We start from the raw sequence: 57,671 nt of genomic DNA on the forward strand, positions 1-57,671 counted from the left end.
TCAGGTAGTAACCTATGATAACGCTAAGAAAAAAGCACAGAAGAGTTTTGACAATGCACAGTTGGCGGTTTCGGAGTATAAAACGGAAGATGCTATTATTTATTTGCAGGAAGCGATACGGGCTGAACCTGGATTTGCAGACGCCTATGGACAAATGACGATTTCCTATGTAGAGTTGAAAAAATATGAAGAGGCGGTTACGAGTTTTGAAACCCTCAGACGGCTGGATAGCAATTCTATCCGACCGGCATTGATGGCTTACTCCAAGGCCCTGGCAGGTGTTGGCCGATTTAGTGATGCCCTTGCCAATATCAATCTTTACATTGCAACAGGCAAGATCAATAATCCAAAAGCACAAGCCCTTCAGAAAACTTATACTTACGCCGCCAGAGAAGCAGCTCACCCGGTACCTTTTACCCCCATTAACCTGGGCGATAATATCAATACCAAAGATGCCGAATACTTCCCCTCCCTGACCATCGATAACCAGATGCTTGTTTTTACACGCAGAGTGAATGGCAAGAACGAAGATTTCTATGTGTCAGAAAGAGACGACAGCATGCATTGGAAGAAAGCGTATAATATGGGTGCACCTATTAACTCTACCGCTTTCAATGAAGGTGCGCAGAACATTTCGCAGGATGGTAATATGCTGGTGTTTACAGGTTGTAATTTTCCAAATGGACGTGGCAGCTGCGATATCTACTATGCTATCAGAACAGAAGAAGGTCTTTGGGTAGAACCTATGAACCTGGGTAATCCGATTAATACGCGGGACTGGGAGTCACAACCTTGTCTCTCTCCTGATAAACAAACGTTATATTTTTCCAGGGCCACAACAGATGCAGGTTCCGACATCTTCATGAGCCAGTTGCAATCCAATGGCAGATGGGGTACTCCTGAAAGACTGGGACCTAATATCAATACAACTGGCGATGAAGCAACCCCTTTTATTCATGCGGATAACCAGACATTGTACTTTGCCTCCAACGGGCATGAGGGTTTTGGCGGAATGGACCTGTTCTATTCCCGCAGACAAGCGGATGGTAACTGGGGACCAGCCGTGAATATGGGGTATCCGATTAATACCACGGATGAGGAATCGAGCCTGGTAGTAGCTGCAGATGGTAAAACGGCGTATTATGCTTCTGATCGTATGGATAGCCGTGGAGCGCTGGATATTTATAGTTTTGAATTGTATCCTGCTGCAAGACCGTTGAAGACGTTGTATGTAAGAGGATATGTGTTTGATAAGAAAAGTCAGAAACGCCTGGTGGCAAATATTGAGCTGCAGGACCTGGAAACAGGGCAGACAATGGCGAATATCAAGAGTGACCTGTTAGGTAATTACCTGGTGGCATTGCCGGTTGGCAGGGATTATGGACTGAATGTAAACAGGAAAGGATACCTGTTCTATTCTGAGAATTTCTCACTGAAAGGTGCTGATAAGGATACTGGTTATTTCAGAGAAGTACCTTTGGTACCATTGGATACAAGTGCAGTTATGGTATTGAACAATGTGTTCTTTGCCAGCAGGGAGTATACATTGAAACCGGAGTCTTTTGTTGAGTTGAACAGGTTAGTTGGATTGATGAGAGAGAACCCGACGATGATCGTGGAAATAAGCGGACATACGGATAATGTGGGTAATGATCAGATCAATTTGACACTGTCTGATAAACGTGCACAGGCAGTGGTGCAATATTTAGTGCAGAAAGGAATAGCGTCTGAGCGGTTAATAGCGAAAGGATATGGAGAAAATAAGCCGGTGGCGGATAATGAAACCCCGGAAGGAAGGGCGCAGAACAGGCGAACAGAGTTTAAGATTATTAAGCTATAAGAACTGCATAAATAAAAAAGAGCGTGTATCAAAAGATACACGCTCTTTTTTATTTATGCAGTTCTAAGGAGGTTCATTTATTTTTGATACATCCTGTTTTTTATTTTGAGCGGGCCTCCGGCGGCACTGCCGTGGGCCTGACTAATAATTTCTTAATTGCGTTTGCAATATTGAATCGATATTTTGTTTGTAATTATACTGGAACAATGCCGGTAACCAATCGCCATACATAGGGTTTGGTAACACAATAAACCGGCTCCCAAATTCAGCAGCAGATTGCTTTGTAGCCGCTTCTCTTTTATCAGCTGGTTGCTTTTCAAAGATGGCGGAGAAGTCTCCCAGATTATCCCCCATCAGCAAAATGATCTCGTGTGTTTGTGCTACATGCAAACGTCTTTCTTCTTTACTTGAAGTTGTTGTTTTTAAGATCAGGTGTTCATTATCAGCATCAGGAAAATTCCAGCGTTGTAAATTTTGTAATGTTACACCGCGTTCTGCTTCTGAACGGTTTGTGATGTAGTAAACATGCACCCCTTTTTCAGCCGCGTATTTTAAGAAGGACAATGCCCCGGGTACAGTATCAGCAGCGGCTTTGCTGGTCCATTCCTGCCAGGTTTTGTCGCTGTAATTTTCACCTTTCAATGCAACATGTACATTGTAAGGACTATTGTCTAAAATTGTTTCATCAATGTCCGTAACAATCGCCATTGGTTTTGGAAAACTGCTTTCCAGATCTTCGTTGAGACGAAGACGGGCGATGTTGTATGCCTGAAAACAGAGTGCTTTATATTCAGCAGAACGTTGTTGCCATAACGCCGCAAATGCAGGTCCATAAGGCACTAAGGCCGTATGCTGTGCAACTGGTTTTGGAGCCTTACATGCGAATAAGAGGGGGAATGTAAGGAGAAAAGTGAGGCGGATTGATAAAAACATGAAAATAAAATTGTAACTTAAGATAGTTGACCACAAAAGTAGGGAAATGCAGGAAGAAACACGTTATCAGATTGCACTTACGAAAATACCACAGATAGGAAATAAGATCGCACAACAGTTAACGACTTACTTTGAAAATGCAGGTAACATTTTTAAAGCGAGCCGGAGAGAGCTGGAAAGCCTGCCTATGCTGGGGAAAGTAAGAGCGAATGCCATCAGGCAGTTTAATGATTTTCGCTGGGTAGACAGGGAAATGAATTTCCTGGAAAAGTACCAGATTGCAGCCATCAGTTTTCAATCTCCACTATATCCACAAAGGTTGCTGCATTGTTATGATCATCCTTTTCTGTTATATTATAAAGGAAATGCAAATCTGAATACCACGCGCATCATTAATGTGATTGGTACACGAACGCCTACGGCACATGGCAGGGAAGTGTGTGCAAATCTGATAGCGGGGCTGGAAGCCAGTAATATTATGGTAGTGAGCGGGCTTGCCTATGGCATAGATGTGCTTGCCCATGCTACGGCACTGAAGCATGGTATGCCCACCATTGGTATACTGGCGCATGGACTGGACAGGATCTATCCTGATGTACATGCAAATACCGCCAGGCAGATGGTGGAGCAGGGTGGATTGCTTACGGAGTATGGCAGAGAGACAACCCCGGATAAGCCTAATTTCCCTAAAAGGAACCGGATAGTGGCAGGGATGTCGGATGCTACCGTATTGATAGAGAGTGGTATAAAAGGAGGATCAATGATCACCGCAGATATTGCCAATAGTTATAACAGGGATGTATTTGCCATACCGGGGCGTGTAGGAGATCCGAAGTCAGCGGGGTGTCATCATCTGATAAAAAATAATCAGGCAATGCTGATTACGGATGCAGAAGATATATTGAAGGCCATGAACTGGGATGATGCGGTCAGGAAGCCCGTAATGCCTCAGCAGCAGGAGATACAGGTGGAACTGAAAGAGGAGGAGCGGCAGATATTAGCGCTTTTTAATAGGAGTGAGCATTTTCATATAGATCATATATATAGCAGAAGTCCATTGCCGGAGAGCAAAGTAGCCTCCGTGATCTTTCAGCTGGAGATGAATAAATTGTTAAGAAGTGCACCTGGGCAGCGCTACCAGCTGGTTTGAGGGAATTTAAAATTAGGAATGGGGATGACCAGCGTCACAACAATTTTTCTATTTACTTAAATAGCTGTAGATTTGCGTGCAATTATTTAATAACTGACAAATAGTTGCAACATGCCTGCCGGAAAATCAAAACCGAAATTTGTAGAGGACGGACTTACCTTTGACGATGTACTTCTGGTTCCAGCCTACTCTGAAGTCTTGCCCAGAGACGTTAATATCAGCACGCAACTTACTAAAACTTTACGCCTGAACATTCCAATGGTCTCTGCTGCCATGGATACCGTTACAGAAGCTAATCTGGCCATCTCTTTGGCACGCCAGGGTGGTATCGGTATTCTGCACAAGAATATGTCCATTGAAAAACAGGCCGAGCAAGTACGTAAGGTAAAGCGTAGTGAAAACGGGCTGATCCTCGATCCGGTGACTCTGCATGCAAATGCATCTATCGGAGAAGCGCTCCGCCTGATGAAAGAAAACAGCATCGGTGGTATTCCTATCATAGACGAAAGCAAAAAGCTCGTTGGTATCCTTACCAACCGTGACCTTCGTTTTGAAAGGAACATGAAACGCGTTGTAAGCGAAGTAATGACTTCTCAGAACCTTGTAACTGCACCAGAAGGTACCGATCTGAAGAAAGCAGAGAAGATCCTTCAACAGAATAAAATCGAGAAATTACCAGTAGTTGGTAAGAATGGTAAACTTGTAGGATTAATCACTTACCGTGATATTCTGCAGCTGACCAGCTATCCAAATGCTATCAAAGATGAATATGGTCGTCTCCTTGTAGGCGCCGCATTAGGTATCACTCCTGATGTACTGGAAAGAGCACAGGCACTCATCAACGTTGGTGTAGATGTAGTATGTCTCGATAGCTCACACGGTCACTCAATAGGTGTACTGAATGGTCTGAGAAAACTGAAGAAAACCTTCCCTAAATTACAGGTGATTGCAGGTAACGTAGCTACCGGCGATGGTGCACTGGCACTGGCTGAAGCAGGTGCTGATGCAGTGAAAGTAGGTGTTGGACCGGGTTCTATCTGTACTACCCGTGTAGTAACAGGTGCTGGTTTCCCTCAGCTCTCTGCTGTGATGAATGCAGCTACTGCACTGAAAAAACTGGGTGTACCGGTTATTGCAGATGGTGGTATCCGTTATACCGGTGATATGGTGAAGGCTCTCGCTGCAGGTGCATCCTGCGTAATGGCGGGCTCTATCTTCGCTGGTACTGAAGAAAGCCCTGGAGAAACTATCATCTACGAAGGACGTAAGTTCAAATCATATCGTGGTATGGGTTCTCTGGAAGCGATGGTAGAAGGTTCCAAAGATCGTTACTTCCAGGATGAAGATGATATCAGGAAACTGGTACCAGAAGGTATCGTAGGTCGTGTACCTTACAAAGGTAACCTGGGTGAAGTGATTCAACAGTATGTAGGCGGTCTCCGTGCTGGTATGGGTCTGACTGGTTCTAAAGATATCAAAGCACTGCAGGCAGCACAGTTTATCAGGATCTCTTCGGCTACTGTAAAGGAAAATCACCCACATGATGTGGTGATCACCAAGGAAGCACCGAACTATAGCAGATAATTAATGATAAAATAATGGAAGGGAGTGTATCAAAAGCATGATACGCTCCCTTTTTCATTGAAAATGGTTTTCATTACCCGTTGGTGAATTCCCTCTTTCATGAATGTTTTATTTGGATACCCACTGGAGTCAGGGAGTTATTTAAGCGATCCGCAGCGTCTAATTTTACTTTTATGTTTCCCCCTTTTTTATTTTGATGCCGCTTAGTCATAATCCTTATTTTTGACCCGCTATGGCAAAACGTTATTTACCCGCTATTTTGAGCCTTACAGGCAGCCTGCTACTCTGGGCAGCATGGCCGACCTCACCCCTTACCTTTTTGATTTTCATTGCATTTATCCCCCTGCTTCGGCTGGCGGATATTGTTGAGAACAGATCGCGCTTTTTCGGATGCGCCTTCCTGTTACTCTTCTGCTGGAATGTAGCCACTACCTGGTGGGTGGGCAATACCACCGTGCCTGCCAGCGGTGTAGCCGCCAATCTGCTCAATACCCTGTTCATGCTTGTACCCGTGATGGGATACCGCAGAACCCGTAAATGGGTGAGCCCAACCCTTGCTTATTTTACGTTCATTGTCTACTGGATGACGTTTGAATACATCCACCTGCAATGGGAACTTAGCTGGCCATGGCTCAGCCTTGGCAACGCTTTTGCCATGCATCCTACATGGGTACAATGGTATGAATATACAGGCGTAAGTGGTGGTACATTGTGGATACTGGCTACGAACCTTGCGATTTACCATGTTTGGTTTCAGTATAAATTTTACAAACGGCCTGTTGTAAAACAGATCTGGAAACCAGTATTGATACTGGTGGTGCCTTTGCTGATAAGTGGCGTCATTGACACTGGGCTGCATGCTCCCCAAAATACTACCGAAGTCGTTGTGGTACAACCCAATATTGACCCTTACGATAAATTTGCAGATGAAAATGAATCGCTGGAAGTTAATAAAATGCTTCAGCTCACTGAAGAGAAAATTGACTCCAATACCGCATTTATCGTATGGCCTGAAACAGCCCTTTTTGTTCATGGTGCGTGGGAAGACAAAATCGCTTACGAAAATTTTACGCAAAGGATCCGGTTATTATTACACAAATATCCAAAAGCCAGCCTTGTAACTGGTGCCGTTACACTAAAGCGGTACGAGAAAAATGATGAAGCCTCTACATCTGCCCGCCATAATGCTGATGGCGATATGGTATATGATGTATTCAATGCCGGTGTGCTTATTGATACATCGAACGTAGTGCAGGTCTATCATAAATCTAAACTGGTACCGGGGGTTGAGTTGATCCCTTATGTTCACTACCTGAAATTTATGGATTACCTGGCCCTGGATCTTGGTGGTATTAGCGGTAGCTATGGCCGTACACCGGGTGTAGAAGTCATGGAAAACAAGGCTGAAAACATAAAGGTATTCCCTACTATCTGTTATGAATCTGTATATGGGGAATTTGTGGCTGAGCATGTAAGAAAGGGTGCGAACATTCTTTTTATCATGACCAATGATGGCTGGTGGGGAAATACCGAAGGCCACCGTCAGCACCTGCAATATGCCCGACTGCGTGCTATTGAAACACGCCGTTGGGTGGCCAGAAGCGCCAATACCGGCATCTCGGCATTCATAGATCCGGAAGGAAATATTACAGCATCTCTCCCTTACTGGCAGGAAGGTGTTTTAAAAGCACGTGTAACACCAGGCAATTATATGACGTTCTATGTAAAATATGGAGATTTATTGTCAAAGGCGGCTGTTCTATTTTGTATATTGCTGATCCTTTACAGTTTCTTTTTGCGGCTGACACGTAAACGTTTGTAAACATCAATAAAATCTATTTTACGTTACCGCTTGCTCCTCAATATATATTTCCGCGCCAACATAATATCGTATTCAAATAAATTATTTTTCTGATGCCGAATAAACTTTCTACCCAAAATATTCATCTAAGAGAAGAGAGATCCATCTTGGTATTGCTGCATGGATTTGCTGAAAATTCGGGGATCTGGAATGTGCAGAAAGAATATTTAAGTGAATACTTTGAAGTAATTGCGCTGGATTTACCGGGAGTTGGCAATAATCCGCTCACCACTGCGTTGACTATTGATAGCATGGCTGATAATGTCTATACCTCATTACAGTCTGCCGGTATAGAAAAAGCGGTGATCATCGGCCACTCCATGGGTGGATATGTAGCCCTCGCTATTGCAGAAAAGTACCCATCAATACTACAGGGAATGGGCCTGTTCCATTCTACAGCCCTCGCTGATACCGAAGAGAAGATAGAAGCGCGCCGTAAATCCATCAAACTGATGGAACAATATGGCAGTGAAGCATTTATCAGGCAAGCATTTCCAAATATGTTCAGCCCGGGTTTTAAGGCGAAACATCCGGAAAGTGTTGAAGCATATGTGAACATGGGCATTGCTTGTCCCCTTGCTTCTATGGAAGCATATTATGAAGCCATGATAACAAGACCTGACCGCACCGCCGTGTTGTCATCTATACAAGTACCAGTGCTGTTTGTAATCGGAAAAGATGATACAGCCGTTCCTCTTCAAAGTGTATTGCCACAGGTGTCCCTTCCACGGACAAGCAGCATTTACATTTTTGAAGAAACAGGCCACATGGGCATGTGGGAAGTTCCCACTGCCAGCAATCAGCTCTTGCATCAGTTTACTCTTTTTTGCCAAGATCAAAAATTGTGAAAAGAACCCTTCTATTGCTCCTGATACTCTCCTATGGATTGATTTCCAAAGCTTCCCATATCATTGGGGGAGAGATGTCGCATAAGTACGTATCAAGTACCACTACTACCGTTACCTACCAGGTGACACTGAAGCTATACCGGGTGTGTGATGAAGCTGATAACCTGGCCGAATTGCCTAACTCTGTATACTTTGCAGTGTTCAGTAATGCTGATAACAGTCAGCTTTCCGGCTCTCCTTTCCTGATATCACAAACCAACAAGCAGACCATAGAATCCGGAACGGCAGACCCTTGTATTGTTAATCCTCCTAAGATCTGTTTTCAGATTGGTACATATGTAGGAACGGTGACAGTGCCTATAAGTACGGCAGGATACACAGTGTCATTCCAGACCTGTTGTCGCGACTACACCATGGCGAACATCGTGGATACGCACAAGGCGAATGATGCAACCAACTATCCGGGTAATGGTGCCACTTACTTTACAGAATTGCCCGGTACTACCAATAATTTTATCACGAACTCAAGTCCTGTATTCAATAAGGATGAAGCTGTCCTGGTTTGTGCCAATAAGAAATTTACTTACGATTTCTCTGCGACTGATCCTGATGGTGATAGTATTGTGTATGTATTCTGTGCAGCTTATGCTGGTGGTAAAGTCACCAATGGTGGAGATAAATATGCGACACCACCTGCTGCCGTAGCACCACCTTATTCTTCCGTTCCTTACAAAAGTCCATATACAGGTACGACTCCCCTGGGAGATGATGCCTATATCGTATCCAATTCCGGTTTGATCACTGGTATTGCACCTGATCCGGGAAAATATGTGGTCACTGTATGTGCCTATGAATATCGCGATGGTCAATTACTTGGTATTCACAGAAAGGATTTTCACATGATCGTCACTACCTGCGTACGCGAAGTGGAAGCAGCTATGCCGGATAAATACGATGATTGTTCAGGGTACACCATTACCTTCCTGAACTACAGTACGGAGGGTAAAACCTATGACTGGGATTTTGGGGATGGCACCACTTATACCACTACCAGCACAGATCCTTTTACACATACCTATGCTGCAGAAGGTGTATACAATGTAAAACTCTGGGTAGATAGTACCAGCAATTGCGGCGACAGCGCAACTGCCGTGGTATATGTATATCCTAAGCTCACGCCAGATATGCGTATCGTAGGATTGTGTAGTAATACAACAACGACATTCACCAATACTTCGACCACCACCAGTGCTACAGATGCCATCGCTACTTACAGGTGGGACTTTGGCGATACCAGTACAGCAGCAGATACTTCATGGTCTTCTGTAGCTTCGTATAAATATCCAGGTGCAGGCACTTATACTGTCATTCTGGATGTCACTACAACAAATGGTTGTGTCAGGTCCGATACCAGTACGATCGTTGTTTACGACAATCCACCTATTACCACCACACCAGATACCCTTCTTTGTATCCGCAACTCATTGCAGCTCTCTGCAGAAAGTGTAGTGGATGGACAGGTAGTAACCGGCTCCTACACCTGGACACCTGATTATAATATTACCAACGCCAATACTGCGACACCGACCGTCAGTCCAAAAATGGATACGGCTTATACCGTAACGTTTACAGATGGAACAGGTTGTACGAATACCGCGATAGTGAATATTGATGTACGTGATACGCTCATTGTAAGAACAATTGCTGATAGTACAGTTTGTACGGGTGATACCCTGCATATCAGGTCTTTCGCGGATGGGGATTACCCCCTTACATGGTATGATGTATCCACCAATACACAGGTGGGCGACAGCAGCATTCTTATAATTGTACCTCCCTCTCCAGATGTAACATATGCGGTAGTGGCCAGTCTGGGTGATTGCAGCGGATATGATACGGTGAGCTTAAAAGTGGTAGATCCCCCTGTTGCTTATGCCGGGGAAGACACTACTATCTGCTATGGAGACCAGGTCACCCTGACTGCATCTGGTGGCTCCTATTATCAATGGACGCCGACCTTTTATTTAACGGCTCCTAACCAGTCAACAACTGTGGCTAAGCCAACAGATACGACACAATATATTGTTACTGTCACTGACACCAAGGGTTGTCCCAGACCGGTGACTGATACAGTTCAGATCAACGTGGTACCCCAGGTACATGCATTTGCGGGTAATGATACCATTGCCATCCTGAACCAGCCATTCACACTACATGCTACCGGCGGCGTAACTTATGTGTGGACCCCGGCAGATGGATTGGACAATCCAACTATCGACACCCCCACAACGACTATCAATCATGATATTACATATACCGTAACTGCCTATACGGCTGAGGGCTGCTCCGGTACAGATGCGATTAACCTCCGTTTCATAGTAGGTCCGGACATCTATGTACCTACTGGTTTCTCGCCTAACGGTGACGGGCAAAATGATATCTTCAGACCATTGCCGGTAGGCATTACCCAATTGGAATTCTTCAGGGTATTTGACCGTTGGGGAAAACTTATGTACAGTACGACTGAATACCTGCAGGGCTGGGATGGTAATTATGATGGCAAACCCGCTGCTATCGGCACTTACGTATGGGTAGTGCAGGGTAAGAACGTAAACAGCGAGACAGTGATCCGCAAAGGCACTGTTACCTTGATCAGATAATATTTCGGAATCCGCTCATGCGGATTCCAATTGTTTTCAAACCCCTTCATATGGCGATTTAATTCATTCGCCCATCTCCTTTTTTTTATTTATATTCCTATAGTTAAGTCTTCGTAGAGCTCATGCACAACCCCAACTAATGCATAGATCTATTATTCTGTTTATTTGCTGTAGTTTGATCCACGTTGCTGCTGCTGGTTACCATATTATTGGTGGCGAGATATATTATGCTTTTATAGCCATGAATCCTGATGGTACCTACAAGTATCAGATTACACTTAAACTATACAGGAATGCTGATTTCACCTGTGGTGAAATTCAGGGCTGCCTGGATCACTTTGAAGATCCGGTGCCTGTGAATATTTATACTTCCGGTGGTTCCCGGGTTGTAAATGCCAGGTTACTATTTATCAAAGAACGTTATCCGCTGCGCGATACATTGCGGAATCCTTGTTTGGCGCCACGCGCCCAAAACCTGGAAGTAGCTATTTACAGGGATACCTTATCACTCAGACCTATCCCGGGAGGTTACTATGTCGTCTACCAGCGATGCTGCCGGGGAGAAAAGCTCGCCAACATCAACAATTCAGAACATGAAGGCTCCACTTTCTACTGCATGATACCCGGTACAGAAAGCCGTCCGACGAACAAGAGCGCTTTCTTTGCCAAAGATGCAGCCATTGTGATCTGCGCCAATATGCCGCTGTATTACGATTACTCTGCCTCCGACCCCGATGGTGATAGTCTGACCTATAGTTTGTGCAGTGCCCTCACCGGGGGCGCCAGCCGTAATGAAGCCGCCAGCGCCAATCCGCCCCCATATAATAATGTTGTGAGCTATAAGTCACCTTATTCGGGATCAAATCCAATGGGTGGCACACCACAGGTGTCTATTGACAACAATGGATTTTTAACAGGTGTACCGCCCAAAGAAGGTCAATACGTCGTATCCGTATGTGTGACAGAGTTCGATCGCCGCACAGGCAAAATGATAGGTACTCATCACAAAGACATCCTGCTCACCGTTTTTAACTGTAACACCAAAATCACCGCCGGCTTCCCTCCTACCCTTCAGAACTGTGTACCCGATCCAGACCTCAGTGTACTTATGCCCAATACCAGCAATGCGGGATATACTTCCACCTATTACTGGGACTTTGGCGATGGTACTGATACCCTGGTAACGGATAAGGCCGTGTTCAGACACCTCTACCCTGATACCGGGCAATATGTTGTGAAATTAGTAGTGAACAGAGGACTGGCCTGTACAGATAGCACCACCGGCATAGTGAGTAACTACCCGGGGTTGAAAGGCGATTTTGATGTAACCGGCTATTGCAAAGGCGACCGCATTCTATTTGACGACAAGTCTATTTACACTTACGGACATATTACAGACAGAAGATGGGACCTGGGGCTAACAGGAGATAGTGTAATCAGCAGGGCCTACGGAGCGCATGTAAGCCATAACTATGAGCATGGAGGTGTCTACACCGTTTCCCTGATATTATACACAGATCATTCCTGTGTAGCCACCGTTACGAAAGATATCACCATCTATGAGGTCTTCCCCTTTGCCGGCAATGATACTATTCTGGCAAAAGGCCAACCCTTCACACTACATGCTTCAGGAGGGGAGTTCTTTGCCTGGACGCCACCAGATGGATTGAGCAATGTGAATATTGCAGATCCCGAACTGAAATGGAATGAAGACGTCACCTACATACTACGCGTCTCCAATTCACAGGGATGTGTGGGATACGATACTATCAGCATCAAATACTATACAGGACCTGACATCTATGTACCCAACGCCTTTACCCCAAATGGCGATGGAAAAAACGATCTGTTCCGTTTTATTCCTGTGGGCATCACTGAATATAATTACTTCCGCATCTTTAACCGCTGGGGCCAGGAAGTCTACTCCTCTACTGACTTCCGGCAGGGATGGGACGGCACTTACAAAGGGCAACCTGCACCAGTAGATACTTATATCTGGATACTGGAAGGAAAAGATTTCACAGGAAAAACAATTTTAAAGAAAGGCACTGTAACTTTGGTGAAGTAAATAATCATTTTTGACATGGGTATAGTACTTATCACCGGTGCCACTGCCGGGTTTGGAGAAGCATGTGCGAGAAAGTTTGCAGCTAACGGTTATGACCTTATCCTCACAGGTAGAAGGCAGGAACGATTAACGGCTTTGCAGCAGGACCTGGAAAAAGCGAATGGCATCAAGGTGCTGCCTTTGACTTTTGATGTGCGGGATGAAAAAGCGGTGAGCAGTGTATTGGCGCAAATCCCTGATTCATGGAAAGCCGTAGACATCCTGATCAACAATGCGGGGTTAGCATTAGGATTTTCTACAATCGATGAAGGTACTTTGTCTGATTGGGATACGATGATCGATACGAATGTGAAGGGATTACTGTATGTATCCCGCGTAGTGATTCCATGGCTGAAAGCACGTAAGAAAGGACATATTATCAACCTGGGGTCTACAGCTGCTAAAACTGTGTATGCAAAAGGGAATGTATACTGTGCTACCAAAGCTGCGGTAGATGCGATTTCACAGGGTATGCGTATCGATCTGCTGCCTTACTTTATAAAAGTAACGGCTATACATCCGGGTGCTGCGGAGACAGAGTTTTCAGTAGTAAGATTCAAGGGTGATGCCGGCAAAGCGGATGATGTGTACAAAGGATTTACACCATTAAGGGCAGAAGATGTGGCAGATACCATCTATTACTGTGCTACACTACCCGCGCATGTGTGTATCAATGATTTAGTGATCACATGTACCCAGCAGGCAAATGCTATCTACACTTATAAAGAGTAAAAAGTTATGAAATAACACTTAGATGTTATTTCATAAGCAGATATTTCTATATATATTTGAGACAGCTTACTTTTTGTCTATAAATGAATGTGGTATAATGATGGCTGACAAGGGGTTAAATAATGGTATGACGAACTACCATTAAAGTGGAATGTGATACCTAACTATCTATGAACTTTAAGAGTTTATTAATAATGCTAACTATCTATCCTAAAAAACCATATCCCTATGCTTACATTTGCAACACTGTATTTGTTGCGTCTCTACTATCCGAGATGGAAAGCAGAATGGCGCTTCTACTCCGACAGATCTAAAAGAAATAACTACGGTCGCTGGGCTACCAGCCAGGACTGGGCAGGTGCTTTTAGTTACTGAGAAAAAGAAATCAAAGGGTGTACCAACAATGGTACACCTTTTTTGGTTTTATATACTTAACCATCTATAACATACACTTCCTTTTTTCGTATACGCCACTAACACTGTTTGCGCATCCACTGCTTTTACTACCGGAAATGTCACGTACAAACTGTCACCCGTTAGTATACCTGATTTCGTCACACTACCATTTCCTTTGCGTACCTGATATCCTACCCTGCTATTAAATTCCCTGCCCACCTTCACTGGCTCATCCCACACAATCACTAACTTATCATCCCCTACTGCCGTTATCTGCGGATGCTTTGCCATCGGTGTTACACTCACGGTATCCCTCTGTGAATAGGTCTTTCCTTCATCTGTAGAATGACAATAATATACTCCTTGTCCACCCCCCATTGTAAACCATACACAATGCAGACCAAAACTATTCGCAGCCATCGCAGGCCCTGTGTGTGGACATCCCCGCACTACCCAGTTATCAGCACTGATCCTTACAGGTGCAGAAAAAGTAGCGCCTTTATCCACAGATAATAAATGTACCATATCACGAATAGAATCACTGATGATATCTCTGAATGCTACATGTAAATGTCCTTTTGGATCTGCATATAAATCAGTACGACAACATTGACACGCTGTCTCTGCAATGGCATGCTCTCCTTTGAACCCATCATGTCCACTGGTCTTTGCAAAGTATAAGGTAGAACCTTCTGCATTGATATCTTTCCTGTTATCAAGCCAGATAGCACCGGCCTGTCCATCAGGTAATAAAGCCATATCAAAATAACGCTGGTCATAACTGCTCGTATCTGTCACCAGTTGTTGCGGTTCGGACCATGTCTTACCTGCGTCCAATGAATGTGTATAGAATACTCTGCCTGCCCATTGATTGCGCGGATCATGTTGTTCTACACCATACATCGCAATGATCTCGCCATCTGGTTTAAACAACAGCTTCGGCATATTCTCTGCATGCGGCAATACATTGTTGGCTACCGGTATTGCATGCGGTGTGGAAAAAGTATCACCCTGCTGTATAGCATAATACATCATACCTGTATCTGCACCCGGCTGCGCTTCTATCCAGCTGATGACCTTTTTACCATCTGCTGTTTCTGATATAAATGCACAGGATGCATCTCCATGTGAGAGTGTGTATTCTTCATCTTTATTTGGATGGCAGGCCGATAAAAGGCCTGCCAATATGATCCACAATTTATTTCTCATTATTTAAATGTATAAGCCACCCCAAAATCAAATGTTCTCTTCTGTCCAGGATAATAGCTGGTACTATAAGCTGTCTTCTCCGCTGTCGTTGCATAAATCACATCTGCTGCATTGCGGCAATTGATCCAGCATTCAAAGCTCTTCCATGCGTAACCTGTGCGAATGTTCAACAGATCATATCCATTGTATATTTTGGTATTCTTTGGGTCCATGTAATATTTACTGATGTGCTGCCACTCTGCACCAATCCTGAAACCTTTGATAAATGCAGGTTTGAATGTCACTTCACAATTTGTGATCACATGCGGCGCACCATTCATTTGATTGCCGGCGTAAGACACGCCTTTCTCTGTGTAATCATTGAAGAAGTGATCTGCATACTGACCACTTACACGCAGTTGTATAGATGTAACTGGTGTATAACGCACATTCCATTCTACACCTCTGTGTGTGGTATGCCCTGCATTCTGATTTAAGTAAGTACCATCTGACTGTCGTACACTCACAATTTCATTGGTGCCTTTCATTTCATATACACTCACATCCACATATCCCTTATCCTTTGCAAATCCAATCCAGCCGCCAACTTCATAGTTATTGTAAGTCGCAGGTTTCAGTGTGGGCACTTTCACACCTGTGTATAATTCTGTGATATTCGGAGGTGCAAAACCTACACTATAATTCGCATACAATCCACGACTATGACCCAGATCATAAGTCAAACCTAACTTAGGTGTAAATGCATTGAAGTTGTTTTTTTCACTGGCCGCACCGGTATAGGAAGTAGCAGATAAATGGTTTTCGAAATTATAATCCATCCGGTCATAACGTACTGCTGCGACCAGTTTCAGACCATGCGCCAGCGACATATTACCTTGTACATATGCAGCTGTGTTCAGCAACTTTACATTGTAATTGGTAAGCACTGAATCGGTAGGTGTATAATGTATGTAATAACCTGCCGCATTTTTATCTACATCAATATAGTTCGCAATGTAACCCGCAGGGCTATAATCCATACTCACACCTGCAATGATACTTGCATCCTGCCACGTGAATTCTTTCTTATGCTGCACTATTAAGCCATAACTTTTAAAACTATCATTATTGATCTGCCCTGATGCTTTCAATGCATCTGTTTTGGAATCGGAGATATAATAAAATGGATTTTGTTTGATACTGCTGCTTCTGAAGAAGGCGGTAAATGTAGTATGGTTCAGATCATTCCAGTCATGTTCTACCGTGCTCCTGTAGCGGAACGCATTCACCTTTCTATATGAGAATGTCTGGAAGTTGGTATAGTTCTTACCAAAGAAATGTGCACTGTCCAGGCCACCTATCTGGTCAGTATAATAATCTATTAATGTAGCTGAATTGATCCATTTGGTATGCTCACTGATCTGGTAATCTCCTCTTAGTGTAAATGCGAATTTATGATAGTCACTATGGTCCATATAACCATGGCTCTGGTTTGCATAATACCCACCCATGGTTAAACCTACTTTATTAAAAGTATTAGACACATTGAAATCCGCACGCTTGTAACCTCTGTCTGTAACCTCTGCCTGTACCCGTCCGGTAGGATTTAATGAAGGTGCTGCTGTGATGAAGTTCACTGCGCCCCCTACCGCTTCACTGCCATACAGGGAAGATGCAGGACCACGTACGACTTCTATCGTACGCAAAGCTGCCATATTGATTTCAATTAACGCATTGTGATTAAAATCGCCGGTGGTGCGGATAGGAATACCATCTTCGAGATACAGGAACAAACTCTTGTAACCGATTGGTTGGCGGATGGCCATCGTGTGCTGTTCATTTTGCAACGGTACCATGTACACACCACTCACTTTGTTCAATAGCTGATCGAGTGTTGTCGCTTTTGTATCGCGCATTTCCTGTGTGGAGATCCTGCTGATAGCAATAGGTGCATCTGTACGTAATTGTTTATCTCTGCTGCTGGTCACTACAAATTCATTGAGACTGGCAGGAGAAGGATGTAAAGAAATGATGCCAGCCGGCAATGCGATCCTTTGTGATTGATAACCTACATAAGATACCTGTACGGTGTCTCCGGAATGTCCGGTAATGGTATATCTACCCTGTGCATCGGTTATACAACCTTTGCTATGATGTAATAACTGAATATTTACGCCAGACAATACTTCGCCTGTTTGTGCATCGATCACGCTGCCCTGTACCTGAGCATACGAATGTAAGGACAATAGAACTCCTGCTATTATCGCTAATATATATTTCATGTAGATGATAAAGTCAATAGTTATCAATTGAGCAGTCTTTGCTCATTCATTAAGAAAGTAAAATGGAGGAGATTAAGCTTGTGGGGGGCGGAAGGTATCAGATAAAGGAGTATATGGTACAGTGCTCTGATAATATGCGATGAGTGGGGTGGATAGGGCGTAAGAACGGAAGTTGTACGAGTAGAGATCATCGATATACGACACCCCGTATTTTTCTTTTCCAGCCGTGCCGTTGTTCTGTTGCTGCTGGTCCCGTTCCAGTTGTTTCTTCAGCTGACATTTACCATTACAGTGCATTTCAGGTTTGTCCCTGTTTTCGCACAGTACGCTGGCAATATAGCCCTGGTTGATCTTATATCCAAGCACGATCAGGTACTGGCTACAGTTCTGTAGCAGTAATCCTGTAAAGAGCGCTATGAATAAAAAGTATCTCACGGGGCAAAAGTAGGTAAAATATTCACTTTTATTTATGACTTAACGCATAAAAAAAAGCTTATGCCGTAAGACATAAGCTTTTTTATTATATGACCGGCGACCGGCTTTTATTGGGCGAGCATAAACCTTAATGTCAATCCCCCTCTCGTGCTCACTATCGGGTAAGCTGTAGAGATCACTGGTATCGTCTGCCTTCGGTCATAGAAGAACCGTAAGTTCAATCTATTATTCACCACATAATCTATGGACGGCGCTATTCCTATCACCTTCTGTCCACTGGTCGGTATCACCAGGTCCGCATCCAGTTTATTATTCACCGTCTTATCATCACGCACACTCAAATCCAATCTGAAGTTCATATCATTCGATACCTTCTTACCCGTCTGTTCACCAAAGAACTTAAACTTCACATTCCTGATACGATAGCTACCACCCATCGTGATCTCTGTAGAGCGCAGCTCGGTCAATTGATAATCGATCAGACTCAAACTCAGTGAACGGCTCTTCTTAAATTCCACACGCAGGTTCAGGCTGCTGGTAAATGTCATATCCAATCCGATCAATGGTGCAAACTGCTCTGTCATGGTCAGGTTCGGTACCAGGAAGTAAGGAATGTAGTTACCAGACACCGTATCAATGAATCCCGGGTAACCTGCCAGTCTTGGATCTTCATACAACAACGCAGAGTTGTAAGAACTCATGCTCAGGGAACCTACATATGCATGGGTGATAGAGAAGTTCGTAAAGAAGTTCTTGAACGGATCTAACTTAGCCAGACCATTGTAGGTCACCCGCCAGTTTGGACGAGGTATATAATTACTAAATGGATTGCTACGCACATTTGCAGGACCACCATTCTTCAACAATCCAATCTTTTCCGGATCCTTACCAGTATATGCTGCAAGGAAGGCGGGAATCAACACATCCTGTGCATAACGGCTATAACCATATCGATACTCAGGATCCTTAGTATTGTACGTGGGTGTACCAGGAATGCTATTATAAGGATTAGATGCCGCCAACCGGTTAGAGATCGTTTTACGATAACGTTCAAAGTCCTGGAAAGTGGTTGTCGTTCCCGTCTCTGAATCTATCTTACCAAACATCGTCTTCACAGCTACATAAGAGATCTCAAATCCACCCGCATCATATGGGGTGAGGTGTTGGTACCCTGTAGAATCCATGTTCTTAAACAGCTCCGTATGCGTCTTTGTAAATGACTTGGTCATACTCAGATCTATACGCCAGTCGTTATATGGCTCCAGCTGTGCCTGCACCTGCAGTCGCTGTGTGAACTGCTGCTGGAACTGTACGTTGAAGGTGGTATCTGGTGTAATCAACCCTTTCTTCGCAAAGTCATCCAACCATGCTTTTGTCGGTTGCTGTCCAGTCACAAAACCTAAGCCCGGAGTAAAGTGTGCCCAGTTCATACCCAATGCCTTCGTACTATCTATATAACCCGGCAACTTCGTACCACTGTTTTCTGAGTAATCCACATTGATGCGTTTCAACATCAACAGTGGTTTCATCACTGCTTTCAGAATGGGGGATATCTCTACATCAGTATTGGCTGGTGCTGCAGGCTGATTTTTGCCTGGTGGCTGTTTACTATTATTATTGTTTTGCGGTCGCTTCGTCGTCGATGTACTAAACTGTCGGAGGAACTTAGACCGGTTATACAGATCAGAGAATTTGAACTCTGCCATCACGGTTTTGTTCTGTGTATTCTCGATGGCATTACCCAGGTATTTAGCGAGTAATGAAGCACCCGTCCAGCGATAGTCAAAGCTATACCCCAATGCTACATTCGTCCAGCTGGTCAGTGGCAGTTTGGCAGTAGGCAGTGTATAAGTGATGTTCGCAGAATGATAGTAGTTCGTTGTTCTGCCCAGTTTAAAGAAGTTACGCCACATGGTATCTTTCTTTGCTGCAGTGTTCAACCTGCCTGTTGGCTCATCGATACGTGCGTTGTTCACCGCGTTGAAGTCAAGACTGATACTCCTGGTCAGGTCCCATTTCACACCATAATACCTGTCGAACGTGAAGTACTTGTTATATGTTTCCGGTAACTTAAACGTACCATCACCACCAACGTTTCTGATACGTGTTGCACCAAACTGTCTGGTGATGTCTGCCCTGAAACTAAGCAGAGAAGGTACATAGTTGAAGTTAAAGTCTTTCACCAGATCCAGCCATTTCGTTTTCGTCTTGAAGAGTTTTTTGAACGGCGTCACATATTTTGGCTGACCGGTAAAGGTATATCCTAAGCCACCTCTGTGCTTGGTGAGCACGTCATTTTCAATGATCGGTGAGTGGGCCAATGACTGAGAGAATGAATAACTGATGTCGAAGTTTTCCAGATCCCACAGGTGAAATTTCTTTCTATTCGGATTCACCCTGCGGATGTTGGTAAAGTTCAGACTCTTGATAGAGGTAAAGGTTTCTGCAGCCTTGCGGATGGAGTCACGCTCATAGTCAGACTTCGCCATACGCATTTTATCTTTCAGCTTGATGTCGAGGTCATACGGATCATATTCCGGACGGCTCACGGCTCTTGAGTAACCTGCATATACAGGAATGACCAGCCCCATTTTCTTTGGTAAGAGTTTACCTAAGTCAAGGTTTGCAGCAGCATCGTATTGTGTATAGTTATCTCTGAAGCGTTCGTTCACACGTTGATCCAGGTTACCAAATCCGGCAGTATGCATATTCCCTGAAACCGTGACAGTACCCAGGTCCGCCAGTTGCAGATCCAGTCTACCCATACCTGCATAACCACCTTTTTCATCCAGCCCTGTCAATCGCAATTCATTGAACCAAACCTCACCACTCTTCTTCAATCCATTATCCTTTGGATTCGTTACCCCCAACAGGATGGTACGTACATCACCCAGATTCGGATTACCGATTACGCTCATATAATTCGTACCATCAGACTCTGTATATTTCACCAGTGCATTACAGCTAGCGCAATTATTACGACGCAATTTCAGATCGGTCAGTTTGCTCAGGAGGATATCCATATCATTCACTTCCGGCCAGATATTAGTCGGGTTATTTGGCTGATCCCAGGTAGACACTTTCAATGGCACCTCGTACTCGTAATAGTTTTCAACGAAGTCACTACCGATCCTCACAATTGCTCTCAGTTCGCCATCTTTCAGTGAGTTCTGATCTTCTATTGCTTCAGCATGCAGGTACATTTGTAAGTGCTTGTACTGACGCAGGTCCATACCCAGGTTCTTCGTTACACCACGGCTATCGCCATCTTCCAAACCAGTGAGCTGTATTGACATGGATTGTTCATTCAGCTGTAAGGTGGTATTGTTGGTACTCACAGTATTCTGACGTGTTACGCCAGGAGGCAGTACATAATTAATAGGTTTACGTGAAGAGTTCTCTTCGATGTTTACGGCAGTCAGGTTGAAAGAAGTGTTCCCATCGTTCGGAACAGGATCACCTGCCTGCAGTTTATAATTGTACTGACGCCATTGGTTACGCACCAGTTGCAGTTTACCAAAACGTACTACAACAGAGTCCTGGAAGTTCGTGAGGAACATACGCATAAAGCGGATGGACTTGAAGTCAGGAATAGCGCCTACTTTCTTATCATATTTATCAATCGGCACTTTGAACTGGTACCAGGTTTCAGTCGTCTTTCTGCCATCTGCCAGTGTTACATCTGCCTGAATCTTATCCACAATGTTGTTGGTACCTACTGCCATGTTTGGACGCAGGTTCACTCTATACTGGAAGTATTCTTCTGTTTCATTCAGCGTGTTATCCCTGTTCAGATCTTCTGTTTCAGGAATGTTTGTCGCTGCCATGGAGTAAGTAGAATTATTAGATACAGGTGAGTTACCTTCAGGGTTGCTGTATCTCTTGTAACGGATCAGGATGTTGCCGCTATCATAATCACGGTAGTGTTTGTAGTCATCGTTCGCAGCATCCCTGGCAGCCTGTTGGTAGATGACAGAAGCAGTACCAAAGTTAGCCGCCAGCCTGGTCAGGTAATCTTTGTAGTATGTCTGTTCATAACTACTTTCCAGACCATCATAACCAACGTCCTGGTATTTACGGATGGCAGGGTCATTGTCGAATGCCTGGGTGATCTGCTGTTGGAATTTAGGCTGACGTCCCCATTCAGTAGAGTCAACTTTGTCCAGACCAGTAGTAGGATCCGGCATACCATTCTCGAAGAATTTATGAGAGTCTTTCAGTACGTCTTCAGATATATTACCGAGGTTGAAATACAACTGACCACCTGTACTATTTATATTATCGATAAAAGGATCCTGGATCCAGAATTCGATGAACTCTACGTTGCTGGTTTCAAAGTCACTGTTGTCCAGTGCACGCATGATACCACCCCATTTCTTCTGTGGATCTCTCAGTTTACCATTTGCATCCACACTATCCCTTCCCGCAGTAAAGTTGTAAGAACCTCTTTCTGTAGGATAATAGGCTAAGTCAAGGGTACTTAACTGTGCCTGACCGAAATCGGTGGACTTATTCGGGAATATTTCCTGCTGATACACCAAACGGGTACGATGATCAGACTGCACTGTTTTAGTAATACCATCAGGCAAACCAGATGAATTCGGGATCTGCAGCGTAGGTTCGATAATGTACCAGGCTAATTTTGCCCTGTTTGCACCATACCTGAGCTGGTTATTCGCCTCTGATTCCGGGAACAATGTAACACCGCTGCTATCACTTGCCTGTGAAGGGGTAGATGCCAGTGCCCAGCTGGTAGCCGGATACTTCAGGTCATAACCACTCTGTGAACCTTCAAAGTCATCGATGTATACCTGTCCCTGACTACTACCTGCTGCATTTACCAGTTTGCTGTGGCCTGGGAATAACTTAGCCACCTCACCTGTGAACATAATGTTGGAAGGGGTGGTACTATTAAAGTTCGGCAGTTTATTCAGGAGGCGTGTCAGTGCTTTGGAAGGAGAATTATAGTTCACATCGAAGCCGATCACCGTGTTCTTGATCGGGTCTTCTCCGTAGTTTACTTTCTGATAGTAAGGTCGCTCACTCATACGGGCGATGGTAGAACCTACACTCAGTTTGTCATTGACCACATAGTCGAAACGGGTACCAAAGTAGTTACGCACCTGTGTTCCAAATGAAGCATTGTTTTCAAACTGTACATTGATCGCCTGCCCCGAAGCCAGCACACCTGAGTTCACGATCTTGATACGACCCAGGTTATAGTCAATAATGTAGTCAACGTTTTCACGGAGCAACTGTCCACCCGCAGTTACAGTTACCGAACCCTGCGGAATGTTGTAACCACCTAACTGAATTTCGGAAGAGTTACTGGATTTATAAGTACCCTTTAAGAGATAGCGGTTTAATTGCGGGAACTGTTGTGCGACAACCTTGATGGAGTCATACAACACCTTGAACATATATTGTTTCTCCAATGCCGGGTTTCCACCAAAGGCTTTCTGGATACCCTGTGCAAAAGGTTCCAGTTGTGGGAACATCACACGTCCTGTATTGGAGTTGATGGTATATCCTTCCACATAGTCAAACACCCCATCCGGTTGCGGGTCATTCTGGTTATTCAATCTATCCAGGTTCAGAACGGAGATCAATGGCGCACCGGCCCACTGCCCTGTTGCATCCGGCAGATAGCGTTTATCACTGGGTGTACGTGTTTCAGTACCTGGATCTTTATAGTAAATATCCAGACTAAAATCAGCCTTATTGATCTGGTAAGCACCTGTGGAGTAGATGTTTTTCATCATCAGGTCCCAGATAGGAAGATTGGGTCTGGCGGAGGTTGCTTTCAGGAGTTTGAGGAAGAGGATCTTCTGGTTCGCACTGTTATTCTGATCTGGCGGTACATCCTGTGAGAACTCACCCACCTGGTATACACGGCCATTGTAAGTATATTGATAAGCGACTGCCAGTACTTCATCGGCCTGTAACTGTTGGTTAAGGGAGATGAAACCCAGCTGTCGGTTCAGGGTATATTCTGAGGAATCGAGCTTACGGGCAAAGGTCTTTTCATATTCCTGCACCCCCAGTAATCCCATGGATTGTAACCGGCTGACCACCGTTCCCGTATACCGGCTGGCGGCATCAGAGATCACATTGGTGTAGAGGTTGTTCGTTCCATTCGCGGGCAAATGAGCCCCGGGAGTTACCGTAACCGTCTGATTGTAAGGCGCATATTCTGCTAAGTCCATCAAACCGACGATGTCGCGGGTATTGGTAGTGGCACCGGTTTTATTGGTTACCCATACTTCAATACGGTTGATATACGACAGTGATTTGATCACCGGCAGGTTGCTCATGCTGTAGTTAAATGTATCGCGGAAGAACTGTCCGAGCAGGAAGTGCCGGTTATCTTCATATTCGTCTGCCCTGATCGTGAAATCCTGTACCTGTGTACCACCTTTGATGAGGAGATTTTGCTTCTGGGATTTCTGGTTAGAGAGAACGGAGGTGACGGTGAGTCTGCCAAACTGCAACTGGGTTTTGATACCAAACAGTGATTGCACCCCTGAAATGAGGGTGCTGCGGAGTGGAAAACTCACGTTACCGGCTTCTATCTTTTTAATGATTTCATCGTCGTAGCCGGTATATTCCAGTTTGATCTGGTTTTCAAAATCAAAGGTGGATTGTGTGTTATAGTTAGTAGTAATTTTCAGTTTATCGCCGATCTTACCCGTCAGGTTCATATTGATGTTCATATCAAAATCGAAACCGCCGGTTTTCCTGGCTTGTTCGGTGAGTACCGGGTTTTTGATATTCTGCCCCTGGTAACCGAAGGTCAGTTCAAGGCTACCCTGAGGGCGGATATCCACTTTACTCCCCCCAAAGATCCTGTCAAACAGTTTACTGCCTTTATACAATTCGGGTCCCGAATTCTTCTGATTCAGGGAGCCCAGGGTGCTGGCTCTTTTCTGCCAGTAATCCTGCTCACTTTTCTGTGCCTGTAACCTGTTGAATTCTTCGAAGCTGAGGAGAGTAGGGTTGCGGTAATAGTGATCGCCTATCTTTTCTGATACCGTGTATTCTTTGGTAACAGGATCATAATCAACTGACTGAGAGATATTCTTAGGATCTTTGAGATCGATTTCATTGCGTACAGGATCAGTAATACGGGTGCCGAATCTGTCTTTGATGGGGTACTTGAGGGTATCCCGTTTAACAGTATCTTTCACCGTGGTATCTTTACCGACAGTATCTTTTGGTTGCCAGTGTTGTTTATAAATATCGCTGCTATAACCCGAACGATTCCTTGCTGCAGTATTAACAATAAAAAAGGAAGCGACTCCTATTACTGCTATAGCACCATAATTTGTCTTCCTTGACAAGAGAAATAGGTTTTAATAGAGGTCAGGGTAAAAGTATACAGACCTGTAACTCCCCCTAATAACCCATCTTATTGAAAATGAAGGGTTACTATGGTCATTTCAGATCTGACATAGTGGTTTTGCTTTCAGTACCGTACAGTCTTTTTCCTTCCAGAATTTGCAATAGTGGTCCTGCTCAGTACTTATTTCATAGCGCAGGCGGGCCAACTTGACCTGGCAGCCGGCAGCTATAATTAAAAATAAAAATCCAGCTTTAATAGGTGCTACGCTTACAGACTTTTTAACGACTTTTTGATCAGTCCTTCTAAATCCTGCAATTGTGGTTCTGCTTTCAGTACTTTGTTTATAGCCTGTTCTGCTACATTACGGGCTATTCCCAACGTGACTAATGCATTTAACGCATCTTCCTGCATTGTATTGTTTACAGCTACAGATATTTGATGGCCAATGTCTTTTTGCTTTTTGATCTTATCTTTTAACTCAAGGATGACCCTTTGAGCTGTTTTAGCGCCAATTCCTTTAATGCTCTCCAACATCTTCGCATTCTCCATAGCGATAGCACGTTGAATATCTTCTGGTTGTAAGGAAGATAACATCATCCGGGCAGTGTTGGCACCGATGCCGGATACGCCTATCAGCAACAGAAATATCTGGCGCTCCGCATCGTCGAAAAAGCCGTATAATGTGTGGGCATCCTCTTTTATATGGAGATATGTCAGCAATTTACAGCCGTCCAGACCCTGTATGCGGGAGTACGTATTTAAACTGATCTGAACTTCATATCCTACCCCCTGAACATCTAAATGTACCATGGCAGGGGATTTATAGGACAGTTTTCCGTTTAGGTAAGCAATCATACAGGATTATTCAGGATTCTAATTTGTTGGCAAACCTAAGGATTTTTGGGAAGATGGGAGACGGGTATTTTGGCTTATAAGTTACATTTCCAAATTCTTATGTATTTTTACGGCCTGTTAAAACATCTATTTTATTAATATGAACAAAATAACGGCCGCTATTACTGCGGTAGGTGGGTATGTACCGGATTACGTTCTCTCTAACAAAGAGCTGGAAAAGCTGGTTGATACTACTGATGAATGGATCATCACCCGTACAGGAATTACAGAAAGAAGAATTCTGAAAGGCGAGGGGAAAGGAACTTCTGAGTTATGCGTACCTGTAGCGCTGGAAATATGCCGTAAAAGGGGGATCACACCTGCTGATATTGACCTCATTATTGTAGCTACTGTCACTCCCGACATGGTATTCCCTGCTACAGCGAATATCGTAGCCGACAAGATCGGTGCAAAGAATGCCTTCGGGTTCGACATTGCTGCAGCCTGCTCCGGTTTCCTCTATGCGCTGGATACAGGCGCCCGTTTCATAGAAAGTGGACGTTATAAGAAAGTAATGGTGATCGGTGCAGACAAAATGAGCTCCATCATTGACTATACTGACCGTACTACCTGCATCATATTTGGTGATGGCGGCGCCGGCGTTCTGCTGGAAGCTAATGAGGAAGGTTATGGCCTGATAGACAGCGTGCTGAAAAGCGATGGCCATGGCCGTGAGTACCTGCACATGAAGGCAGGTGGTTCTGCTAAGCCTGCTTCTATCGAAACCGTTACTAACCGCGAACACTATGTGTACCAGGAAGGTAAAATGGTATTCAAATATGCTGTAGCCAACATGGCAGACGCTGCTGCTGAAATCATGGATCGCAATAACCTGACTTCCAATGATATCGCATGGCTGGTACCGCACCAGGCCAATAAGCGCATTATCGATGCTACCGCTCACCGCATGGGTCTGCCAGAAGAAAAAGTGATGATGAATATTCAGCGTTATGGTAATACGACCGCTGGTACATTGCCGCTATGTCTCTGGGACTATGAGAAACAACTGAAGAAAGGAGATAACCTCGTATTAGCTGCTTTTGGTGGTGGATTCACCTGGGGTGCCACCTATTTGAAGTGGGCGTACGATACCAAATAATAAATTTCGATTTTTATAGTTGGCCACACAAGCCATTTCCCCCCGCTGTTGATTGCTGATGCCATAGGTATCAACAATCAACAGCGGTTATTTTTTAAATGATTCATTTTTAACTAAATGAGGGCAGTGCATAAATTAATTGCAGTTGCTCACCTGCTACATTTGCCCAAATCTGCCCACCCATCTTATCCATAAAATCTTTACAGATTATAAACCGCATTGCCAGCTCCTCCCCTTCTCCCTGTACACTATACACCGCATCTTCGTACGCAAACAAACCAGTGGCCTGCTGTGCCGTCAGTACTGTCGGAGTACTGATCACCATCACCTTCACCCTGTCTGCTTCCTGCGTTGCCACTACTTTTATATCTTTCCCAAGCGTAGCAGCACCCTGCAATAAACTTCTGTGTACAAAGTGCAACATCTCACAATCTCCTGCTACCTGCAATCCTTCCGGAATATCTGTCAATACCCCGGTGAACATTTCCCTTAGATCACAAGGCGCCGGAGCATACACAAAACCGGATAATTGTGACTTGATCCATCGCAGGATATTATCAAAGATTTCCAGCGTCTTCCTGCTGCTGTTCTCCGTATCCCGTATCAGTTGCTGTCGCAACACCGGATCTGCATCTCCATTTCTAAATAAAGCAGACACCCTGATAATATTCTGTAACGGCTCCCTGAAATCATGTGCTACTACAGAGATGAGCTTGTTTTTAAAATCATCCTGCACCTGCAACTGCCTGTTCTTGTCCGAGATTTCTGCATTCATATTTGCCAGCAGTTCCTCCTGTTGCCGCAGGTACCGATAGCTGCGATAACGGGTAAATGTAAACCCACCCAATATCATTAATACCCCCAGCAAAAAAGCAATCAGTTTTCGTCTCGCTAACCTTTGTGTATTGGCCCTCGCCAGCTTTTCCGTTTGCACTTTATTACTGAGATGCCATTCATTCAGCTCCTGTTCTTTCAGAAAATAATCCAGGTAATTCACATGCCGGCTATCTTTCATCACCTCCTGCCTGTCAGTGAGGGTCCAGAGTTCATGCCCGTATTCTGCCATTTTCGGGGCATTGTGCACCTTTGTATAATAGCGGTAAATGCTGATCACCTGTGGCAACATGAGGTCTGTATAACCGGCTATTTTGCCCAGGGCATAGATCTTTTCTTTGTAAGGAATGACATCCAGCTGATATCCTGTGTTGTAATAATTTTCAATGTGCTGCAAAATGTCGATCGCGACATAGATCAATCCATCTTTCTGCGCTTGTGTGGCCAGTGAATTGATCCATGCCACAGCTTTTGCCTGTTCTCCTTTTCTGAACAAATTATCAGCTTCGAATGCATGTATTAAATACAGATCTCTGGCACATCCTGCATAATGACCTGCAATCTTTTTTGCCTGCCGGATCGCCCATTGCACAGAATCCCTGCGCGTGGAATCATTGTCGAACCGCGTTGCATAATTAATGAGCACCAGGCTATAAATCGAATCATATACCAGCTTCTTTCCTATATCCATGGCCTGATACAGGTATTGCTCCCCTGTTTCATTCATGCCTGCCATACTATGGAATATACTCATGTTCATGAGTACCTGGCAGCTATTGCTGTTATCTTCCAGTTGCCTGTAGTATACCAGTGCTTTGCTTTCGTATTCAATGGCCTGCTTCATGTTTGCCTTGAGTGCATAGGCAATACTGAGATTATTTAAAGCATCTGCCACACCTTTCCGGTAGTTCAATCTGTTCGCCAGGTCCCTTGCCTGCACGGCATACCAGAAACAACTATCTGCATTGCTCAGGTGCCACTTCATACTCAGTTCATTCAATACATCCGTGTACACCGTACTATCATCCTCCTCCATCAGCCGCTGGCGCAGTTGCTGTACGGCGCTCTTTTGAGCACACACCACCTGCGTGATAAGGAGCAATATGACGATTAATTTTTTAAACACGGTAATGTATATGAAAATGTACTTCCTTTATCCGAACGATTTTCTGCTACGATCGTTCCACCCATTTTATCCATAAAATCCTTGCAGATGATCAGTGCCAATCCTGCACCTCCCCTGGATTGTTGTGTTCCTTTCTTTTCAGGGCGGTATTCAAATAGCCGATCCAGCATTTCTTCCCCAATTCCTTTCCCTTCATCGGCGATGCTCACAGTTACAACACCATTACTGGTAGTAGCAGTAAGGGCAATCGTACCTCTCGCCGGACTAAACTTAATCGCATTGTGCACCAGGTTTCGATGTACAAACTGCAACATCTCTTTATCTGCCAATACCTGTATATGAGGAGGCACCTGTATTATCACCTGTACCTGCTTTTCCAGCATTTCTTCTTTCATACCACCCATCGCTTCTTTGATCAGATCAGCAGGTGTACAGGGCAATGGCTGATACACAAAACCACTGAGCTGTGTCCTGATCCATCGAAGAATATTCTCAAAGATCTGCAAAGTATTTTCTGCATTATTCTCCAATCGTCTGAACAACGCTGCGGCTTCCTGTACAGAGAAAGCACCTTGTTGCAGGTAAGCAGTAATCTCAATAATCTGAATCAATGGAGAACGAAAATCATGTGCAATGAGAGAGATCAGTTTGTTCTTGAAATCATCATGTGTACGTAACAGTGCATTTTTTTCACTGATCTGTTTATTCATTTCCCGCAGCCGACCTGCATTCTTATGGGAACTGCGATGAGAGCGGTTGATATCCAGCAGCAACAAAACCAGCAGCACTAACAATACGATCAAACAAACGATAACGAGATAGCGGATCCTTGCTTCCAGGGATTTTCTATCCAGTTGTTGTTGCTGAAAATCGTGTTGCAATTGTAATTGTCGTAGTTGTTTTTCCTGCAGGTAATAATCCATGTAATCCTGTTCACCCTGCGAACGGCTTTGTTCATACAACTCCGTAATATCAGCCATCAGATCCGCATAATAATTTGCTGCTGCTGTCTGATGCCGCAGTTCATAATAGCGATAAAACTTCGCTACCACTGGTAATACAATTTCCCTGTAACCACCTTCCAGCCCAAGTCTGATCACTTCTTTCTGATAGATCATGGAGTCTGCACTATGTCGTTGTATACTATAATCTGCTAACTGTGCATAACCATAGAGGGCATGATAAAGGAATCCTTTTTTCAATGCTATTCGCACCAGGTCCTGTACTTTAGACACAGCTAATGCAGTATCTCCTTTATCATAAATTTCATCCGCCTGTAGCAACCCAGTATAAATGATCATACGGGTATGCCCACCTTTCATAGCCAGCTGATAAGCATTGGAGAGGTATTGACTGGCCAGTGCCATATGTGGCGTATCGTTGCGATAAATGAAATAGTAATTCGCCATTACTGCGGACATCACACTATCATTACGCATGCGCATGGCCATGTTCAGCGCCTGTTTGATGTAATCTTCTGCTTCTTTATGCTGGCCCTGGTAATGCTGGTACACCCCAAGTTTAATATTTACGAGGGTCATACCAGTGCTATCTTTCAGTTCTCTGAACAGTTTTAATGCATCGAGGTAAAAACGAAAGGAGAGATAACTATTGTCGCGATAGGCATAATATCCTCCCAGTCCCCTGTATACTTCTGCTTCTCCCCACTTAAAGCCAATGCGCTTGGTTACGCCTCTGGCCATGGTCAGGTATTGAAAACAGGTATCCAGCTGGCGGTTCTGGTATTTCTGTGCAAGTGCTATTAATATGCGGGAATAAACGACACTGTCTTTGGTAACAGGCAAGGTATTTTTTAGTTGCTGAATCTGGCCAAAAGCCCCTTCACAGCGAACAAGGAGTCCGACAGCCACTACTACACTGTAAAATAGTTTCCCTCTATAGTTCCCGGAGATCAAATGCCTTGTAGCTAAAAAGCTATCACGATTTTATAAGGGACAGGTCTATGCCCATTTTTGTCAAGGCCTGTACCCCTGTTGGGGTAATGTAAAAATGTTTATTGTCAGCACCATCCTTTGCAATCCAACCTTTTTCTATAAAGGCGGCTGCCAGCAATTCTCCCAGTTTACCGCCAATGTGCTCATAACAAAACTTTGCTGGCTTTGGCACATCGTTCGTTTCCTTTTTCATATTCTGCTGGTTTAGATTTCAAATACCAGTCCTCTCGTCTTTAGTTCTTCGTATTTCAGTTTATCAAACCGGTATAGGTGTGCACCTTTCTTGGAGGTGGTTTTGTCCTTTTCTTCCAGTTTTTCCAATATATTCATGGAGAGGATCTTCTTTCTGAAGTTGCGTTTGTCCAGCTCATGTTGAAAGATCTCTTCATACAAGCTGCGTAGCTGTGACAAAGTAAATTTCTCCGGCAGCAGTTCAAAACCGATGGGATGAAAGTGCGCATTGTCACGCAGTTTCTTCAGGGCATCGGCGATCATTTGCCTGTGGTCAAAGATCAGGTTAGGAATTTGATGCAGTTCCAGCCAGTGCGCACTATACGTCTGCGAAGGAACATGCTCCTGCTCTGTAATGCGGATCAACGCATAGTAAGCCATCGAGATCACTCTTGCACCTGAATCGCGCCCTACATCTCCATAACACCCTAATTGATCCATGTAAATGTTTTCCAATCCCGTGGTTTGTTTCAGTACGCGGGCAGCAGCATCGTCTACACTTTCATCTTTCTGAAGAAAACCTCCCATCAGTGACCAGTCTCCCTGCATGGGATCTACTTTTCGCTGCATGATCAGTAATTTCAGCCTTCCATTTTCAAACCCAAAAATTATACAGTCTACTGCTACCAGGTGCTGAGGAACATTTGCATAAAATGATTGTGCACTCATTGAAAATTAATTGTCTGCGTGGTTGACGGCCCTCTTAGTTATTGCAGCTGGCAAGACCGTGAACCCTGTTGTTTTTCATCTATTAGCTGCAAAGATGCTACATTTTCCTGCTACTTCCGGCACCAGAAATAACTTTTACTAAAACGACAGCCACGTGGATGCGCTGCCAATATTGGACTGGTATAGCTATTTCTTCGCGTATTCGCTATAATCAGTACCCGGAATCTTCGTCACACCGACCTGTCGTAATAGTGTGACCAACTGGCCCCGGTGATAAGTAGCATGATTGAAAACGTGCATCAGTATTTCTATAACGGTTAATTTACCATATTGTTTCTGGCTGTTGTAATAAGCTACCGTATGGGGTAATTTTACGGGGTTGATCTGCTGCACCATTTCCAGCAATTGCCGGGATATAGTGAGCCACTCATCACAAGCCGCCTCAAATGTACCTTGAAACTTAGGTGCCGGCTTCTGCGTCTGCTCCACCAACTCTATTCGTTGCTTCCACACACTTTCCGCATCCCACACATGATACACCGTCTGGCGTATGCTGGGAAAACTACTCACAACCTCCTGATCCAGCTGCGCTTCCGTTAGCTTTTTCAGTACCGTCACTAAGCGCTGATTGGCCCAAAGGTGGTAACCAGCCAGATTGAGTACGACTTCCTTCAATATTATTGAGTTTTTATTACCTTCAACAAAATACCGAAATTTTATACAACAGTAAAAATATATATGACACCCATTACCATCAGGAATGTACGAATAGAGGATTGCCCACGCTTATTGGAACTGATCAGGGAACTGGCGGAATACGAGAAAGCACCACATGAAGTGACCGTAACACTAGAACAGTTCACTGATGCCGGATTTGGAAAAAGCCCTGTCTGGAAAGCTTTTGCAGCTGTAGATGGAGATCAGATCATTGGGTTTGCCCTCTATTACATCCGCTATTCTACCTGGAAAGGTTGTCGTATGTACCTGGAAGACCTGCTGGTGACAGAAAGCTATAGGGGCAAGGGGATTGGTAAAATGCTGTTTGACAAGCTGTTGGAAGAAGCAAGGACCCAAAATTACAACGGCATGGTTTGGCAGGTACTGGAATGGAATGAACCGGCTATTAATTTTTATAAAAAATACGATGCCAGCTTCGATCCTGAGTGGTGGAATGCCAGCATCAGTTTTTAATCATCTTTGATTATGCTTTATAGATTCCACCACCTGCGCGGTATTGCTACCAGGCAACTTTGCCAGGTGTTTAATGAAGCCTTTAGTGATTATGTCATTCCTATGCAACTGACGGTTTCGTTGTTGCAGCAGAAAATGACAGGAGAAAGTATACAGCTGGATTGCTCGGCAGGAGCTTTTCAGGGGGATGAGTTGTATGGGTTTATATTGCATGGGAGGGATGAAAGCTGTCCGGAAGTGTTGTACAATGGAGGGACAGGCGTAATTCCACAGGCACGTGGGCAACATTTGGTACAGGAATTATATGAGTATTTTATACCAAAATACCAGGAGCAGGGGGTGAAGAAGATCTTGCTGGAAGTGATAGGCAGTAATAAGAAAGCGATTAAAGCTTATGAAAATGCGGGGTTTGAGCAGCAAAGGAATTTCTTGTGTTTTAAAGGGGAAATCCCTTTAAAAAAGAAAGAAAGAAAAGGGATTATTATTCAAAAAAGCGTTTTGCCTCCTGAGATCTTACTCGCTCCTTTTGCGGATCAGGTACCCAGCTGGTCGAATAGTATAGCGAGTTTGAGAAGGGAGAAACAATATACTACTACGTGGGTAGCAATTTTTGAAAATGAAATAGTAGGGTATATCAGTGTATATCTTGCCAGCAGGCGGATAAGACAGATAGGGGTGCGAAAGGATTTGCGGCGAAAAGGGATCGGAACCTCCTTAATACAACAGGTGGCCGAGGCACTAGGGAATCCTTTTAGTCTTATTAATGTGGATGAAAAAAACGAAAGCCTTATAAAATTCTTAGCACATATCGGCATGTCTCAAATACTTACCCAACAAGAAATGAAACTCTCTTTATAAAGCCGGCTGCAGGTCTCACCAAAATACAAAGAGCTTTTGCCTGCGGCAAAAGCTCTTTGTATTTGTATAGAATTACGCTTAATTAATTCCGTTTACCACAGCCTCTTTATGAATCTTCTGGATCAACCCCTGCAGCACCTTCCCAGGCCCTGCCTCTGTAAAATTAGTCGCTCCATCCGCCACCATAGCCTGCACTGACTGTGTCCACTTCACCGCTCCTGTCAACTGATCAATCAGATTCTGCTTGATCTCCTCCGGATTACTCACCGCCTTCGCTACCACATTCTGGTACACAGGACAATTAGGCGTATTAAATGTCGTCTTCTCTATCGCAGCCTTCAGCTCTTCCTTAGCCGGCGCCATCAGCGGACTATGAAAAGCCCCACCCACAGGCAATACCAGCGCACGTTTTGCACCCGCTGCCTTCATTCTTTCACAAGCCACTTCAATCCCCTTCAGTGAACCGGAAATTACCAGCTGACCGGGACAATTATAATTAGCCGCTACTACCACCTCACCGGTTTCATCACTCACCGCTTTACAAATTTCTTCCACCTTCGCATCTTCCAGGCCCAATACCGCCGCCATCGTAGAAGGATTCTGTTCACACGCCTTCTGCATAGCAGTCGCCCTGATGTAAACCAGTTTCAGCGCATCTTCAAAAGTAAGTGCACCATTCGCTACCAGCGATGAAAACTCACCCAACGAGTGACCAGCCACCATATCAGGCTTCGCACCTTCGGCTCCACACAGAAATGCAATCACACTGTGCAGAAATACAGCCGGTTGTGTTACACGGGTTTGCTTCAGGTCCTCGTCAGTACCTGTAAACATTACATCAGATATACGAAAGCCGAGGATCTCGTTCGCCTTCTCAAATAATTCTTTTGCAGTTGGATTGGTGTCATACAGGTTTTTACCCATACCCGGGAACTGAGCGCCCTGACCGGGAAATACGTAAGCTTGTTTCATTTACATTGATTTACGGTTGCCAATCAGACATATGTATTATCATTAAATACATATCTCAGTGATTAGGATTGCAAATATTCATAGTCTTTGTGATATATCAAAATTTGCATCCAATAAAAAAACCCTCTCGCCGGGAGAGGGTTCCTATTAACTTTTAAATACTCTGACCAAGTAGCCGCATGAACTCGCTTCTTGTTCTGCCATCTTCAAACTGCCCGGAAAAGGCGGAAGTAGTGGTCACCGAGTTCTGCTTCTGCACTCCTCTCATCATCATACACAGGTGCTGTGCCTCTATTACCACAGCCACACCCAGGGGTTGCAACGTATCCTGAATAGCATCCAGGATCTGGTGCGTCATGCGCTCCTGTACCTGTAGTCTTCTGGCATATACATCTACCACTCTGGCCAGTTTGCTCAGACCGGTAATATACCCGTTAGGGATATAAGCGATGTGCGCCTTACCAAAGAAAGGCAACATATGGTGCTCACACAGGGAATACAATTCGATATCTTTCACAATGACCATCTCACTATATGACTCTGTGAATTTGGCGCTGTTCAATATCTCTCTGGCATCCAGCTGATAACCTGTAGTCAGGTACTGCATTGCTTTCGCTACCCTTTCCGGTGTCTTTTGCAATCCTTCTCTTTCCACATCCTCCCCCAACAGGGAAATACTATTTTTGTAATGCTCGATAAGATCGGAAGTTACCTTCTCATCGTAAGATTCAACCTTCTTGTAAGCCATTGCTTATTTAAACTTAAGATCAATTAATGACTACCCTCCGTAATATTCCACATAGATACGGGGTGTTTCGTACAACTTGATGCAGTGGAGCTGCACGCTTTCCGGCAGGTGCGGAGCCAGCTGCTCCCAGATCCCAATAGCCAGGTTCTCCGCAGAGGTGAACTTACCAGCCATGAAATCTACATCCATATTGAGGTTGCGGTGGTCTACTTTTTCCACCACATATTCTTCGATTAAATTACCCAGTGTTTTGGCATTAAAAACAAACCCTGTTTCAGGATCAGGATTGCCTTTTACCGTAACGTGCAATTCATAATTATGACCATGCCAATTCTCGTTAGCACACTTTCCAAACACTTCTTTATTTTTTTCCTTACTCCAGGCGGGATTTGATAATTTATGTGCCGCATTGAAGTTCTCCACACGCGTTAAATAGATCATGTGATTAGCTGCGATTTTCCGCAAAAGTACAACAATTGAAGGACAAGCCAATCAGCGGGCAGATAAGGCCGGTAGGTCGCTATTCATTTTATTCCGATATTTGCATCATGAAAATTTTGGTCACTGCTGCCACACCTTTCGAGATCAAGCCATTCTCCGACTACCTGTCAGGTCATCATCACCCTGATACCCAGATCACGACACTCGTTCACGGCATCGGCATGATGCATACTGCCTACCACCTGGGCCGTCACCTTGCCGGTACTCGTCCCGACCTCGTTATACAGGCAGGTATTGCCGGCTGCTTTGATCATAGCTGGGAAATGGGCAAAACCGTGATCATAGATAAAGAGCAATTCGGCGACCTCGGTGTGGAAGACGACCAGACCTTCAAAGACCTGTTCGAAACCAACCTGTGGCAACCTGATCAACCACCGTTTACTAACAAACAACTGGTGAATCTGTTCGAAGGCGTACCACATTTACCAGCACTCGAACAGGTAAGTGGTGTTACCATCAATACCGTAAGCGGTAGCGAACGTACCCGCCAAAAACTGGTAGACAAATATAACCCCGCCGTGGAAAGTATGGAAGGCGCTGCCTTTCATTACGCCTGCCTGCTGGAAAAAATTCCTTTCTTCCAGCTCCGCAGCATCTCCAACTACGTGGAAGTACGCGATAAGTCCAAATGGAAAATTCCTTTGGCCATCCAACAACTCAACGAAACATTGATCACATATATTGAACATCTGAGACAGATACACTAGATTAACAGCGCTTTCTGCCTCCTAAAGCAAAGCATTATGGAATTAACACTCGGATTTTCCCCATGTCCCAACGATACTTTCATCTTTGACGCCATGGTGAATAACAAGATCGACACGAAAGGCTTACAATTCAACACCCGCCTCGAAGATGTGGAAACATTGAACAAATGGGCGCTGGAAGGGAAACTGGATATCACCAAACTAAGCTATGGTGTTCTTCCTAAAGTACTACATCAATACGAGCTGCTCAACAGTGGATCGGCCCTGGGTAGAGGTTGTGGCCCGCTCCTGATCGCGAAAAAACCGATCGATAAAGAAAAAATCAAGGATTGTAAAATTGCTATTCCAGGCATTAATACCACTGCTAACCTACTCTTCTCCACTGCATTTCCCGAAGCTCAAAACAAGGAAATACTGGTTTTCTCCGACATCGAAAACGCTGTATTAGATGGTCGTGTAGATGCAGGTGTGATCATTCACGAAAATAGATTCACTTATCAACAAAGAGGTCTGGTCAAAATCATTGACCTGGGTGAATACTGGGAAAGCACCACCGGCAGCCCGATTCCATTAGGTGGTATCGTGATCCGCAAGTCACTGCCTGCTGCACTGAAACAACAGGTAGACCAACTGATTCATGATAGCCTGCAGGAATCATTCAAACACTACCCGACCCTTTCTCCTTTCGTGACATCTCACGCACAGGAAATGGAAGAAAGTGTAATGCGCCAACATATAGAACTCTATGTAAATGACTTCTCCCTCGACCTGGGCGAAGCCGGCAGAGCTGCCGTAGACCGACTCATGGCAGCCGCTTTATAATATTGAAGAAGCAGTCGCGTTAACTTTTCGCGACTGCTTTTTTATATACTTCCAATACTCTTTTTCTCGCTTCTTCATGAATGACCATAGGTGTAGGATATGTTAACTGATCCAACTCAGGCACCCACTTACGCACATATTTCAAATCAGGATCAAATCGCTCTGTTTGCAATGAAGGATTAAACACCCTGAAATAAGGTGCCGCATCACATCCACATCCTGCCGCCCATTGCCAGTTGCCATTATTAGCTGCCAGATCATAATCCAGTAACTTCGCTGCAAAATAAGCCTCTCCCCATCTCCAATCTATCAGCAAATGCTTTGTTAAAAAACTCGCCGTGATCATACGCACTCTGTTGTGCATAAAACCAGTCGTATTCAATTCACGCATACCTGCATCCACAATAGGATAGCCAGTTTCACCATCACACCATTTTTTAAACTCCGCTTCATTATTTCTCCACTTTATCTTATCATATTCATTTCTGAATGACTGATGCACGACATGTGGATAATGCCACAATATCATGGAGAAGAAATCTCTCCATATCAACTCTCCTAAAAATGTTTGATTCAAATGATTCGCACGCTCTGCCAGTTCTCTCACACTGACCGTACCAAAACGCAGGTGTAATCCCAAATGTGTAGTGCCATGTATACCCGGTATATCCCTGGTTTTATCATAATTTTCAATCAGGCTATCCTTTACTTTTACACCAGGAAAATCCCGCTCACCGGCCAGGAATCCCATGGTTCGCAAAGAAGGGATACGGGTGCTTTTTTGTTTGTAGAAGTTACCGAAGTACTTTTCCACAGGATACGCTTTCAGATAAAAATCATTCAGCTTCGCTCTCCATTTTTTACTGTAAGGCGTGTAAATTGTATACGGTTCTCCGTTATCTTTCAGTACTTCATCCCTGTCAAAGATCACCTGATCTTTATACACTTTAAATCCAATTTCCTTCCCTTTCAAAAGCCTTCCGATGGCCTTATCCCGCTCACGCGCATAAGGTTCATAATCGATATTGGCATACACCGTCTGCACATCATAATGAGTGGTGTAATGCTTAAAGGCTTCTTCAGGAGTACCATAAAACACATCCAGACTGCTACCCAGTTTTGCTAATTGTTCCTGCATCTCTTCCAGGGTATCACGAATAAAAGTAACCCTGCGGTCATATTTATCTACAAGATCATTCAGAATGACAGTGTCAAATACAAATACAGGTACGACAGGATGTTCTGATTTTAAAGCATGGTACAACGCAGCATGATCCAATAATCGCAAATCACGGCGTAACCAGCACAAATTAACGGTGGGGAGCATAATAGAGGTTAGTTTTTGCAATTCTCAATGAAACATTCCGTGTACAATATTAAGACGTAATACTCAAATAAAGTATTACAAAAAATACGCCACTGCTGCGCATCTTCAGCGAATTACCATATTAATAATTGGGGGATATTCTATAATACGCCTTCATGCAGCAATTCATGTAGTATCACTGCGGTTGCATTTCCATAATTATTTTCGCGGAACTGACCTACCCATCGTACACCTGTGATGGCATTGGTGAGGAATATCTCATCTGCATTCTCCAGGTCCGCTATTGACAGGGGCTTTTCTATCACTTTAAATGGGAGGTCCATATCTATTATGTGCTTACGCATCACACCACATACACAACCTTCATTCAATGGGGGGGTGATCAGTTTTTTATCATCCACAATGAACAGGTTAGCAATAGTTGTATCAGCCACTCTGCCGTGTGCATTTAACAGGATCGTTTCATTCAAACGATGTTGTTTTCCATACATCGCTGCCATGATATAAGGCAAACAGTTATTCGACTTGATAGTAGCATATTTATCACAACTCTTACGCGCTTCCGAAAACACATCTATCACCAGGCCTTTATCATTCAGTTCCATCACCTGCCGGTCCAGTTCCCAGCTTTGAATAATAAAATTAGGATGGTTATTCACAGGGTCATAAAGACCTCCATCCGATCTGAAAATAGTGAGCCTTACCCTGGCCAGGCGATTATGATTATTCCGGCTACAAAGCTCTGCTATGAGCCGGGTAAAATAAGTTCGGGTGAAATTGTGAGGGGCATCGAAATGTAGCAGGTGCAAACTGGCCATCAATCGTTCAAAATGCAGCTCAGAAAGCAGCACTTCTCCTCTTACGGCACGCATGGTCTCAAAACATCCGTCTCCATACCGGAAAGACCGGTTGTCTGCCGTAAAAACGGGCTCAGACGCCGAAATAAACTTTCCATTATAACATGTATACACCTGTTGCACTTCGAACGCTTTTATATATTAGAAAGGAACAGAAAGGTACGAAATATTCATGTCATGCAGGCATTAGCAACCGGGGCATTTAGGCACCTATTTTGGGGACCGCTGGCAACCGGAACACCATCATCTATTACTCCCAAATGTAGCAACCTGCACCTCATCCGGATCCTTCCTAAAATAGGTAGCGGTCATCCCGGCTCATGCCAGAACAACCGCTTTATACATAGGACAGGGGCTCTTCCCGGATTTTATCCCGGAATGTACGCCAGTCTATTTTAAAAAAATTTAATAGCCCAATACGGAACCCTACAAATGCATCTGCCTGGAATTACCTATCAAGGCTGTCAGGACACTGCCGCTACATGCAATGGTTCTGCCCGGAAACTTGTTCCTGCATTGAACTTTGTTAACCCACTATAGTTGAGAGGAAGATAAAAACTGAATTTCCTTCCTTCATAACGTGGTGGCTCAGGTAAAACCTGTCAGATACCGGGATATTCAGAGATAACCCACTGTGAGACTCAATCTGCCGATATCGACTGTTAAAATTGACACAGTTTTAGTCATAGTAGTACTGTTGGATAAACAGGCAGGTTCAAAGACCTTTCAGGGCACAATACATTACACCTAATTAATAAGTATAACATAGTTCCTGATCCTGTATATCAGCATACTTAAGCCTCGTTGGCACAATAAATATTAGCGTGAAGTTGTTCACTGACAATCCGATGCATGTAGCACCTCCAATTAATTTATTTTGGTATCCCTGAAATTTTGTTCTGGCAAAATGGCCCCGTCGAAATGCTCTTTAATTGATCTTAGTTACGCTGCTGATGATGGACTCTCTCCTCTATCAGAGTTGACAAAGCAAAGATGGTATTTTTAATTTATTATACAATAGCAAGTTGTGGGTATTGCAAATTTAAAAGAGAATGCTTATCTAAAGCAAAGGCTGACCAAAAAGCAAAATGAAGGTCCTGACAATTGCTTAAACGATGACAGGGCTCCATCAGGTACCCGAATAAAATGAGGCTGACCATTACTTTTTGGTCAGCCTTTGTTATAATTTCATTTCAGGTATTTCACCACTCACTATCAAACGCCCTGCTGTCTTAGCTTTGATCTCATCGACACTCACCCCCGGCGCTCGTTCAAGTAATCGAAATCCTTCAGGTGTTACATCTAACACAGCCAGTTCTGTCACTACTTTTTTCACACAGGATACGCCTGTTAATGGCAGTGTACACTGTGGTAATAACTTACTTTCTCCTTTCGGATTTGTATGCATCATGGCAACAATAATATTTCTAGCTGAAGCGACAAGATCCATTGCCCCTCCCATTCCTTTCACCATCTTACCCGGTATTTTCCAGTTGGCAATATCTCCCGTATCAGATACTTCCATCGCACCTAATACAGTCAGATCAACTTTACCCGCTCTGATCATACCAAAGCTTTCTGCACTGTCAAAGAAACACCCCCCAGGTAATACAGTCACAGTTTCTTTTCCTGCATTGATCAGGTCTGCATCCATATCTGCTTCTTCAGGATAAGGGCCCATACCTAACATACCATTCTCTGATTGCAGCATGATAGCCACGCCATCAGGAATAAAATTAGCAACCAGTGTAGGAATGCCGATACCGAGGTTCACATACATGCCATCGCGCAGTTCCTGCGCTATTCTTTTAGCGATACTATATTTATCTAAAGACATACATTACAATTTAAATCTTAACAGTTTTGCGTTCGATACGTTTTTCGTAACCAGTGCCCTGGAAGATGCGGTGTACATATATACCCGGTACATGTATCTGGTCAGGGTCCAGTTCTCCGGGTTGTACCAGGTGCTCCACTTCCGCAATTGTAATGTTGCCTGCTTTCGCCATTGAAGTGCTGAAATTTCTCGTCGTTTTTCTGAATACCAGGTTGCCCATGGTATCGCCTTTCCAGGCTTTCACCATTGCGAAATCCGCATGCAGCGCCATTTCCATCAGGTATTGTTTACCATTGAATTCGCGCGACTCTTTGCCTATCGCAACCTCTGTACCGTAACCGGCAGGCGTAAAAAAAGCAGGAATGCCCATTCCTGCCATCTGAATACGGGTTGCGAGTGTACCCTGTGGAATCAGTTCTACTTCCAGCTCTCCGGACAACAGCTGTCTTTCAAACTCCGCATTTTCGCCTACATAAGAGGCCATCATCCTTTTGATCTGTCTTGTTTTTAGGAGCAAGCCCAATCCGAAGTCGTCTACGCCTGCATTATTAGAAATACAGGTAAGATCCTGAATACCTTTGCGTACCAGTGCCGTAATGCAGTTTTCGGGGATGCCGCACAGCCCGAAACCGCCCAGCATCAGCGTAGTTCCATCGTGGATGTCATGCAGTGCTTCATCAGCATTTGCTACAACTTTGTTCATGTTTTGGTGTTTTGAAAATTTTGGGGGCCGGAACAATGTTACTGCTTCGGCTTGAAATCAGGTTTATGGTGCCCTGGTAACCCTTCCCTTGGTAACGACTTAACGCTTCCAGGCAGTGATTTCCCGTGCATCACACCAGATCCCATTGGCACTGGGCCATTTGGCTTTGGCCTGGGAGGTGCCGGCTTTGGAGGCGTAGGCACTGGTGGATGCGCTGTAGGCAAGTTCAATTGCTTGAGAAAAGGAGTCGGCAAACCGTTCTTTTTTGAAGTTAGAACATATTGACCAAACGGTAATTCGGCAAATGGATTTTCCAGGTATGCCTTTATACGTGTCTCCTGGTCCAGGTTTTCCCTGTCGGCAGTTGCTGCCTCCATCATCATATCATACACTTCCTTCAGTCTGTCAGGGCGACTTTCGTACCAATCATAGCTCTTCTGAAACTGCGCCTGGGTCAGGTGATGCAGGTCCAGGATCTGCTTATAATATAGCTTTACCCTGTACCTGCGTACAGAATCAGGCATCGGAGTTCGTGGATCTTCATTATTAGTACTGAATGCATCTGCCATCGTCATGTCCAGCAGTACATCCCTCATTTCTTCCTTTTGCATTACACCTTCCGGCACTTTGCCAGCCTGTCCGCATGCCATTAATACTAAAACAAAGAAAACAAATACGATTCTATATTGCATAAATACTATTCCGTTATTAGCGCAAAGCTATTTCATCTGCTGATATTTCACAGCATTCGTTACATCCATTTGGGACAATAACTGTACCGCACGTGATTTTTCCTGTGGCGGTGCCTTTGAAAATATCTTTTGCAGCTCATCAGATTTAGAAGTAAAAAATACCGCCATCAGCATAGAGTTAGGTATATCCTGGTAGATGGCGTACATCATATTCAAACAGTTCAGGATCGCTCCCCTGCCCTTGTTCATGTCATCATACATCACATCCAGCCCCTGGCGGTGATATTGGTACATCACATCGTGAAAACGGGCAAACTTCACATTCAGCAGGTTGTCCTGCAGCCAATAACGGTTGCGGTTGCCTTCAAATGGTTTCCAGCCGGATACATCCTTACCATCAGGTGCGTTGTTCACAATGTTCAGGGCTTTTTTGAAAAAGTCGTCTCCACCACGGGGAGAGAAACTATCTGCATCCAGTCCCAGAATGATATACGCATAATAAGCCATAACAGCAGTAAGGTTGCTGGCGACCGGATCATTGCCGGATACCCTGTTGTCACTGAACTCCAATGGCTGAAACTCTACATAGCGAAACACGATGTTGTTGTCCTGCATGTTCAGCAGACTGCTCACATATCCTGCGTTGTACACAGGGCGGGTAGCCTGCACCGTCAAAGTCGCTTTGTAAGTATTGCTTCCCTGGTCGCCTGTTACATTCAGCAGGAAATTGCATTCTATGCGTTCAGAAGGTGTATAGACATCATCACCCCAGCGGCGACCATTCAGGAATTCCATCAGGCTTTTCTGCAGGGTGGTGAATACTTTCTTGTCAGTACCAGTGATCTGGTTGGCGTTAACAGTGACATTCACTCTCAGTTCCTGGGCCATGAGGCCGGAACCAAAGAGCAGGAATAACACTAAGCAGGTGAGGACTTTCAACTGTGGAGTATGTTGCATGTTATCATACGATTATAGAGACTATCATTGCAGTCCGATCATGGCAGTAATGGCCTTCACAATATCCTCCGCTACTTCCTGCTTGGATTTGAGCGGTAATTCGGTTGCGGTGCCCTGCCTGTCAAACAGCGTTACTTTATTAGTATCATGATTGAAACCGGCGCCTGCATCATTGAGGGAATTCATCACGACGAGGTCCAGGTTTTTCTCATGCAGTTTTTTCAGTGCATATTCCTTTTCGTTGTTGGTTTCCAGCGAGAAGCCTACAAGTACCTGACCGGCAGGTCGCTGCCCACCCAGGGTACGCAGAATGTCGGTAGTCTTTTCCAGTTCCAGGGTCATTTCGTCGCCGGCGCCTTTCTTGATCTTAATGTCGGCTACCTGTTTAGGACGATAGTCTGCTACAGCGGCGGCCATTACAACGATATTACTGTTGGCAAAATGGTTTGCACTGCTATTGAACATATCCGCTGCCGTCACGACCCTGAGTGTATGCACACCCGGATGTTTGGGGGACAGGTGGGTAGGTCCCAGCACCAAAGTTACGGCTGCTCCCGCAGCTGCCAGCGCATCGGCAATGGCGATTCCCATTTTACCACTGGAATGGTTACTGATATAACGAACAGGGTCCAGTGGTTCTTGTGTAGGCCCTGCAGTTACCAGTGCTTTTTTTCCTTTCAGGGGTTGATGGGCGCTAAAATATTGTTGCAGGAAGGCGATAATATGTTCAGGTTCAGCCATTCTTCCTTCGCCAAAGAGGCCACTGGCCAGCTCTCCCTTTTCAACCGGCAGTTGCTGGTGACCGTAAGAAAGCAGTTTTTCCACATTGGCACGGGTGGCAGGATGGTGCCACATATCTTCGTCCATGGCAGGTGCAAAAAGTACAGGACAGGTGGCCGAGAGGTAGGTGGCCATCAGGAGGTTATCACAGAGCCCTGTAGCCATCTTGGCCAGGGTATTGGCCGAAGCGGGGGCTATGAGCATCACGTCGGCCCAGCGGCCCAGCATGACGTGGTTGTTCCAGCTTGAGTTATCACTGATGGTCACAGGCACCTCATTTTTCGATAAGGTCGCCAATGTGAGCGGGGTGATAAAATCACAGGCAGATGGTGTCATCACCACCTTTACTTCAGCTCCTTCCTTTACCAGCAACCGCACGATGGTAGCAGCTTTGTAAGCGGCTATACTTGCGGACACACCCAATAGTATTTTTTTTCCTTGCAACATGTAGCGTATACCAATTATAAAAAAGGCGACAGAAATAGATTTCTGCCGCCATGAAGGTAGATATTTTTTCAGTACACGCGATTAGCTGTACAGGTCATCATCATTTCTTCTGAAGTAGATCTTGTCTTCCAGGAATTCCATGGTAGCCTGGATAGCAGGGTTTGCCATCCTCTCATAGAAACGGGAGATTTCGATCTGTTCTTTATTCTCATGCACTTCCTCCAGGTTGTCTGTATGACTTGCAAATTCTTCCAGTTTAGAGTGCAGCTCTTCCTTCACAGATATGTTGATCTGATTGGCGCGTTTAGCGATTACTGCAATGGATTCATACAGGTTGCCAGTTTTGCCTTTGATCTCGGTAGTATTTTTAGTTTCTACCATTGGATTAAGACTGCTGGTAAGACCTCTTTTTATTTTGCTCATTCTCCAGAGAATTAATTATTGATTATTAATATTGTTAAGGGTATTGTTTGTTTCCTTCGCATTTTTGGTTGCTTTCGCTTTCTTCCTTTCCTGTTTCTTACTAACCGGTGCGTTCAGATTATCTATATCCTTGATATTGCTTTGTGCTAAGGTATACCATTTTTCGGCATCTGGCTTCAGATGGCTGGAAGAATAATGGTCGGCGAAGTCCAGGTACTCAGCTACCACGTCTTCATAGCGCTCTTTCTGCTTATCCCATATGCTGTGTTCGGCATACTTGAAATAAGCTTTGATAGCCATGTACTTATATCCATCGCTCTTGTCGGAATCAGGATAGTTGCGCATCAGACTTTTGAAGCTGATAGCGGCAGCTTTATAATAACCCAGGTTGTAGTACAATTCTGCGTTATTATATTCTTTCCTTTCCAGTTTCTGACGGCACAGCTCGATCACCAGGTTACCTTCAGCCACCTTGTCGGAGGTTGGATAGTTGTTGATAAAGGTCTGCATGGCAGAAATGGCTTTGATGGTATTCGCCTGGTCCAGTGGGATTTTTGGAGATTGCTTGTAGTAGCAATAAGCCTGCATATAATCCATCTCTACTGCTCTTGGACTGTTAGGGAAGTTGTCAAGGTAGTTTTTAAAGTAAAACCCTGCCTGAACATAATCCTTTAGTTTATAAGAGCAATAGCAATAGTTGTAATAAATCGGCTCATATTTCTCCGTTCCCTTGTAAACCTGGAACAGGGATTCATACAGGGACTGCGCGGTCATGTACTTCTTTTTCTCGTACATTTTGTTCGCGTAAGCCAGTTTGGCTTCGTAATCCTTGCTTTTTTCGATCTTGCGCAGCTCCATATTACAGGACGATGCGAAAACAATTACTAAGAGACTGATAAAAAAAGAAAATTTCTGCATTTTCCGCATAAAGAGGGCAAAGTTAAGAATTAAATGTAAATGTAAGATAGGGTAGCAAATACAGCTGTTAAAATTTTGCAAAAACACATTTTCCCACCAAAAAGGTTTTTTGACGGGTATAAGGTCTGTTCGAGTGCTGTTCGAGTGTTCTTCGAGTGTTCTTCGAGTGCTGTTCGAGTGCTGTTCGAGTGTTGTTCGACGCTTCTTCGATGCTTCTTCGATGCTTGTTCGACTAAAGCAGAAAATGTCAACAAAATTAATAAACATTACTAACCAGTGAATTAACACACTTACCAACATATATCCACACAGTTTTCACATATTATCAACATACATTCCCACAGAATAAACACAAGCTCATCAATAAACCATTCAAAACCCCATTATTATAGGCGGATAAATACTGTGGAAAAAATTTATAATTCATTTTTTCGTTAGAGAGTGGGAAAAAGTGTTATTTTGTGTTAGAAAATGGAATTCAAGGACTTTCGCCCCCAAGTATGACAGGTTTTCTGGGAGAATATGAAGCAACGCTTGACGCAAAAGGACGCTTTCTCCTTCCCGCTGGCTTTAAAAAGCAGCTGGCAGAAGGCGCCGGGGAACAGTTTGTCATCAACCGAGGGTTTGAAAAATGTCTGTCCTTGTATCCCATGAACGAATGGCAACCAATTTTCGAAAAGATCAGTAAGCTGAACGATTTCGATCCGAAAGTAAGGGAATTCCGCCGCTACTTTCTAAACGGAGCCACCATTTGTGAACTGGATAGTGCAGGCAGATTATTGGTGCCAAAAAACCTGATGGCTTATGCATCGCTCGATAAAGAGATCGTGCTTTCAGCAGCCAGCAACAAGATTGAAATCTGGGATAAAACAAAATACCAGGAGTTCTTTGAAAATTTCTCACCAGGAGCCTTCAGTGACCTTGCAATGCAGGTCATGGGAGGTGGAGATAACAATATTTCGATTTAACAGCTATTATGGGAGAAGCGTCACAATATCACCTACCCGTTCTGCTGAATGAAGTGGTCAGTCATCTGCAAATCAATCCCGAAGGGACTTACGTAGATGCCACTTTTGGAGGCGGCGGTCATTCCAGAGCCATTCTGGAACAACTGAACGAAAACGGAAGGCTCATCGTGTTTGATCAGGACGAAGATGCTTATAATAACCGGATAGAAGACCCAAGGGTCACTTTTGTACAACAAAACTTCAGACACCTGCAAAGGTTCCTTAAACTGTACAAAGTTCCTCCGGTTGACGGCCTCCTCGCAGATCTGGGCGTTTCATCATGGCAGTTCGATACAGCAGAAAGAGGATTTAGTATCCGGTTCGACGGAGATCTGGATATGCGCATGGACAAAAGAACAACCCTCACAGCAGCAGCGCTGCTACAATCCTACTCAGAACAGGAATTACACCTCCTGTTCCAGAACTACGGAGAAGTAACCAACGCACGCACACTGGCTAAAACAATAGTCACAGAGCGAAAAGCCCGCCCAATGAGGACTATTAACGAGTTCAAATCCGTTATTCAGCCAATCGTAAAAGGCAATCCGCAGAAATACCTCGCACAGGTATTCCAGGCACTCAGGATCGCCGTCAACGACGAACTGGGCGCCCTGAAAGATTTGCTCACACAAGCAACGGAAGTATTAAAACCGGGCGGTAAACTGGCTATCATAACTTTCCATTCACTGGAAGACAGACTGGTGAAGAACTTTATGAAAACAGGACAATTTGAGGTGCAGGACGATCCATTTTCTTTTACCACACCCCCCAAATTGTACCGGTTAGATACAAAAAAACCAGTCACCGCTGGCCCCGAAGAATTAAAACGTAATTCCCGGTCCCGCAGCGCAAAACTAAGGGTAGCCGAAAAGTTATAACAGATCCGGACTGACGAGTATTTAAAAGGGTACAACTAGAAATTTAGAAAACTAGAAAACTAGAAAAAGCGTCAATCCCCCAATCACGATGATCATGTGCGAAGGATGTTATACCATATCATTCACGTTGACTAATAAAACCGAGCTGTTTGGAACAGGAAGAACATATACCAGTCGCAGAATTACCGGATGAACCGGAACAGAAAAGAGAATGGCGCCTGCGTATCAATTACGCAGCCATCACGCAAAATATGCCCTTTATACTGTTCCTTTCCGCACTCGCACTGATCTATATCGCTAATAGTCACCTGGCTGAAAAAAAAATCCGCCAGATCAACAAACTGGGACGTGAGATCAAAGAGCTGAAATGGGAATACCTCAATGTGAAAAGTGAATTGATGTTCCGTAGCAAAATGAGTGAAGTCAGCAAATCAGTGGAACCATGGGGCCTCAAGCCGCTAAGTTCCCCACCCCAAAAAATCGTACTGAAGAAACAGTAATAATCATATCAGACTGTGGAAGTAAAGAAAGACATATTGTGGAGAGTGTATCTGTGCTTTATCGGCATGGTGCTGTTTGGTGTGGCTATAATTATAAAGGTGTTCTTTCTCCAGAACGTTGAAGGAAATTACTGGCGAAGCATGGCAGACAGCCTGCACACCCGCTACGTAACCCTCGACGCAGACCGGGGTACCATCTACTCCGAAGAAGGCAGGATGTTATCAACATCCATCCCCTACTTCGATGTAAGAGTCGATTTCGCAGCAGATGGGCTCACCGATAAAAATGGAAAGATCTTCAAGGACAATGTTGACTCATTGTCCATTTGTCTTTCAAAGACTTTTCAGGACCACACCCCGCTGGAGTATAAAAATATCCTCCGCGAAGGCTATAAAAACAAAGACAGATACTTTCTCCTGAAAAGAGATATCTCGTTTACCCAGTATCAGCTCCTCCGACAATTTCCCATGTTCAGACTAGGGAAAAATAAAGGAGGCCTGATCGCGGAAACAAAAAACAAACGCATTAACCCCTTCAAACTGCTGGCTAACAGAACCATCGGTTTGAGCAGGCAAAATGCACAGAACGTAGGTCTCGAAAGGACCTACGATAACTATTTAAGCGGTACCACCGGTAAAAGACTGATGCGCCGCATCGCTGGCGGTACTTTCGTCCCCGTCGAAGGTTATGATATTGAACCCGAAAACGGGCACGATGTGATCACCACCATCGACGTAAACATGCAGGATATCGTTGAAACCGCCCTCATGAACATGATGGTCGCCAACGAAGCAGATAACGGTACCTGCATCCTGATGGAAGTGAAAACCGGCAAGATCAAAGCAATCGCCAACCTGGGCAGACAACCAGATGGCAGCTATTTCGAGGATATGAACTATGCCCTCAGAGCAACAGAGCCCGGCTCTACGTTCAAACTGGCTACCGTCATCTCCGTACTCGACGACAAATACGCCACCATGAACAACATGGTGAACCTGCAGGAAGGTAAGTGGCAGATTGGACGCAGAACCGTATTTGACTCCGAACCACACCCAGGCCAGACAAACGTAACTATTAAACACGCGTTCGAACTGAGCTCTAATGTGGGAATGGCAAAACTGGCCTATCAGTTCTATAATAAAAAACCAAACGACTTCGTCTGGCACCTGAGAAAACTCAAGCTCGACAAGCCAACCGGTATAGACCTCGTAGGTGAAGACCAACCGGTCATCAAAACCACCGCCAGCAGAACATGGAGCGCTACCAGCCTTCCATGGATGGCTTTCGGTTACGAAGTATTAATAAGCCCGTTGCAAACCTGCATGCTCTACAACGCAGTAGCTAACAACGGTAAAATGATGAAGCCTTACCTGGTGAACTCCATTAATGAATATGGTAAATCAGTTAAGACCTTCGAACCTGAAATCGTAATGGATAGCATCTGCTCTTCCAATACACTGGCACAGGTAAAAGCAATGTTGGAAGGAGTCGTAATGAATGGAACGGCCAGATCATTGTGGTCATCATATTACAGCTTTGCCGGTAAAACCGGTACCGCCCTGGTAGCGAATGCTAACCGGGGTTATGCCGATAAAATATACCAGTCCTCTTTCGCAGGATATTTTCCTGCCAAAGACCCGCAGTTCACCTGTGTTGTGGTTATCAAAAACAAACCACATGCAGCTAAGTTCTACGGCGCCTCTGTAGCAGGACCCGTTTTTCGCGAAGTTGCAGACAAACTGTATGCGATCGCTGTTGAAAAACAACAACCTATGCGTGCTAACCTGATGCTGGATACATTGCTGGCATTCAAAAACAGTAAAGCCCGTGATTGGAAAGAAATCACTACCGCACTGGATCTACCCGTTGAAGGCGATGTGAATAACAACAATTGGGTAAGCGCAAAGGTGACTGACAAAAAGGTAAACTTTGCACAGGTAACGCAGGCAAAAGGTAGCGTACCCAATGTAACAGGAATGGGATTAAAGGATGCTTTGTACCTCCTCGAGAATGCCGGTTTACGTGTGGTGGTAAGAGGTGCTGGTAAAGTCACCAACCAATCCATTCCAGGTGGTACACAATTAGAAAAAAATCAAACGATAGTCATAGAACTGAGTTAATGAAAACATTGCGTGACATATTATATAATGTAAACATCGTGGCTGTAAAAGGGTCAACCGATACCGCCGTGAATGCACTGAACATCGACTCCAGAGCCATCAGGCCTGGAGATGCTTTCATTGCAATCAGAGGTGTACATGCTGATGGTCACCTCTTCATTGACAAAGCTGTACAACAGGGTGCCGCTGTCGTGATCTGTGAAGACCTGCCTGCACAAACTGCCGACAACGTAGTCTATGTTCAGGTTAGCAGCAGCGCTACCGCCGCTGGTGTAATAGCAGGTAACTTCTACGACAACCCATCTCACAAGGTGCAACTCGTAGGCGTAACCGGTACCAATGGTAAAACGACCATCGCTACCCTCCTGTTCAAACTATTCAGTGCGCTCGGCTACCATTGCGGAATGCTCTCCACCGTACAGAACCAGATCGGTGACAGGATCGTTCCTTCTACCCATACCACCCCGGATCCCATTCACCTGAATGCACTCCTGGCAGATATGGTCACTGATGGTTGTGACTACGTGTTCATGGAAGTAAGCTCTCACGCTATTCACCAACAAAGAATAGCAGGGCTGAAATTTGCCGGAGGCATCTTCAGCAATATCACCCACGATCACCTGGACTATCACAAAACCTTCGACGAATACATCAGGGTAAAGAAATCCTGGTTCGATGGTTTGCCAGCTACAGCATTCGCCCTCACTAACCTCGACGACAAAAGAGGCAATGTGATGCTGCAGAACACCAAAGCGAAAAAACAAACTTATAGCCTGCGCACCGTTGCTGACTTTAAGGGAAAAATATTGGAGAATAACCTCACTGGCCTGATCATGATGATCAATGAGACAGAAGTACACTTCCGCCTCATCGGTGAGTTCAATGCATATAACCTGCTGGCCGTATACGGAGCCGCTACCCTGCTCGGTCAGGACAAAGCCCGCATATTACAGGCACTCAGTGATCTGTCAGGTGCTGAAGGACGTTTCGATTACATCGTGTCTCCCAATCAGCGCATCATCGGTATCGTGGATTATGCACATACCCCCGATGCTTTGCTCAATGTGCTGGCGACTATCAAAAACCTGCGCAAAGGCAACGAACAAGTCATTACAGTAGTAGGTTGCGGCGGCGACCGTGACACAGCAAAACGCCCTGTGATGGCCGAAGTAGCAGTAGAACGCAGTGATAGAGTGATCCTTACCTCCGATAATCCCCGTTCAGAAGATCCGAACGAAATTATCAGACAAATGGAAGCCGGTGTACCCGTAAATCTTAAAAAGAAAGTACTGTCTATCACCGACCGTAAAGAAGCGATCAAAACAGCTATCAGCCTCGCAAATCCTGAAGACATCATTCTCATAGCTGGTAAAGGCCATGAGAAATACCAGGAAATACAAGGCGTGAAACATCCTTTTGACGACAAACAGGTGCTGGATGAGATGATGCGGTTGATGGAGAAATAACAACTAACGAACAACTAACTAACAAATAACTACTAACTAACAGTATGCTTTATTACTTATTCAATTATTTGAAAACGTTAAATTTCAGCGGTAGCGGGATGTTTCAATTCATCACGTTCCGTGTGACAATGGCGTTACTGTTATCCCTGGTAATCTCTCTCTTGTTAGGTAAAAGTATTGTAAAATTCCTCCAGAAAAAACAGATCGGGGAAACCATCCGTGACCTCGGCCTGGCAGGTGAGAACAGTAAGAAAGGCACCCCTACCATGGGTGGTCTTATCATCCTGGCAGCTATCGTTATTCCTACCCTGCTGTTCGCACAGGTAAAAACCGTTTACATCTGGCTCATGTTGCTCTGCACCGTTTGGCTGGGCCTGATCGGTTTCCTGGACGATTATATCAAGGTATTCAAAAAGAACAAAGAAGGTCTGGCCGGTAAGTTCAAGATCCTGGGCCAGGTTGGTTTAGGTATCATCATTGGCAGCACTTTGTATTTCAATGAAAACGTAGTGATCTCCCGCGAGATCATTGGCGCGAAGAAACTCGCCCCCTACGAAAGAGTAGTGGCCAAATCGGAAAGAGTGACGAAAGAAGGACATCGCTTTGCGGATGTGAAGACGCCGATCACTTCTATCCCATTTGTAAAGAACCATGAATTCAACTACGCCAAACTGATCTCCTGGATCCCTGGCGCAGAGAAATATACTTACGTCCTCTATATCCTCATCGTGATCATCATCATAACGGCAGTGTCCAATGGTGCAAATCTCACAGATGGATTAGATGGCTTGGCCACGGGTGTATCTGCGGTCATAGGCGTTTGTCTCGGCATATTCGCCTATGTATCCGGTAATATTCAGTTCGCCGAATACCTGAATATCATGTACATCCCTAACCTGGGTGAACTGTCCATATTCATTGCTGCCTTTGTAGGTGCCTGTGTAGGTTTCCTCTGGTACAATGCTTATCCTGCACAGGTGTTCATGGGCGATACAGGTAGTCTGGCTTTGGGAGGCATCATCGCTTCCCTGGCTATCATTGTAAGAAAAGAATTATTGATACCAATTTTCTGTGGTGTATTCCTGGTAGAAAATCTGAGCGTAGTATTACAGGTCTCCTACTTTAAGTATACCAAGAAAAAATATGGTGAAGGCAAGCGCATATTTCTGATGTCTCCACTTCACCACCATTACCAGAAGCTAGGTTACCATGAAAGTAAAATAGCAGTAAGGTTCTGGATCATAACAATCATGTGTGCAGTAGTTAGTATTGCAACATTAAAAATCAGATAAGCAAAATGACAAAGAAACTCATCATACTCGGAGCCGGTGAAAGCGGAATTGGTGCAGCCCTGTTAGGCAAGCAACAGGGGTATGATGTATTCGTGTCAGATGGTGGAACCATCAAGGATATTTATAAACAGGAACTCGCTGTAAATTCTATTCCTTTCGAGGAAGGACAGCATTCCTGGGATGTGATTTTAGGTGCCGATGAAATTGTTAAGAGCCCTGGCATTCCTGAAAAAACGGAACTGATGAAAAAGATCCGTGCGAAGGGAGTACCAGTGATCTCTGAAATCGAGCTCGCTTACAGGTTTAGCAAAGACGCTAAAATTATCGCCATCACTGGTAGCAATGGAAAGAGCACTACTACAGCGCTCACCTTCCACATCTTTGAGACAGCTGGTCTCAACGCCGCTATGGTAGGTAATATTGGTCTGAGTTATGCCCGTGTAGTGGCTACCGCACCGGCTGATTATTACATCGTCGAAGTAAGTAGTTTTCAACTCGACGATATTGTGGAGTTCAAGCCCAACGTGGCCATTCTGCTGAATATCACACCAGATCATCTGGATAGATATGACTACAAAATGGAGAACTATGTGGCGTCAAAATTCCGCATAACGATGAATCAGGGACCGGAAGATTTCTTTGTGTATTGCAAAGACGATCAGGAGATTAACAATTATTTGAAGAAGCAAACTATTTATTCAACATCAATACCCTTTACTATCATGGAACCGTTAAAGCAAGGAGGATTTATGGTAAACGATCAGGTAAACATTCAGGTTAATGATGAACCAGTTATCGTATCAATGTATGATCTCGCGCTTAAGGGCAAGCACAACTTGTACAATTCCATGGCAGCGGGTATTGCTGGTAGGACCATGGAGATAAGGAAAGAAAAAATTCGGGAGAGCCTGACTTCGTTCAAGAGTCTGGAGCACCGTATGGAGTACGTTGCCACTGTGCGTGGAGTGGATTTCATCAATGATAGTAAAGCTACCAATGTAAACTCCCTGTGGTTTGCACTGGAGAGCATGGAAACCCCGGTAGTGCTGATTATGGGAGGTGTGGACAAAGGAAATGATTATAGCGCTATCAGGGACCTGGTAAAAGAAAAAGTAAAAGCAATTATCTGCCTGGGTATAGACAATGCACCGATTCAGGATGCGTTATCAAAAGATACACCGGTAATGGTTGATACACGCAGTATGAAGGAAGCTGTGGAAGCAGCTTTTCAACATGCAGAAAAAGGTGATGTAGTTTTGCTTTCTCCGGCTTGTGCGAGCTTCGATCTGTTCAAGAACTACGAGGACAGAGGCAAGCAGTTCAAAGAAGCCGTGAGGGAACTATAATAAATCCGGGATATTCCGGAAACCAAAAAAGTTAAATGGACGGTATACTTCATAGGACAAAGGGTGACAAAGTGATTTGGACGATCGTGATCTTCCTCTCACTAGTGAGTCTGCTGGCGGTTTACAGCGCCACAGGTTCGCTTGCCTATCGCCTTCAGGGCGGTCATACGGAGTATTATCTCTTCAAACAACTGAGTGTATTAGTAATGGGATTGCTGATCATCTACTTTGCACACAGAGTAAATTATACCATTTACTCCCGTGTGGCACAGATAGGTTTTCTGCTCTCTATCCCTTTACTGATCTATACGCTGGCATTTGGTAGTCATATTAATGATGCAAGTCGCTGGATTAGACTGCCCGTTATTAATCTGACATTTCAGACTTCTGACGTAGCTAAGCTGGCCATATTCATGTATGTGAGCAGACAGCTTTCTAAAAGGCAGGGTAACATCACCGATTTTAAGAGAGGCTTTCTGCCGATCATTATTCCGGTGGGTATCATCTGTATACTGATCATGCCTGCAAACATGTCAACCGCATTGTTGCTGGGCGCCAGTTGTATGATCCTCTGTTTTATTGGCCGGGTACCTATCAGGTATCTGGTTGCCATGGTAGGTGCAGGTCTGGTGGCGATTGTACTGATGTTTGCAGTGGCAGCACTGACTGGAAAAAAGATGCGTACCGAAACATGGAAGAAGAGAATTGAACATTTCACTTCAGGTGATGATGATAAATCTGATTTACCATATCAGGTACAACAGGCAAACATTGCTATTGCAGGTGGTGGTGTGTTAGGCAAAGGTCCTGGAAACAGTACCCAGCGAAACTTCCTCCCACATGCTTATAGCGACTACATATATGCTACAATTATCGAGGAGTATGGTATCTTTGGCGCCTTTTTGATATTGATGGCCTACATGTTGCTATTATTAAGAAGTATCAGCTTGTTTAGAAAATGTCCCTATGCATTCGGCGCTTTCCTGGCAGTTGGTCTCAGCATCACATTAGTCATACAGGCACTGACAAATATGGCAGTGAATGTAGGGCTCTTTCCCGTAACAGGGGTCACGCTACCGCTGGTAAGTATGGGTGGATCCTCCGTGATCTTTACAAGTCTGGCTATAGGGATCATACTGAGTGTGTCTAGAAATGTGGAAGAACTGGAAGGTAAAAGAATAGAACAGGAAAGGATTGCAAAGGTAGTAGCTCAGCAAGCCGAAATAGAAGAATTTTAAAAACTAACATGAACATGCAACGCAGAATTATCATAGCAGGTGGTGGAACCGGAGGACATATCTTCCCGGCGATCGCTATTGCCAATGCGTTGAAAAAAATAGAACCAGCAACTGATATTCTCTTTGTAGGTGCCAAAGGAAAGATGGAGATGGAGAAAGTACCGCAGGCTGGTTACCGCATCGAAGGATTGGAAATAGCAGGATTCAACCGTAGCAATATGCTCAAGAACCTGTTGTTGCCGTTCAAGATTCTGAAAAGCCTGTCACAGGCCCGTAAGATCATTGACAGTTTCAAACCAGATGCCGTGGTAGGTGTGGGTGGTTACGCCAGCTTCCCTGTCATGCGCAAAGCACAGAAGAAAGGTATTCCTACCCTCATACAGGAACAAAATTCCTTTGCAGGGAAAGCCAATATGGCCCTGGGAAAGAAAGCCGCTAAGATCTGTGTCGCTTACGAAGGAATGGAGAAATTCTTCCCGGCTGATAAAATTGTAATGACAGGCAATCCTGTCAGAGGCAACATTACACAGTCTGCCGTATCAAAAGAAGATGCACTCGCACACTTTGGCCTTCTTACAGGTAAACAAACAGTATTCGCTGTGGGTGGTAGCCTGGGAGCAAAAGCCATCAACGAGGCATTGGCGCCCATACTCGCCACTTTTGTAGAGAAGGATATTCAACTGATCTGGCAAACAGGTAAGCCTTACTTTGAAACAGCGAAAGCCGCTGCAGCACCATACGCCTCTCATGTAAAGGTGTATGAGTTTATCAACGTAATGGACTTCGCCTACAAGGCTGCGGATGTTGTTGTATCACGTGCAGGTGCACTGGCCATCGCCGAACTTTGTGTAGTGAAGAAACCTGTCATCTTCGTGCCCTACCCTTTTGCGGCCGAAGACCATCAGACCTTCAATGCA

The 57,671-nt window shown here is 44.5% G+C and carries 46 protein-coding genes (2 of these 46 only partly in view); 23 read left to right on the forward strand and 23 right to left on the reverse strand.

Annotated features, from left to right (window positions below; genetic code table 11):
* On the forward strand, positions 1-1,840 hold the 3' portion of the coding sequence (locus QQL36_RS01240) for an OmpA family protein (protein WP_083725572.1). It extends 56 nt beyond the left edge of the window; the window shows 1,840 of its 1,896 coding nt (coding positions 57-1,896); the start codon falls outside the window, past its left edge; it ends in the stop codon at positions 1,838-1,840.
* Positions 1,841-1,981: 141 nt separating this feature from the next.
* Here the strand turns inward: QQL36_RS01240 and QQL36_RS01245 are convergent, their stop codons facing one another.
* A complete protein-coding gene (locus QQL36_RS01245; RefSeq protein ID WP_321568639.1) occupies positions 1,982-2,773 on the reverse strand; it encodes a 5'-nucleotidase, lipoprotein e(P4) family in 792 nt (263 codons plus the stop codon).
* A 46-nt stretch (positions 2,774-2,819) separates the two neighbouring features.
* On the opposite strand from QQL36_RS01245, the gene dprA reads away from it, so the two are divergent.
* The 8 genes from dprA to QQL36_RS01285 all read left to right on the forward strand — a co-directional run bounded on the left by dprA (position 2,820) and on the right by QQL36_RS01285 (position 14,090).
* Positions 2,820-3,923 carry a DNA-processing protein DprA gene (gene dprA / locus QQL36_RS01250; protein ID WP_083725576.1) on the forward strand — a complete coding sequence of 368 codons (1,104 nt, stop codon included), beginning with the start codon at positions 2,820-2,822 and terminating at the stop codon, positions 3,921-3,923.
* A 111-nt stretch (positions 3,924-4,034) separates the two neighbouring features.
* Complete coding sequence (guaB, locus tag QQL36_RS01255) at positions 4,035-5,507, forward strand: IMP dehydrogenase (protein ID WP_321568640.1); 1,473 nt, start codon at positions 4,035-4,037, stop codon at positions 5,505-5,507.
* Positions 5,508-5,739: 232 nt separating this feature from the next.
* Entirely contained in the window at positions 5,740-7,329 is a 1,590-nt protein-coding gene (gene lnt, locus QQL36_RS01260; RefSeq protein WP_321568641.1) for an apolipoprotein N-acyltransferase, read from the forward strand.
* 92 nt (positions 7,330-7,421) lie between these two features.
* Positions 7,422-8,216 (forward strand): alpha/beta hydrolase, encoded by a 795-nt coding sequence (locus QQL36_RS01265; RefSeq protein ID WP_321568642.1) that lies wholly within the window; start codon positions 7,422-7,424, stop codon positions 8,214-8,216.
* Positions 8,213-10,876, forward strand: coding sequence for a PKD domain-containing protein (locus QQL36_RS01270; RefSeq protein ID WP_143708943.1), 2,664 nt, complete (start codon positions 8,213-8,215; stop codon positions 10,874-10,876). The genes QQL36_RS01265 and QQL36_RS01270 overlap by 4 nt, the downstream gene beginning before the upstream one ends.
* Positions 10,877-11,015: 139 nt before the next feature.
* Positions 11,016-12,944 (forward strand): gliding motility-associated C-terminal domain-containing protein, encoded by a 1,929-nt coding sequence (locus QQL36_RS01275; RefSeq protein ID WP_321568643.1) that lies wholly within the window; start codon positions 11,016-11,018, stop codon positions 12,942-12,944.
* Between the two features lie 15 nt (positions 12,945-12,959).
* Positions 12,960-13,715, forward strand: coding sequence for an SDR family NAD(P)-dependent oxidoreductase (locus QQL36_RS01280; protein ID WP_321568644.1), 756 nt, complete (start codon positions 12,960-12,962; stop codon positions 13,713-13,715).
* Between the two features lie 228 nt (positions 13,716-13,943).
* On the forward strand, positions 13,944-14,090 hold the full coding sequence (locus QQL36_RS01285) for a hypothetical protein (protein ID WP_179091206.1): 147 nt from the start codon (positions 13,944-13,946) through the stop codon (positions 14,088-14,090).
* A 48-nt stretch (positions 14,091-14,138) separates the two neighbouring features.
* On the opposite strand, the gene QQL36_RS01290 is transcribed toward QQL36_RS01285, so the two are convergent.
* From QQL36_RS01290 to ruvA, 5 genes are all read right to left on the reverse strand, one after another.
* Complete coding sequence (locus tag QQL36_RS01290) at positions 14,139-15,320, reverse strand: sialidase family protein (RefSeq protein WP_321568645.1); 1,182 nt, start codon at positions 15,318-15,320, stop codon at positions 14,139-14,141.
* On the reverse strand, positions 15,320-17,581 hold the full coding sequence (locus QQL36_RS01295) for a TonB-dependent receptor (protein WP_321568646.1): 2,262 nt from the start codon (positions 17,579-17,581) through the stop codon (positions 15,320-15,322). The genes QQL36_RS01290 and QQL36_RS01295 overlap by 1 nt, the downstream gene beginning before the upstream one ends.
* A gap of 72 nt (positions 17,582-17,653) precedes the next feature.
* Positions 17,654-18,016, reverse strand: a complete 363-nt coding sequence (locus tag QQL36_RS01300; protein WP_083725594.1) for a hypothetical protein — start codon at positions 18,014-18,016, stop codon at positions 17,654-17,656.
* A gap of 107 nt (positions 18,017-18,123) precedes the next feature.
* Positions 18,124-25,356: a cell surface protein SprA gene (gene sprA, locus QQL36_RS01305; protein ID WP_321568647.1), complete on the reverse strand. Its 7,233-nt coding sequence runs from the start codon at positions 25,354-25,356 to the stop codon at positions 18,124-18,126.
* Between the two features lie 269 nt (positions 25,357-25,625).
* Entirely contained in the window at positions 25,626-26,213 is a 588-nt protein-coding gene (gene ruvA / locus QQL36_RS01310) for a Holliday junction branch migration protein RuvA (protein ID WP_321568648.1), read from the reverse strand.
* A 139-nt stretch (positions 26,214-26,352) separates the two neighbouring features.
* Between ruvA and QQL36_RS01315 the strand changes: the two genes are divergently transcribed.
* Complete coding sequence (locus QQL36_RS01315) at positions 26,353-27,351, forward strand: beta-ketoacyl-ACP synthase III (protein ID WP_083725600.1); 999 nt, start codon at positions 26,353-26,355, stop codon at positions 27,349-27,351.
* A gap of 109 nt (positions 27,352-27,460) precedes the next feature.
* Here QQL36_RS01315 and QQL36_RS01320 read toward each other — a convergent pair whose 3' ends face one another.
* From QQL36_RS01320 to QQL36_RS01340, 5 genes are all read right to left on the reverse strand, one after another.
* On the reverse strand, positions 27,461-29,311 hold the full coding sequence (locus tag QQL36_RS01320; RefSeq protein WP_321568649.1) for a hypothetical protein: 1,851 nt from the start codon (positions 29,309-29,311) through the stop codon (positions 27,461-27,463).
* Entirely contained in the window at positions 29,296-31,182 is a 1,887-nt protein-coding gene (locus QQL36_RS01325) for a tetratricopeptide repeat-containing sensor histidine kinase (RefSeq protein ID WP_321568650.1), read from the reverse strand. The genes QQL36_RS01320 and QQL36_RS01325 overlap by 16 nt, the downstream gene beginning before the upstream one ends.
* A 67-nt stretch (positions 31,183-31,249) precedes the next feature.
* A complete protein-coding gene (locus QQL36_RS01330; RefSeq protein ID WP_083725606.1) occupies positions 31,250-31,459 on the reverse strand; it encodes an ArsR family transcriptional regulator in 210 nt (69 codons plus the stop codon).
* 11 nt (positions 31,460-31,470) lie between these two features.
* A complete protein-coding gene (locus QQL36_RS01335) occupies positions 31,471-32,166 on the reverse strand; it encodes an NUDIX hydrolase (RefSeq protein WP_083725608.1) in 696 nt (231 codons plus the stop codon).
* 186 nt (positions 32,167-32,352) lie between these two features.
* The gene (locus QQL36_RS01340) at positions 32,353-32,841 is read right to left on the reverse strand and encodes a DinB family protein (protein WP_321568651.1); all 489 of its coding nucleotides are present in this window, start codon (positions 32,839-32,841) and stop codon (positions 32,353-32,355) included.
* A gap of 63 nt (positions 32,842-32,904) precedes the next feature.
* Here QQL36_RS01340 and QQL36_RS01345 point away from each other — a divergent pair, with 63 nt between their 5' ends.
* On the forward strand, positions 32,905-33,357 hold the full coding sequence (locus QQL36_RS01345) for a GNAT family N-acetyltransferase (RefSeq protein ID WP_083725612.1): 453 nt from the start codon (positions 32,905-32,907) through the stop codon (positions 33,355-33,357).
* A gap of 12 nt (positions 33,358-33,369) precedes the next feature.
* Positions 33,370-34,215 (forward strand): GNAT family N-acetyltransferase, encoded by an 846-nt coding sequence (locus QQL36_RS01350; protein ID WP_083725614.1) that lies wholly within the window; start codon positions 33,370-33,372, stop codon positions 34,213-34,215.
* A 78-nt stretch (positions 34,216-34,293) separates the two neighbouring features.
* On the opposite strand, the gene fabD is transcribed toward QQL36_RS01350, so the two are convergent.
* The 3 genes from fabD to QQL36_RS01365 form a co-directional block, all read right to left on the reverse strand.
* On the reverse strand, positions 34,294-35,187 hold the full coding sequence (gene fabD, locus QQL36_RS01355; RefSeq protein ID WP_083725687.1) for an ACP S-malonyltransferase: 894 nt from the start codon (positions 35,185-35,187) through the stop codon (positions 34,294-34,296).
* A gap of 154 nt (positions 35,188-35,341) precedes the next feature.
* Positions 35,342-35,935: a GTP cyclohydrolase I FolE gene (folE, locus tag QQL36_RS01360; protein WP_321568652.1), complete on the reverse strand. Its 594-nt coding sequence runs from the start codon at positions 35,933-35,935 to the stop codon at positions 35,342-35,344.
* A 30-nt stretch (positions 35,936-35,965) separates the two neighbouring features.
* Complete coding sequence (locus tag QQL36_RS01365) at positions 35,966-36,376, reverse strand: 6-pyruvoyl trahydropterin synthase family protein (protein ID WP_083725618.1); 411 nt, start codon at positions 36,374-36,376, stop codon at positions 35,966-35,968.
* A gap of 35 nt (positions 36,377-36,411) precedes the next feature.
* On the opposite strand from QQL36_RS01365, the gene mqnB reads away from it, so the two are divergent.
* Together mqnB and QQL36_RS01375 are read left to right on the forward strand one after the other, a co-directional pair.
* A complete protein-coding gene (mqnB, locus tag QQL36_RS01370; RefSeq protein ID WP_143708944.1) occupies positions 36,412-37,143 on the forward strand; it encodes a futalosine hydrolase in 732 nt (243 codons plus the stop codon).
* 36 nt (positions 37,144-37,179) lie between these two features.
* Positions 37,180-37,965 (forward strand): 1,4-dihydroxy-6-naphthoate synthase, encoded by a 786-nt coding sequence (locus QQL36_RS01375; protein WP_321568653.1) that lies wholly within the window; start codon positions 37,180-37,182, stop codon positions 37,963-37,965.
* A 19-nt stretch (positions 37,966-37,984) separates the two neighbouring features.
* Here the strand turns inward: QQL36_RS01375 and QQL36_RS01380 are convergent, their stop codons facing one another.
* The 9 genes from QQL36_RS01380 to QQL36_RS01420 form a co-directional block, all read right to left on the reverse strand.
* On the reverse strand, positions 37,985-39,292 hold the full coding sequence (locus QQL36_RS01380; protein WP_321568654.1) for a deoxyribodipyrimidine photo-lyase: 1,308 nt from the start codon (positions 39,290-39,292) through the stop codon (positions 37,985-37,987).
* 140 nt (positions 39,293-39,432) lie between these two features.
* Positions 39,433-40,272, reverse strand: a complete 840-nt coding sequence (locus tag QQL36_RS01385; protein WP_143708945.1) for an aminotransferase class IV — start codon at positions 40,270-40,272, stop codon at positions 39,433-39,435.
* A 1,057-nt stretch (positions 40,273-41,329) separates the two neighbouring features.
* Positions 41,330-41,986, reverse strand: coding sequence for a 3-oxoacid CoA-transferase subunit B (locus tag QQL36_RS01390; RefSeq protein WP_083725628.1), 657 nt, complete (start codon positions 41,984-41,986; stop codon positions 41,330-41,332).
* Between the two features lie 10 nt (positions 41,987-41,996).
* Positions 41,997-42,689 (reverse strand): CoA transferase subunit A, encoded by a 693-nt coding sequence (locus QQL36_RS01395; protein WP_321568655.1) that lies wholly within the window; start codon positions 42,687-42,689, stop codon positions 41,997-41,999.
* A gap of 38 nt (positions 42,690-42,727) precedes the next feature.
* Positions 42,728-43,381 carry a DUF4296 domain-containing protein gene (locus QQL36_RS01400; RefSeq protein ID WP_321568656.1) on the reverse strand — a complete coding sequence of 218 codons (654 nt, stop codon included), beginning with the start codon at positions 43,379-43,381 and terminating at the stop codon, positions 42,728-42,730.
* Positions 43,382-43,408: 27 nt separating this feature from the next.
* Entirely contained in the window at positions 43,409-44,338 is a 930-nt protein-coding gene (locus QQL36_RS01405) for a DUF4835 family protein (protein ID WP_083725634.1), read from the reverse strand.
* 24 nt (positions 44,339-44,362) lie between these two features.
* Entirely contained in the window at positions 44,363-45,565 is a 1,203-nt protein-coding gene (coaBC, locus tag QQL36_RS01410; RefSeq protein ID WP_321568657.1) for a bifunctional phosphopantothenoylcysteine decarboxylase/phosphopantothenate--cysteine ligase CoaBC, read from the reverse strand.
* A gap of 81 nt (positions 45,566-45,646) precedes the next feature.
* A complete protein-coding gene (locus QQL36_RS01415) occupies positions 45,647-45,988 on the reverse strand; it encodes a DNA-directed RNA polymerase subunit omega (protein ID WP_072359134.1) in 342 nt (113 codons plus the stop codon).
* A gap of 15 nt (positions 45,989-46,003) precedes the next feature.
* A complete protein-coding gene (locus QQL36_RS01420; protein WP_083725638.1) occupies positions 46,004-46,906 on the reverse strand; it encodes an outer membrane protein assembly factor BamD in 903 nt (300 codons plus the stop codon).
* A 461-nt stretch (positions 46,907-47,367) separates the two neighbouring features.
* Between QQL36_RS01420 and mraZ the strand changes: the two genes are divergently transcribed.
* From mraZ to murG, 9 genes are all read left to right on the forward strand, one after another.
* A complete protein-coding gene (gene mraZ / locus QQL36_RS01425) occupies positions 47,368-47,874 on the forward strand; it encodes a division/cell wall cluster transcriptional repressor MraZ (RefSeq protein ID WP_235643921.1) in 507 nt (168 codons plus the stop codon).
* A gap of 8 nt (positions 47,875-47,882) precedes the next feature.
* The gene (gene rsmH / locus QQL36_RS01430) at positions 47,883-48,791 is read left to right on the forward strand and encodes a 16S rRNA (cytosine(1402)-N(4))-methyltransferase RsmH (protein ID WP_321568658.1); all 909 of its coding nucleotides are present in this window, start codon (positions 47,883-47,885) and stop codon (positions 48,789-48,791) included.
* Positions 48,792-48,940: 149 nt separating this feature from the next.
* Complete coding sequence (locus QQL36_RS01435; protein ID WP_083725644.1) at positions 48,941-49,291, forward strand: FtsL-like putative cell division protein; 351 nt, start codon at positions 48,941-48,943, stop codon at positions 49,289-49,291.
* 15 nt (positions 49,292-49,306) lie between these two features.
* Positions 49,307-51,412, forward strand: coding sequence for a penicillin-binding protein (locus tag QQL36_RS01440; protein WP_321568659.1), 2,106 nt, complete (start codon positions 49,307-49,309; stop codon positions 51,410-51,412).
* Entirely contained in the window at positions 51,412-52,878 is a 1,467-nt protein-coding gene (locus QQL36_RS01445) for a UDP-N-acetylmuramoyl-L-alanyl-D-glutamate--2,6-diaminopimelate ligase (RefSeq protein ID WP_321568660.1), read from the forward strand. Before QQL36_RS01440 ends, QQL36_RS01445 begins: the two co-directional genes overlap by 1 nt.
* Positions 52,879-52,976: 98 nt before the next feature.
* Positions 52,977-54,170, forward strand: coding sequence for a phospho-N-acetylmuramoyl-pentapeptide-transferase (gene mraY / locus QQL36_RS01450; protein ID WP_321568661.1), 1,194 nt, complete (start codon positions 52,977-52,979; stop codon positions 54,168-54,170).
* 5 nt (positions 54,171-54,175) lie between these two features.
* Positions 54,176-55,516 (forward strand): UDP-N-acetylmuramoyl-L-alanine--D-glutamate ligase, encoded by a 1,341-nt coding sequence (gene murD, locus QQL36_RS01455; protein WP_321568662.1) that lies wholly within the window; start codon positions 54,176-54,178, stop codon positions 55,514-55,516.
* Between the two features lie 35 nt (positions 55,517-55,551).
* A complete protein-coding gene (locus tag QQL36_RS01460) occupies positions 55,552-56,754 on the forward strand; it encodes an FtsW/RodA/SpoVE family cell cycle protein (protein ID WP_083725655.1) in 1,203 nt (400 codons plus the stop codon).
* Positions 56,755-56,768: 14 nt separating this feature from the next.
* Positions 56,769-57,671: the 5' portion of an undecaprenyldiphospho-muramoylpentapeptide beta-N-acetylglucosaminyltransferase gene (murG, locus tag QQL36_RS01465; protein ID WP_321568663.1), read on the forward strand. 192 nt of this gene lie beyond the right edge of the window; only the first 903 of its 1,095 coding nucleotides appear in the window; it begins with the start codon at positions 56,769-56,771; the stop codon falls past the right edge of the window.

Origin of the sequence: Chitinophaga sp. LS1 (genome assembly GCF_034274695.1) — a bacterium.
GTDB lineage: Bacteria > Bacteroidota > Bacteroidia > Chitinophagales > Chitinophagaceae > Chitinophaga.

Excerpts from the sequence above, each read along its gene's own strand:
- QQL36_RS01245 (WP_321568639.1), bottom strand. The coding sequence starts at position 2,773 with ATGTTTTTATCAATCCGCCTCACTTTTCTCCTTACATTCCCCCTCTTA.
- dprA (WP_083725576.1), top strand. The coding sequence starts at position 2,820 with ATGCAGGAAGAAACACGTTATCAGATTGCACTTACGAAAATACCACAG.
- guaB (WP_321568640.1), top strand. The coding sequence starts at position 4,035 with ATGCCTGCCGGAAAATCAAAACCGAAATTTGTAGAGGACGGACTTACC.
- lnt (WP_321568641.1), top strand. The coding sequence starts at position 5,740 with ATGGCAAAACGTTATTTACCCGCTATTTTGAGCCTTACAGGCAGCCTG.
- QQL36_RS01265 (WP_321568642.1), top strand. The coding sequence starts at position 7,422 with ATGCCGAATAAACTTTCTACCCAAAATATTCATCTAAGAGAAGAGAGA.
- QQL36_RS01275 (WP_321568643.1), top strand. The coding sequence starts at position 11,016 with ATGCATAGATCTATTATTCTGTTTATTTGCTGTAGTTTGATCCACGTT.
- QQL36_RS01280 (WP_321568644.1), top strand. The coding sequence starts at position 12,960 with ATGGGTATAGTACTTATCACCGGTGCCACTGCCGGGTTTGGAGAAGCA.
- QQL36_RS01285 (WP_179091206.1), top strand. The coding sequence starts at position 13,944 with ATGCTTACATTTGCAACACTGTATTTGTTGCGTCTCTACTATCCGAGA.
- QQL36_RS01290 (WP_321568645.1), bottom strand. The coding sequence starts at position 15,320 with ATGAGAAATAAATTGTGGATCATATTGGCAGGCCTTTTATCGGCCTGC.
- QQL36_RS01295 (WP_321568646.1), bottom strand. The coding sequence starts at position 17,581 with ATGAAATATATATTAGCGATAATAGCAGGAGTTCTATTGTCCTTACAT.
- ruvA (WP_321568648.1), bottom strand. The coding sequence starts at position 26,213 with ATGATTGCTTACCTAAACGGAAAACTGTCCTATAAATCCCCTGCCATG.
- QQL36_RS01315 (WP_083725600.1), top strand. The coding sequence starts at position 26,353 with ATGAACAAAATAACGGCCGCTATTACTGCGGTAGGTGGGTATGTACCG.
- QQL36_RS01330 (WP_083725606.1), bottom strand. The coding sequence starts at position 31,459 with ATGAAAAAGGAAACGAACGATGTGCCAAAGCCAGCAAAGTTTTGTTAT.
- QQL36_RS01335 (WP_083725608.1), bottom strand. The coding sequence starts at position 32,166 with ATGAGTGCACAATCATTTTATGCAAATGTTCCTCAGCACCTGGTAGCA.
- QQL36_RS01345 (WP_083725612.1), top strand. The coding sequence starts at position 32,905 with ATGACACCCATTACCATCAGGAATGTACGAATAGAGGATTGCCCACGC.
- QQL36_RS01350 (WP_083725614.1), top strand. The coding sequence starts at position 33,370 with ATGCTTTATAGATTCCACCACCTGCGCGGTATTGCTACCAGGCAACTT.
- fabD (WP_083725687.1), bottom strand. The coding sequence starts at position 35,187 with ATGAAACAAGCTTACGTATTTCCCGGTCAGGGCGCTCAGTTCCCGGGT.
- folE (WP_321568652.1), bottom strand. The coding sequence starts at position 35,935 with ATGGCTTACAAGAAGGTTGAATCTTACGATGAGAAGGTAACTTCCGAT.
- QQL36_RS01365 (WP_083725618.1), bottom strand. The coding sequence starts at position 36,376 with ATGATCTATTTAACGCGTGTGGAGAACTTCAATGCGGCACATAAATTA.
- QQL36_RS01375 (WP_321568653.1), top strand. The coding sequence starts at position 37,180 with ATGGAATTAACACTCGGATTTTCCCCATGTCCCAACGATACTTTCATC.
- QQL36_RS01380 (WP_321568654.1), bottom strand. The coding sequence starts at position 39,292 with ATGCTCCCCACCGTTAATTTGTGCTGGTTACGCCGTGATTTGCGATTA.
- QQL36_RS01390 (WP_083725628.1), bottom strand. The coding sequence starts at position 41,986 with ATGTCTTTAGATAAATATAGTATCGCTAAAAGAATAGCGCAGGAACTG.
- QQL36_RS01395 (WP_321568655.1), bottom strand. The coding sequence starts at position 42,689 with ATGAACAAAGTTGTAGCAAATGCTGATGAAGCACTGCATGACATCCAC.
- QQL36_RS01400 (WP_321568656.1), bottom strand. The coding sequence starts at position 43,381 with ATGCAATATAGAATCGTATTTGTTTTCTTTGTTTTAGTATTAATGGCA.
- QQL36_RS01405 (WP_083725634.1), bottom strand. The coding sequence starts at position 44,338 with ATGCAACATACTCCACAGTTGAAAGTCCTCACCTGCTTAGTGTTATTC.
- coaBC (WP_321568657.1), bottom strand. The coding sequence starts at position 45,565 with ATGTTGCAAGGAAAAAAAATACTATTGGGTGTGTCCGCAAGTATAGCC.
- QQL36_RS01415 (WP_072359134.1), bottom strand. The coding sequence starts at position 45,988 with ATGAGCAAAATAAAAAGAGGTCTTACCAGCAGTCTTAATCCAATGGTA.
- QQL36_RS01420 (WP_083725638.1), bottom strand. The coding sequence starts at position 46,906 with ATGCAGAAATTTTCTTTTTTTATCAGTCTCTTAGTAATTGTTTTCGCA.
- rsmH (WP_321568658.1), top strand. The coding sequence starts at position 47,883 with ATGGGAGAAGCGTCACAATATCACCTACCCGTTCTGCTGAATGAAGTG.
- QQL36_RS01445 (WP_321568660.1), top strand. The coding sequence starts at position 51,412 with ATGAAAACATTGCGTGACATATTATATAATGTAAACATCGTGGCTGTA.
- mraY (WP_321568661.1), top strand. The coding sequence starts at position 52,977 with ATGTTTCAATTCATCACGTTCCGTGTGACAATGGCGTTACTGTTATCC.
- murD (WP_321568662.1), top strand. The coding sequence starts at position 54,176 with ATGACAAAGAAACTCATCATACTCGGAGCCGGTGAAAGCGGAATTGGT.
- QQL36_RS01460 (WP_083725655.1), top strand. The coding sequence starts at position 55,552 with ATGGACGGTATACTTCATAGGACAAAGGGTGACAAAGTGATTTGGACG.